The sequence below is a fragment of the Streptomyces sp. NPDC002825 genome (genome assembly GCF_040295385.1).
Taxonomy (GTDB): Bacteria; Actinomycetota; Actinomycetes; order Streptomycetales; family Streptomycetaceae; genus Streptomyces.
On record NZ_JBEOVH010000020.1, the window covers coordinates 41,736 to 99,406 of the forward strand.

The 57,671-nt window shown below is 74.1% G+C and carries 42 protein-coding genes, 1 tRNA gene and 2 pseudogenes (1 of these 45 only partly in view); 14 read left to right on the forward strand and 31 right to left on the reverse strand.

Annotated elements, in window-relative coordinates; genetic code table 11:
- A partial coding sequence (locus ABT041_RS24120) for an acyl-CoA dehydrogenase family protein (protein ID WP_351187669.1) occupies positions 1–1,148 on the reverse strand: 1,148 nt, incomplete at its 3' end.
- A 402-nt stretch (positions 1,149–1,550) separates the two neighbouring features.
- On the opposite strand from ABT041_RS24120, the gene ABT041_RS24125 reads away from it, so the two are divergent.
- Together ABT041_RS24125 and ABT041_RS24130 are read left to right on the forward strand one after the other, a co-directional pair.
- Entirely contained in the window at positions 1,551–3,173 is a 1,623-nt protein-coding gene (locus ABT041_RS24125; protein ID WP_351187671.1) for an AMP-binding protein, read from the forward strand.
- Between the two features lie 56 nt (positions 3,174–3,229).
- Positions 3,230–4,048: a PaaX family transcriptional regulator gene (locus tag ABT041_RS24130; protein ID WP_351187673.1), complete on the forward strand. Its 819-nt coding sequence runs from the start codon at positions 3,230–3,232 to the stop codon at positions 4,046–4,048.
- On the opposite strand, the gene ABT041_RS24135 is transcribed toward ABT041_RS24130, so the two are convergent.
- From ABT041_RS24135 to ABT041_RS24145, 3 genes are all read right to left on the reverse strand, one after another.
- Positions 4,045–4,467 carry an anthrone oxygenase family protein gene (locus ABT041_RS24135; RefSeq protein ID WP_351187675.1) on the reverse strand — a complete coding sequence of 141 codons (423 nt, stop codon included), beginning with the start codon at positions 4,465–4,467 and terminating at the stop codon, positions 4,045–4,047. The genes ABT041_RS24130 and ABT041_RS24135 overlap by 4 nt on opposite strands.
- Before the next feature lie 132 nt (positions 4,468–4,599).
- Positions 4,600–6,825, reverse strand: a complete 2,226-nt coding sequence (locus ABT041_RS24140; RefSeq protein ID WP_351187818.1) for a bifunctional salicylyl-CoA 5-hydroxylase/oxidoreductase — start codon at positions 6,823–6,825, stop codon at positions 4,600–4,602.
- A 326-nt stretch (positions 6,826–7,151) separates the two neighbouring features.
- Complete coding sequence (locus ABT041_RS24145) at positions 7,152–7,979, reverse strand: enoyl-CoA hydratase family protein (protein WP_351187677.1); 828 nt, start codon at positions 7,977–7,979, stop codon at positions 7,152–7,154.
- A 341-nt stretch (positions 7,980–8,320) separates the two neighbouring features.
- Here ABT041_RS24145 and ABT041_RS24150 point away from each other — a divergent pair, with 341 nt between their 5' ends.
- Entirely contained in the window at positions 8,321–8,809 is a 489-nt protein-coding gene (locus tag ABT041_RS24150) for an ATP-binding protein (RefSeq protein WP_351187820.1), read from the forward strand.
- 16 nt (positions 8,810–8,825) lie between these two features.
- Here the strand turns inward: ABT041_RS24150 and argF are convergent, their stop codons facing one another.
- The 19 genes and pseudogenes from argF to ABT041_RS24245 form a co-directional block, all read right to left on the reverse strand.
- Positions 8,826–9,839: an ornithine carbamoyltransferase gene (argF, locus tag ABT041_RS24155; RefSeq protein ID WP_351187679.1), complete on the reverse strand. Its 1,014-nt coding sequence runs from the start codon at positions 9,837–9,839 to the stop codon at positions 8,826–8,828.
- A gap of 111 nt (positions 9,840–9,950) precedes the next feature.
- On the reverse strand, positions 9,951–11,183 hold the full coding sequence (locus ABT041_RS24160; RefSeq protein ID WP_351187681.1) for an arginine deiminase: 1,233 nt from the start codon (positions 11,181–11,183) through the stop codon (positions 9,951–9,953).
- Between the two features lie 69 nt (positions 11,184–11,252).
- Positions 11,253–13,994, reverse strand: coding sequence for a hypothetical protein (locus ABT041_RS24165; protein WP_351187683.1), 2,742 nt, complete (start codon positions 13,992–13,994; stop codon positions 11,253–11,255).
- Positions 13,991–16,354: a hypothetical protein gene (locus tag ABT041_RS24170; protein WP_351187685.1), complete on the reverse strand. Its 2,364-nt coding sequence runs from the start codon at positions 16,352–16,354 to the stop codon at positions 13,991–13,993. The genes ABT041_RS24165 and ABT041_RS24170 overlap by 4 nt, the downstream gene beginning before the upstream one ends.
- On the reverse strand, positions 16,351–18,915 hold the full coding sequence (locus ABT041_RS24175) for a hypothetical protein (protein WP_351187687.1): 2,565 nt from the start codon (positions 18,913–18,915) through the stop codon (positions 16,351–16,353). The genes ABT041_RS24170 and ABT041_RS24175 overlap by 4 nt, the downstream gene beginning before the upstream one ends.
- Complete coding sequence (locus ABT041_RS24180) at positions 18,912–22,649, reverse strand: tubulin-like doman-containing protein (protein WP_351187689.1); 3,738 nt, start codon at positions 22,647–22,649, stop codon at positions 18,912–18,914. The genes ABT041_RS24175 and ABT041_RS24180 overlap by 4 nt, the downstream gene beginning before the upstream one ends.
- A 22-nt stretch (positions 22,650–22,671) precedes the next feature.
- A complete protein-coding gene (locus ABT041_RS24185; protein ID WP_351187691.1) occupies positions 22,672–25,257 on the reverse strand; it encodes a VWA domain-containing protein in 2,586 nt (861 codons plus the stop codon).
- The gene (locus ABT041_RS24190; protein ID WP_351187693.1) at positions 25,254–25,778 is read right to left on the reverse strand and encodes a Pycsar system effector family protein; all 525 of its coding nucleotides are present in this window, start codon (positions 25,776–25,778) and stop codon (positions 25,254–25,256) included. The genes ABT041_RS24185 and ABT041_RS24190 overlap by 4 nt, the downstream gene beginning before the upstream one ends.
- Entirely contained in the window at positions 25,775–27,466 is a 1,692-nt protein-coding gene (locus ABT041_RS24195; protein WP_351187695.1) for a hypothetical protein, read from the reverse strand. The genes ABT041_RS24190 and ABT041_RS24195 overlap by 4 nt, the downstream gene beginning before the upstream one ends.
- Positions 27,463–29,892, reverse strand: coding sequence for a hypothetical protein (locus ABT041_RS24200; RefSeq protein WP_351187697.1), 2,430 nt, complete (start codon positions 29,890–29,892; stop codon positions 27,463–27,465). Before ABT041_RS24200 ends, ABT041_RS24195 begins: the two co-directional genes overlap by 4 nt.
- Positions 29,889–30,713 carry a nucleotidyl cyclase domain-containing protein gene (locus ABT041_RS24205; RefSeq protein WP_351187699.1) on the reverse strand — a complete coding sequence of 275 codons (825 nt, stop codon included), beginning with the start codon at positions 30,711–30,713 and terminating at the stop codon, positions 29,889–29,891. The genes ABT041_RS24200 and ABT041_RS24205 overlap by 4 nt, the downstream gene beginning before the upstream one ends.
- Before the next feature lie 80 nt (positions 30,714–30,793).
- Positions 30,794–31,519, reverse strand: coding sequence for a Crp/Fnr family transcriptional regulator (locus ABT041_RS24210; RefSeq protein ID WP_351187701.1), 726 nt, complete (start codon positions 31,517–31,519; stop codon positions 30,794–30,796).
- Positions 31,520–32,563: 1,044 nt separating this feature from the next.
- On the reverse strand, positions 32,564–35,125 hold the full coding sequence (locus ABT041_RS24215; RefSeq protein WP_351187702.1) for a polynucleotide kinase-phosphatase: 2,562 nt from the start codon (positions 35,123–35,125) through the stop codon (positions 32,564–32,566).
- Positions 35,122–36,585 carry a 3' terminal RNA ribose 2'-O-methyltransferase Hen1 gene (locus ABT041_RS24220; protein WP_351187704.1) on the reverse strand — a complete coding sequence of 488 codons (1,464 nt, stop codon included), beginning with the start codon at positions 36,583–36,585 and terminating at the stop codon, positions 35,122–35,124. Before ABT041_RS24220 ends, ABT041_RS24215 begins: the two co-directional genes overlap by 4 nt.
- A gap of 145 nt (positions 36,586–36,730) precedes the next feature.
- The gene (gene mmuM / locus ABT041_RS24225; protein WP_351187706.1) at positions 36,731–37,654 is read right to left on the reverse strand and encodes a homocysteine S-methyltransferase; all 924 of its coding nucleotides are present in this window, start codon (positions 37,652–37,654) and stop codon (positions 36,731–36,733) included.
- 14 nt (positions 37,655–37,668) lie between these two features.
- A pseudogene (locus tag ABT041_RS24230) lies at positions 37,669–38,468 on the reverse strand (TIGR03560 family F420-dependent LLM class oxidoreductase).
- Between the two features lie 188 nt (positions 38,469–38,656).
- The gene (locus tag ABT041_RS24235; RefSeq protein WP_351187708.1) at positions 38,657–39,067 is read right to left on the reverse strand and encodes a hypothetical protein; all 411 of its coding nucleotides are present in this window, start codon (positions 39,065–39,067) and stop codon (positions 38,657–38,659) included.
- A gap of 470 nt (positions 39,068–39,537) precedes the next feature.
- The gene (locus ABT041_RS24240) at positions 39,538–39,792 is read right to left on the reverse strand and encodes a hypothetical protein (RefSeq protein WP_351187710.1); all 255 of its coding nucleotides are present in this window, start codon (positions 39,790–39,792) and stop codon (positions 39,538–39,540) included.
- A gap of 143 nt (positions 39,793–39,935) precedes the next feature.
- Positions 39,936–40,007: transfer RNA gene (locus tag ABT041_RS24245), tRNA-Pro, on the reverse strand.
- Between the two features lie 191 nt (positions 40,008–40,198).
- Between ABT041_RS24245 and ABT041_RS24250 the strand changes: the two genes are divergently transcribed.
- Positions 40,199–40,405: a hypothetical protein gene (locus ABT041_RS24250; RefSeq protein ID WP_351187712.1), complete on the forward strand. Its 207-nt coding sequence runs from the start codon at positions 40,199–40,201 to the stop codon at positions 40,403–40,405.
- 336 nt (positions 40,406–40,741) lie between these two features.
- On the opposite strand, the gene ABT041_RS24255 is transcribed toward ABT041_RS24250, so the two are convergent.
- Both ABT041_RS24255 and ABT041_RS24260 read right to left on the reverse strand, forming a co-directional pair.
- Positions 40,742–42,133 (reverse strand): recombinase family protein, encoded by a 1,392-nt coding sequence (locus ABT041_RS24255; RefSeq protein ID WP_351187713.1) that lies wholly within the window; start codon positions 42,131–42,133, stop codon positions 40,742–40,744.
- Between the two features lie 37 nt (positions 42,134–42,170).
- Positions 42,171–42,275 (reverse strand): annotated as a pseudogene (locus ABT041_RS24260) (LLM class F420-dependent oxidoreductase); the annotation flags it as partial.
- A gap of 245 nt (positions 42,276–42,520) precedes the next feature.
- On the opposite strand from ABT041_RS24260, the gene ABT041_RS24265 reads away from it, so the two are divergent.
- Complete coding sequence (locus ABT041_RS24265) at positions 42,521–42,760, forward strand: hypothetical protein (RefSeq protein ID WP_351187715.1); 240 nt, start codon at positions 42,521–42,523, stop codon at positions 42,758–42,760.
- Positions 42,761–43,218: 458 nt separating this feature from the next.
- Here the strand turns inward: ABT041_RS24265 and ABT041_RS24270 are convergent, their stop codons facing one another.
- The 6 genes from ABT041_RS24270 to ABT041_RS24295 form a co-directional block, all read right to left on the reverse strand.
- Positions 43,219–43,707: a DUF6099 family protein gene (locus ABT041_RS24270; RefSeq protein WP_351187717.1), complete on the reverse strand. Its 489-nt coding sequence runs from the start codon at positions 43,705–43,707 to the stop codon at positions 43,219–43,221.
- Positions 43,708–43,833: 126 nt separating this feature from the next.
- Complete coding sequence (locus tag ABT041_RS24275; RefSeq protein WP_351187822.1) at positions 43,834–44,229, reverse strand: nucleotide pyrophosphohydrolase; 396 nt, start codon at positions 44,227–44,229, stop codon at positions 43,834–43,836.
- 11 nt (positions 44,230–44,240) lie between these two features.
- On the reverse strand, positions 44,241–45,473 hold the full coding sequence (locus tag ABT041_RS24280; protein WP_502976585.1) for an AAA family ATPase: 1,233 nt from the start codon (positions 45,471–45,473) through the stop codon (positions 44,241–44,243).
- Between the two features lie 442 nt (positions 45,474–45,915).
- Positions 45,916–46,347, reverse strand: coding sequence for a cell division protein SepF (locus tag ABT041_RS24285; protein ID WP_351187719.1), 432 nt, complete (start codon positions 46,345–46,347; stop codon positions 45,916–45,918).
- An 84-nt stretch (positions 46,348–46,431) separates the two neighbouring features.
- A complete protein-coding gene (locus ABT041_RS24290; protein WP_351187721.1) occupies positions 46,432–46,929 on the reverse strand; it encodes a PaaI family thioesterase in 498 nt (165 codons plus the stop codon).
- Positions 46,926–48,164, reverse strand: coding sequence for an aminotransferase-like domain-containing protein (locus tag ABT041_RS24295; RefSeq protein WP_351187723.1), 1,239 nt, complete (start codon positions 48,162–48,164; stop codon positions 46,926–46,928). Before ABT041_RS24295 ends, ABT041_RS24290 begins: the two co-directional genes overlap by 4 nt.
- A 536-nt stretch (positions 48,165–48,700) precedes the next feature.
- Here ABT041_RS24295 and ABT041_RS24300 point away from each other — a divergent pair.
- The 9 genes from ABT041_RS24300 to ABT041_RS24340 form a co-directional block, all read left to right on the forward strand.
- Positions 48,701–49,420, forward strand: a complete 720-nt coding sequence (locus ABT041_RS24300; protein ID WP_351187725.1) for a Phenylacetic acid catabolic protein — start codon at positions 48,701–48,703, stop codon at positions 49,418–49,420.
- Between the two features lie 209 nt (positions 49,421–49,629).
- The gene (locus ABT041_RS24305) at positions 49,630–50,742 is read left to right on the forward strand and encodes a radical SAM protein (protein ID WP_351187727.1); all 1,113 of its coding nucleotides are present in this window, start codon (positions 49,630–49,632) and stop codon (positions 50,740–50,742) included.
- 128 nt (positions 50,743–50,870) lie between these two features.
- Positions 50,871–51,125: an acyl carrier protein gene (locus ABT041_RS24310; protein ID WP_189806097.1), complete on the forward strand. Its 255-nt coding sequence runs from the start codon at positions 50,871–50,873 to the stop codon at positions 51,123–51,125.
- A complete protein-coding gene (locus tag ABT041_RS24315; protein ID WP_351187729.1) occupies positions 51,118–52,368 on the forward strand; it encodes a beta-ketoacyl-[acyl-carrier-protein] synthase family protein in 1,251 nt (416 codons plus the stop codon). The genes ABT041_RS24310 and ABT041_RS24315 overlap by 8 nt, the downstream gene beginning before the upstream one ends.
- Complete coding sequence (fabI, locus tag ABT041_RS24320; RefSeq protein WP_351187731.1) at positions 52,368–53,261, forward strand: enoyl-ACP reductase FabI; 894 nt, start codon at positions 52,368–52,370, stop codon at positions 53,259–53,261. Before ABT041_RS24315 ends, fabI begins: the two co-directional genes overlap by 1 nt.
- Positions 53,258–54,304 carry a beta-ketoacyl-ACP synthase III gene (locus tag ABT041_RS24325; RefSeq protein WP_351187733.1) on the forward strand — a complete coding sequence of 349 codons (1,047 nt, stop codon included), beginning with the start codon at positions 53,258–53,260 and terminating at the stop codon, positions 54,302–54,304. The genes fabI and ABT041_RS24325 overlap by 4 nt, the downstream gene beginning before the upstream one ends.
- Positions 54,301–55,326, forward strand: coding sequence for an alpha/beta hydrolase family protein (locus ABT041_RS24330; protein ID WP_351187735.1), 1,026 nt, complete (start codon positions 54,301–54,303; stop codon positions 55,324–55,326). Before ABT041_RS24325 ends, ABT041_RS24330 begins: the two co-directional genes overlap by 4 nt.
- Positions 55,323–56,303 (forward strand): 4'-phosphopantetheinyl transferase family protein, encoded by a 981-nt coding sequence (locus tag ABT041_RS24335; RefSeq protein ID WP_351187737.1) that lies wholly within the window; start codon positions 55,323–55,325, stop codon positions 56,301–56,303. The genes ABT041_RS24330 and ABT041_RS24335 overlap by 4 nt, the downstream gene beginning before the upstream one ends.
- On the forward strand, positions 56,303–57,671 hold the 5' portion of the coding sequence (locus tag ABT041_RS24340; RefSeq protein ID WP_351187739.1) for a long-chain-fatty-acid--CoA ligase. The gene runs 134 nt beyond the window's last position; the window shows 1,369 of its 1,503 coding nt (coding positions 1–1,369); its start codon is at positions 56,303–56,305; the stop codon falls past the right edge of the window. Before ABT041_RS24335 ends, ABT041_RS24340 begins: the two co-directional genes overlap by 1 nt.

Below are 57,671 nucleotides of genomic sequence, written 5' to 3' on the forward strand. Positions count from 1 at the left end.
GTGTTCTGTTCCCTCGCGTCCTTCGTCTGCTGCACCTTCGCGTACAGCTCCTTGGCGATGATCGTGCGCTGCACCTCCGTGGCTCCCTCGTAGATCCGGGGTGCGCGGACCTCCCGGTAGAGGTGTTCCAGGAGGTGGCCGCGCTGGAGGGCGAGGGCTCCGTGCAGCTGCACGGCCGCGTCGACGACGTACTGGGCCGTCTCGGTGGCCAGGAGCTTCGCCATCGCGGAGCGCCGGGGGACGTCCGGGTCGCCCTCGTCGTACGCCACGGCCGCCGCGTACACGAGGAGGCGGGCGGCCTCGGTGCGGGTGGCCATCTCGGCGACCCGGTGCGAGACGGCCTGGAGGTCGGCGAGGACGCCGCCGAAGGCGGGGCGGGCGGCGGTGTGGGTCAGGGCCGCGTCGAGGGCGGCCTGGGCCATGCCGACGGCGAAGGCGCCGACGCTGGGCCGGAAGAGGTTGAGGGTGTTCATGGCGACCCCGAATCCCCGGTCGGGTTCGCCGAGGAGGTCCTCGGGGCCGACGGGGACGCCGTCGAAGGTGAGGGTGCCGAGCGCGTGCGGGGCGAGCATGTCCAGCGGTTCCCCGCCGAGGCCGGGGCGGTCGGCGGGCACGAGGAAGGCGGTGACGCCGCGGGCCCCGGCGCCCCGGGTGGTGCGGGCGAAGACGGTGGCGAAGTCGGCCTCGGGGGCGTTGGAGATCCAGCGTTTCTCGCCGTGCAGGCGCCAGCCGCCGCGCCCGTCGGGCACGGCGTCGAGGGCGAGGGCGGCGGCGTCGGAGCCGGCGTCCGGTTCGGAGAGGGCGAAGGCGGCGACGGCCCGGCCCGCGGTGGCCTCGGGGAGCCAGCGGGCGCGCTGGGCGGGGGTTCCGAAGGCGGCGACGGGGTGGGTGCCGAGGCCCTGGAGGGCGAGCGCGGTCTCGGCCTCGGTGCAGGTCCGGGCGAGGGATTCGCGCAGCAGGCAGAGGTCGAGGGCACCGGCCTCGAAGAGCCGTGCGAGCAGGCCGAGCTCGCCGAGGGCGGCGACGAGGGGGCGGTTGACCCTGCCGGGTTCGCCCTGGTCGGCGAGGGGCTTCAGGCGGTCGGCGGCGAGCGCGCTGAGCTGCGCACACCAGGTGGTCTGTGCCGGATCGAGCGAGAATGCGGGCATGTGGGCCCTCTCCGACGCCCCCGGGCGTCCTTGTCACGGCACCTCCCGGCGCCCCTGCGGCGGCGCGCTCCGGCGCCCTGGTTCCGGCACCTCCCGGCACCCCTACGACGGCGCCCACCAGCGCCCTGGTTCGAGCGCCTACCGGCGCCCTGGTTCCGGCGCCTCCCGGCACCCGAACGGCGGTGCTCGTCGACGCCCGGTCCGGGGCGTCCACCGGCGTCCGCGCCGTGAAGCCCTCCGACGCCGTCGCCCCGGCACCCTCACGTGCCTCGGTCCCAGCCTCCTCCCGCGTCCTGCGCTCGGCGCCTCCACGGACCCTTGTCGCGAACCGTTGACTGTCGTCACCAACACGATACGCTCGTGGAGCGACGAGCGACCCCACCTCGACAGGGGGACGGACTCATGGAGCTGACGCCCTCGGGCCACCTCGACACCTTCGCCCGTGACCGGCTGCCCCCGCCCGAGCGGTGGCCGCGGCTCGTCTTCGACCTCCCCGAGCTCCACTACCCCGACCGGCTCAACTGCGGCACGGAACTCCTCGACCGCACGGTCGAGCGGTTCGGCGCCGACCGGCCCGCCTTCCACGACGGCGAGGGCGGGGTCTGGAGCTACGGCGAGCTCCGCGACCGGGTGGACCGCATCGCCCACGTCCTCACCACCGACCTGCGGGTGCAGCCCGGCAACCGGGTCCTCCTGCGCGGCCCCACCACCCCCTGGCTCGCCGCCTGCTGGCTCGCCGTGATGAAGGCCGGCGGCGTCGCCGTCACCGTGCTGGCCCAACAGCGCGCCCCCGAACTCGCCGTCATGGCCGAGGCCGCCCAGTGCACCCACGCGCTCTGCGACGCCCATGTGCTCGACGAGCTCCTCGCGGCCCGGATACCCGGGCTCCGGGTCACCCCCTTCGGCGGAGACGGCCCGGACGACCTCCTCGCCCTCGCCGACCGCCGCCCCGGCCCGTACGAGGCGGTGGACACCGCCGCCGACGACGTGGCCCTCATCGCCTTCACCTCCGGCACCACCGGCCGGCCCAAGGGCTGCGTCCACTTCCACCGGGACGTCCTGGCCGTCGCCGACACCTTCTCCGCGCGCGTCCTGCGCCCGCTGCCCGACGACGTCTTCGCCGGCTCGCCGCCGCTCGCCTTCACCTTCGGCCTCGGCGGCCTCGTCGTCTTCCCCCTGCGGGCCGGGGCGAGCGCGGTCCTCCTCGAACAGGCCGGGCCCAAACAGCTGCTCGCCGCGATCGAGCGGCACCAGGTGACGGTGCTCTTCACCGCCCCGACGGCCTACCGCGTCATGCTGGACGAGTTGACGCAGGGCACCGCCCCCGAGGTGGCCTCGCTGCGACGCTGCGTCTCGGCCGGCGAGAACCTGCCGGAGGCCACCTGGACGGCCTGGTACGCCCGGACCGGGCTGCGCCTGATCAACGGCATCGGGGCCACCGAACTCCTGCACATCTTCATCTCCGCCGCCGACGGCGACATACGCCCCGGCACCACGGGCCGCCCGGTGCCCGGCTGGCAGGCCAGGATCGTCGACCGCGAAGGCAACGCCGTCCCGGACGGCGAGGAGGGTCTCCTCGCGGTGCGCGGCCCGGTGGGCTGCCGCTATCTGGCCGACCCCCGCCAGGAGGAGTACGTACGCCACGGCTGGAACGTCACGGGCGACACGTACGTCCGCCAGCCCGACGGCTGGTTCCGCTATGTCTCACGGGCCGACGACATGATCATCTCCGCCGGGTACAACATCGCAGGACCCCAGGTCGAGGAGGTGCTCCTGGACCACCCCGACGTGGTGGAGACGGCGGTGGTCGGCCGTCCGGACGAGCTGCGCGGCCAGATCGTCGTCGCGTACACGGTGGTACGGGACGGGGTGCCGCGCGACGCGAGCACGGCCGCCGCCCTGCGGGCCTTCGTCCGCGCCCGCATCGCCCCGTACAAGTCGCCGCGCGAGATCGTCTTCCTCGACGCGCTGCCGCGCACCGCGACCGGCAAGCTCCAGCGCTTCCTGCTGCGGGACCCGGCGTGACCGGGCAGGAGGCTCCGGCCCGGCATGACCTGTGGACCACCCCCTAAAGTGATCACGTGGCCGAGCAGCACACCCCCCGATCCCTGATCGTCTCGTTCTACGGCGCGTACGGCCGTGGGCCCGACGAGTCGCCGGTGCCCGTGGCCGCGCTCATCCGGCTGCTCGGCGTCCTCGGTGTGGACGCCCCCTCGGTGCGCTCCTCGGTGTCGCGGCTCAAGCGGCGCGGGCTGCTGCTGCCGGGCCGGACGGCGGGCGGCGCCGCCGGGTACGCCCTGTCGGAGGACGCCCGGCGGCTGCTCGACGACGGCGACCGCCGGATCTACGCCCGTACCGAGCCGAAGCTCTCCGAGGGCTGGGTCCTGGCCGTCTTCTCGGTGCCCGAGGCCGAGCGGCACAAGCGGCACCTGCTGCGGTCCCGGCTGGCGCGGCTCGGCTTCGGCACGGCGGCGCCGGGCGTCTGGATCGCGCCGGCCCGGCTGTACGAGGAGACCCGGAACGCCCTGGAGCGGCTCGAGCTCTCCCCGTACGTGGACCTCTTCCGCGGCGACCACCTGGGGTACACGGCGACGGCCGGGGCGGTGGCCCGCTGGTGGGACCTGCCGGCGATCGCCGGGCTCCACGAGGAGTTCCTGGCGGTCCACGAGCCGGTCCTGCGGGCCTGGCGTACGGACCCGGCGGGCGCCGAGGACGCCTACCGGGACTACCTCCTCGCCCTGGACTCCTGGCGACGCCTCCCCTACGCGGACCCGGTGCTCCCGGCGGAGCTCCTGCCGGACGACTGGCCGGGCCGCCGTTCGGCGGAGGTCTTCGCGGCCCTGCACGAGCTGCTGCGGGACCGGGGCGCGGAGTACGTCTCGCCGTTCCTGAACGATTAGCGCGTCCGTACGGCCAGGGCCCTGACCGAGCAGGCGAGCCCCGCCGCGCCCAGTACCGCGCGGACGATGTTCCACGCCACCCACGGGCTCTCGAAGGCCGCCCGGGCGGCGGCCGGGTCCCCGGTCGCCGCGAGGGCGTCGTTGAGGGGGACGTTGGCCGCCGAGGTGACCACGAGGACGGCCAGGGCGAGGACGAACGCGGCGAGCGTCCAGAGCCGCGCCCGGCCGGCGCGGTGCTGCCAGGCGGCCACCGCCGCGAGGACCGGCACCCCGAGGAACGGGGTGAAGAACAGCGGGTTCTGGATCACGTCGTTGATGTTCCGCATGACCTCGACGTAGACCCGGTCGTCGCTGCGCGCCAGCGCCGGCATCACCGAGCAGACGTACGCGAACCACACCCCCGCGAGCAGTCCCGTCATCGCCGTCGCCGTGCCGAGGACCGCCCCGGCACCCTTCCCGCCCTGTTTTCTGTCATGTTCCCATTCAAGGGGCTGGACGGGGCGCGGACCATGCCCCCGCGTCGCATCCGCATGCGCGAGCGTCCAGGGTCCTCACTCGCGGCGGCCGGTGGGCGGGCGGCGGCTGCCCGCGCGGTACGGGGCGGGCCAGGGGGCGGCCGGACCCTGGTACTCCTGCTCGGCCGCCGCGTGCAGGGTCCAGTGGGGGTCGTAGAGGTGCGGCCGGGCGAGGGCGCAGAGGTCGGCGCGGCCCGCGAGGAGCAGGGAGTTGACGTCGTCCCAGGAGGAGATCGCGCCGACCGCGATCACCGGGACGCCGAGCTCGTTGCGGATGCGGTCGGCGTACGGCGTCTGGTACGAGCGGCCGTAGGCGGGCTCCTCGTCCGGGACGACCTGGCCGGTGGAGACGTCGATCGCGTCGGCGCCGTGGTCCGCGAAGGCGCGGGCGATCGCGACGGCGTCCTCGGCGGTCGTACCGCCCTCGGCCCAGTCGGTGGCCGAGATGCGGACGGTCATGGGCCGGTCGGCCGGCCATGCCTCCCGTACCGCGTCGAAGACTTCGAGGGGGTAGCGCAGCCGGGCCCTGAGGTCGCCGCCGTAGGCGTCGCTGCGGTGGTTGGTGAGCGGGGAGAGGAAGCCGGAGAGGAGGTATCCGTGGGCGCAGTGGAGTTCGAGGAGGTCGAAGCCGCTGCGCGCGGCGCGGTGGGCGGCGGCGGTGAACTGCTCGCGTACGGCAGTGAGCCCGGCACGGTCGAGGGCGGCCGGGGTCTGGTTGACGCCGGGCCGGTACGGGAGGGGCGAGGCGGCCACGAGCGGCCAGTTGCCCTCGGGGAGCGGCTGGTCGATGCCCTCCCACATGAGGCGGGTGGAGCCCTTGCGGCCGGAGTGGCCGAGCTGGACGCCGAGCGCGGTGCCGGGCGCGGAGGTGTGGACGAAGTCGGCGATACGGCTCCAGGCGGCGGCCTGTTCGTCGGTCCAGAGGCCGGTGCAGCCGGGGGTGATGCGGCCCTCGGGGCTCACGCAGACCATCTCGGTCATGACGAGTCCGGCGCCGCCGAGGGCCCTGGAGCCGAGGTGGACGAGGTGGAAGTCGCCGGGGACGCCGTCCTCGGCGACGTACAGGTCCATGGGGGAGACGACGACCCTGTTGCGCAGGGTCAGTCCGCGCAGCCGGAACGGGGTGAACATCGGCGGGGTGCCGGGCGGGCAGCCGAAGTCCTCCTCGACGGCGGCGGTGAAGACGGGGTCGCGCAGCTTCAGGTTCGCGTGGGTGACGCGGCGGCTGCGGGTGAGCAGGTCGAAGGCGAAGCGGCGGGGCGGCCGGTCCACGTGCCCGGCGAGCTCCTCGAACCAGTGCAGGCTGGCGGCGGCCGCGCGCTGGGTGGACTCGACGACGGGACGGCGCTCCGCCTCGTACGCGGCGAGGGCCTCGTCGAGCGTGGGGTGGGCGCCGACGGCGGCGGCGAGGGCGACGGCGTCCTCGACGGCCAGCTTGGTGCCGGAGCCGATGGAGAAGTGCGCGGTGTGGGCGGCGTCGCCGATGAGGACGGTGTTGCCGTGGGACCAGCGGGCGTTGGCGACGGTACGGAACGCGGTCCAGGCGGAGTTGTTCGAGCGGAGCTCGCGGCCGCCGAGCGCCTCGGCGAAGACCTTGGCGCAGCGGGCGGTGGACTCGGCCTCGTCGAGCTCGTGGAAGCCGGCGGCCCGCCAGACCTCCTCGCGCATCTCGACGATGACCGTGGAGGAGTCGGCGGAGAAGGGGTAGGCGTGCAGCTGCATCACGCCGTGCTCGGTCTCGGCTGTCTCGAAGCGGAAGGCCTCGAAGGGGAAGTCGGCGGCGAGCCAGATGTAGCGGCAGAGGTGGGTGCTGATCCGGGGGCGGAAGTGCGCGGCGTGCGTCTCGCGGGTGCGGCTGTGGACGCCGTCGGCGGCGACGACCAGGTCGTGCTCCGCGGCGAGGACGGCGGCGGGCGGGGCGTCGGTGCGGAAGCGGAGCCGTACGCCGAGCTCGGCGCAGCGGGCGTGCAGGATCTCCAGGAGCCGGCGGCGGCCGAGCGCGGCGAAGCCGTGGCCGGTGGAGGTGGTGCGGTGGCCCCGGTGGACGACGTCGATGTCGTCCCAGCGGACGAGCTCGCGGCGGAGCGCCTCGTACACGACGGGGTCGGCGTCGCGGATCCCGCCGAGGGTCTCGTCGGAGAGGACGACTCCGAAACCGAAGGTGTCGGAGGGCGCGTTCCGCTCCCAGACGGTGACCTCGCGGGCCGGGTCCTGGCGCAGGAGGAGGGCGGCGGCGTAGAGCCCACCGGGTCCGCCACCGATGACGGCGACGGTGCGGGGGCCGGGGCCGTCGAGGCTGCGCGCGGCGGGGAAGGCGGCGCCACGGGAGTCCCGGCCGGGGGCGGGGCTCGTGCCTGGGGCGGCGTCGCTGCGGGGGCCGTCGCCACGGGGGTCCCTCACGGCGTCGCTGCGGGGGCCGTCGCCACGGGGGTCCCTCACGGCGTCGCTGCGGGGGCCGTCGCGACCGGGGTCCCGGACAGCGTCGCTGCCGGGGCCGTCGCCATGGCGGGCCCGGACGGCGTCGCCATGGGGGCCGTCTCCATGGCGGGCCCGGTTGCCGTCGGCCCCCGGGTCGCCGCCCCGGGGCGTCAGCATCCCCGCCACTTCGGGGGGCGTTTCTCGGTGAAGGCGGCGTGGAACTCGGCGTAGTCCTCGCCGTTCATCAGGAGCGCCTGGGTGGCCGCGTCCAGTTCGACCGCGGCGGCCAGCGGCATGTCGAGCTCGGCGGTGAGCAGGGCCTTCGTCTGGGCGAGGGCCAGGGCGGGGCCGTCGGCGAGCCGGCGGGCGAGGGCGGCCGCCCGCTCCCCCGCCGCGCCCTCCTCGGTGAGCTCGCTGAGCAGCCCGATGCGCTCGGCCTCGGCCGCGTGGACGGGCTCGCCCAGCATGAGGAGGCGGGTGGCGTGGCCGAGGCCGACGACCCGGGGCAGCAGATAGGCGGCGCCCATGTCGCCGCCGGAGAGGCCGACCCGGGTGAAGAGGAAGGAGAAGCGGGTGGTGGGGTCGGCGATCCGGAAGTCGGCGGCGAGGGCGAGGACGGCCCCGGCGCCGGCGGCGACGCCGTGCAGGGCGGCGATGACGGGGAAGGGGCACTCGCGGAGCGCGCGGACGACCTGGCCGGTCATCCGGTTGAAGTCGAGGAGCCGGGCGGTGTCGAGGGCGAGCGTGGCGCCGATGATCTCGTCGACGTCGCCGCCCGAGCAGAAGCCGCGGCCTTCGCCGCCGAGGACGAGGGCGCGGACGGCGCGCTCGCGGGAGAGCTCGGCGAGGAGGTCGCGCAGGTCGGCGTAGGCGCCGAAGGTGAGCGCGTTGAGTTTCGCGGGGCGGGCGAGGGTGACGGTGGCGACGCCCTGGTCGATGTCGAGGCGCAGATGCTGCCAGCGTGACGTGCGGGGCGCGGAGCCGGTAAAGGGGCTCATCCGAGGGGCCTCCTTCCTCCGCAGGGAGGGTATCACCGTACTGTGACTGTCGTCACGAGTACGCGATACGCGAGCGGTACAGGGGCCCCGCAAGGTCCCGGGCGGCGGCGGACCTAAGTCCCCGGGGGAAGGGAGGGGGTGCCCTGGGAAGCGGATTTTGCGCCTCGTAAGGTTGAAACCAGGACGTCTCGGGATGCCCCCCACCCCACTCGCCCCAATCGCCCCTCGGTGAAGGGAGCCTGCCCCCCATGCCCGAAGCCACCGGACCCTCGGCCGTGAGCCCCGGAACCGAGAGCCCCGGAACCGCGGCCATGAGCGCCGGAATCGAGACCAGCGGACCCATGAGCGCCGGAGTCCTGAGCCCCGGGACCTCGACCGTGAGCTCCGGGCCCGCCGTCTCCTGGCGCATCCGGCTGCCCCACACCACCGCGGCCGTGCCGATCGCCCGCGCCCTGATCCGTACCGCGCTCACCGACATCGCCCCCGCGGCCGCCGACCGCCCCGACGGCGACACGGCGGAGCTGCTCACCGCCGAGCTCGTGGCCAACGCCGTCGAGCACACCTCCGGCGCGGGCCCCATCGAGCTGGTCGTCGAACTGCTCGCGGCGCCCGGCGGCTGTCAGATCGAGGTCCACGACTCCCAGCCCGCCGGCCCCGACGAGCTCGTCTGCCCCGCACCGGGCACCGAGGTCGACCCCTGGCAGGAGCACGGCCGGGGACTCCTCCTGATCCGCGCGCTCAGCAGCGACTGCGGACACCGCCCCACCGCGAGCGGCAAGGCGGTGTGGTTCACGCTCCCGGGGATACCGGCCCAGCGGCGCCGTCCCTAGTACCGCCGCTCCCTCTTTACTGCCCCGCAGGACCGGCCAGCGTCGCCACCAGGACCGCCTTGATGGTGTGCATCCGGTTCTCGGCCTCGTCGAAGACGACCGAGTGCGCCGACTCGAAGACCTCGTCCGAGACCTCCAGCTCGGTCAGACCGTGCCGGGCGTGGATGTCCCGCCCGACGGCCGTGCCCAGGTCATGGAAGGCGGGCAGGCAGTGCAGGAACTTGACGTCCGGGTTCCCGGTGGCGCGCAGCACGTCCATCGTCACGGAGTACGGGGAGAGGGCGGCGATCCGCTCGTCCCAGACCTCCTTGGGCTCGCCCATGGAGACCCAGACGTCGGTGACGACGAAGTCCGCGCCGGCGACGCCCTCGGTCAGGTCCTCGGTGAGCGTGATCGTGGCGCCGCTGGTCTCGGCGAGCTCGCGGGCCGCGGCGACGACGTCGTCGGCCGGCCAGTAGGCCTTCGGGGCGACGATCCGGACGTCCATGCCGAGCAGGGCGCCGGTGACGAGGTAGGAGTTGCCCATGTTGAAGCGGGCGTCGCCGAGGTAGGCGAAGGCGATCGTGTCGAGCGGCTTGTCCACGTGCTCGGTCATGGTGAGCACGTCGGCCAGCATCTGGGTGGGGTGCCAGTCGTCGGTGAGGCCGTTGAAGACGGGCACGCCCGCGAAGGCGGCGAGCTCCTCGACGTTCGCCTGGCTGTCCCCGCGGTACTCGATGCCGTCGAACATCCGGCCGAGGACGCGGGCGGTGTCCTTGACGGACTCCTTGTGGCCGATCTGGGAACCGGAGGGGTCGAGGTAGGTGGTGGAGGCGCCCTGGTCGGCGGCGGCGACCTCGAAGGCGCAGCGGGTGCGGGTCGAGGTCTTCTCGAAGATCAGGGCGATGTTCTTCCCGCGCAGCCGCTGCACCTCCGTACCCGCCTTCTTGGCGGCCTTGAGCTCGGCCGCGAGCGCGATCAAACCGCGGAACTCCTCGGCGGTGAAGTCCAGCTCCTTGAGGAAGTGGCGGCCGATGAGGTCTGTGGCCATGGGACGCGCTCCTGTAAGTACGGGTCGGGAGGACGGCGGGTCGGAACTCTGGAAGTGTATACGCACGTCAACATTTCTATACAGCCCCCCTCTCCCCGCCGGATCCGCTCCTCAGGCCGCGTCCCGCTCCACCGGACAGCTCATACAACGCGGACCGCCCCTCCCCCTGCCCAGCTCGCTGCCGGGGATCTCGATCACCTCGATGCCCTGCTTGCGCAGATGCGTGTTCGTCGTCACGTTCCGCTCGTACGCGACGACCACCCCCGGCTCCACCGCCAGCACGTTGCAGCCGTCGTCCCACTGCTCGCGCTCCGCCGCGTGCACGTCCTGGGTCGCCGTCAGGACCCGGATGTCCTGCAGCCCGAGTGCCGCCGCGATGGCGCTGTGCATCTGCTCCGGCGGATGGTCGGTGACCCGCAGGGACTGGCCCTCGTCACCCGGTTCGATCGTGTACGAGCGCAGCATTCCGAGCCCCGCGTACTGGGTGAACGTGTCCTGGTCGACCATCGTGATCACCGTGTCCAGGTGCATGAACGCGCGCCGCTTCGGCATGTCGAGCGCGATGATCGTGCGCGCGGAACCGGCCGCGAACATCCCCCGGGCCAGCATCTCCACCGCCTGCGGGGTCGTCCGCTCACTCATCCCGATCAGCACGGCGCCGTTGCCGATGACCAGGACGTCCCCGCCCTCGATCGTCGACGGATAGTCCGACTGCCCCTCCGACCAGTGGTGGAAGGAACCCGCCTCCGGGCCCGTGAACAGCGGGTGGTGCTTGTAGATCGCCTCGAAGTGCACCGTCTCGCGCTGCCGGGCCGGCCAGCGCATCGCGTTGATGGAGACGCCGTCGTAGATCCAGGCCGAGGTGTCCCGGGTGAAGAGGTGGTTCGGCAGCGGGCCGAGGACGAAGTCGTCCAGGTCCAGGGCGTGGAAGCGGACCGAGGTCGGCTCCCGGTGCGCCGCCAGGAACTCCCGCTTCGTCATGCCGCCGACCAGCGCCTCGCCGAGCGCGGCGGCGTCCAGCGAGTCGAAGGCCGCGCGCAGGTGGTCGGCGGCCAGCGGCCCGTACTCCTTCTCGTCGAAGACCCGGTCGAGGACCAGGGCGCGGGCCGTCGGAACCTCCAGGGACTCCCGCAGCAGGTCCCCGAAGAGGTGCACCTCCACCCCCCGGTCGCGCAGCACGTCCGCGAAACCGTCGTGCTCCTGGCGGGCCCGCCGCACCCACAGCACGTCGTCGAAGAGGAGGGCGTCCTTGTTGGACGGGGTGAGCCGCTTCAGCTCCAGATCGGGCCGGTGCAGGATGACGCGGCGCAGCCGCCCGGTCTCGGAATCGACATGGAATCCCATACGCCCATCCTGACGGAGCCGGGCGGCCCTGGCCCGCGTTTCGGGCCGGTCACCCGGCTTCCGGCGCGGTCAGGTGAGCCACTGGGCGATGCCGATCAGGACAATCGCGGCCACCAGACCGCCGATCAGCAGCGCGGCGCGGCGCAGGAAGCGGCGGGTGTAGCCGCTGCCGAGGTCGTCGCCGAGGCCGCCGGGGCCTCCCGGGGCGAGCGGGGGGCCGGGGCGGTGCGGGGTGCGGGGCAGGCCGTACGCCTCCTTCAGGAGCGAGAGCCAGACCGCGTCCGGCAGGCCCGGGCGCTCTCCGTCCACGATCAGCCAGAACGTCTCGCAGGCGGAGGGCTCCGGGTGCGTCCTGAGCCACGAGAGCAGCTCGGCGACCGTGCCGACGGGGGCGTCGCCGCCGGCGAGCAGCGGGCGGACGGCCCAGCGGTACAGCTCGGCGGCGTTCGCGGCGCGCCGCTCCTCCTCCGGCTCGTAGGGGTTGTCCCGTGCCGCGGGCGGGGCCTCGGCCCACAGCTTCCTCCCGATGGCCACCTCGCAGAGCTCCCGGCGCAGCGGATGCTCCCAGGACGGCAGGCGCCGGGCGATCTCCCGCAGGAGGACGGTGACGACCACGTACGCCTGGTTCCGGCGGAGCGCGTCGAGGAGCTCCTGGTCGCCGGCGGCCACGACGAGCTCCCGCGCCTCTTCCGGGCTGCGCACGGTCGGAAGCTTGTGCACGAGCGAGGTCCGGGCGTCCCGCCCCCGCCGCCCCCATCCGCGCCGGGCTCCCTTCCCGGGCCCGGTCCACTCCGGCCCGACGACGGGCAGCACGGGCCGGGGGTAGGCGGCGCCGGAGGACGGGCGGGAGGGGGGTACGTCGGGTGGGGGCGGGGTCTCTGTGCGGTGGGCCGACAGGGTCTTGGGGGCCGGGGGTGCCTCTCCGCCCGGGGCGCGGTCGGGCCGGCCGGGGGGCTGCGGCTCGCCGTCCGGGGTGTCGGGTCGGCCCGGCGGCCGGGACTCCGCGTCCGGGGTGCCGGGTCGGCCCGGCGGCCGGGACTCCGCGTCCGGGGTGCCGGGTCGGCCCGGCGGCCGGGATTCCCCGCGCCGGTCGTCGGACCCGGGACGACGGGCCGGAGACTCCGCGGAGCCCGACGGGGGCGAGGCGGGAGCCGTACCGGGGGCATCGGGCGAGGGGCCCGGGGAGGCGGGGTACGAGGAGCCGGCCGGCTCGGGGCTCCCGCCACGCGGCGAGTCGGCGCCTGTGCGCCGGGGGTCGGAGCCGGACCGGCCGGACCGGCTCCGGGAGCCGGGAGCACCCTGGTCCCCGGAGGTCGGACTTCCCTGCTCCCGGGGGCCCGTGCCATCCCCGTACCCGGAGCCTGAACCAACCTGGTCCCGCGAACCCGTGCCATCCCCGTACCGGGGGTCTGAACCGACCTGGTCCCGGGAGTCCGGGGCGTCCTGGTCCCGCGCACCGGGCACCGGCCGGCCCCAGGAGCCCGGTGGGTCCGGGTGGCGGGGGCCCGGGGTGGCCGGGTCGTGGGGGCCTTCGGCGCTCCCGTACCGGGGGCCGGCGTCGATCGGGTTCCGGGGGTCCGGTGCGTCCCGGCCGGGACGGGGATCCCGAGCGTCCTGAACGGGACGGGGGTCCGGAGCGCCTTGAACGGGACGGGGGTCCCGAGCGCCCTGGCCCGGACGGGGGGCCGGGGCGCCCTGGCCGGGACGGGGATCCCGATCGCCCTCACCGGAACGGGGATCCCGATCGCCCTCACCGGAACGGGGGTCCCGAGCGCCCTGGCCCGGGCGCGGGTCCCGAGTGCGCTGGTCCGGGCGGGGGTCCTGCGGGGGTCCGTACCCGGAGGGCTGGGTCCCGTGGTCCCGGGGAGCCGGGGCCGGAATGGTTCGGGGGCTTCGGCCCGGGCGGTTTCTGGGGGGTGGGGGGCGGTGGTCCAGGTCGTCCAGGGTGTCCGCCGCCCTGGACGCCGTGTCCAGGAGCGGGCCCCGGTGCGTGGAGGCCGTGGTGTGGAGGACCCGGGCGACCACGTGGTCCCGGCCGTTCTCCTCGACCTCCGCCAGGTGGTGGCGGACCAGCCGGGTCGCGACGTCCTCCGCCCGGTCCCCGCACCGCTCACGCGGATCGACCCGGCGCCGCTCGGCGTTGCGGCTCGCCGCACCGGACCACCGGCCCACGAACGCGAACTGGAGCGACGGCAGTTCGGCCGTGTCGTGGGTCGCGAACGTCCACGGGTGCCTCGTCACCGCGCCGAGGATGCTCTGCAGCCCCCACAGCACGGGATACGCGGTCCCGCCCCGCTCGTCGAGGATCGTGAACGGCCCCTCCGGGTGCCGCAGGAACTCCGCCACCGCGCCGACGAGTTCCTCCGCCGCGTACGGCAGGCGGCGGTCGAGCTCCGCCAGTCCCCCGCCGGGCGCGAGGGCCTCCGCCGGGACCACCGGCAGCCGGCCGCGCGCCCCGGCCGCGTTCGCGGCGCCCTCCCACTCCCAGCCGTGCAGCCCGAGGCAGACGAAGGGTTTCAGCAGGCTCGGCGCACCGACGAGGGCGTGGCAGAGCACGGACGTCCTGCCGTCGGCGTCCGTGAAGGGCACGCGCCGGATCAGCATCACGTACCCGCGCTCCCGGAGCCGTATGAGGGCCGGGCGGATCTCGTCCCCGCTGGCCCGCAGCACGGGCCCGGAGACCCGGAAGAGGTTCTCGGCCTCGTCGCGCGGCCCGGACCAGGCGACCGGCCCGAAGCCCGTGCTGCCCGTGAGGTTCTCGCTGTCCCAGCGGAAGACGATCTGGTCGGCCTCGTGCTCCGTCCGTGTCATCGGTCGATCCCCTCCATCGGTTCCGTCCCGGGCAACATCCCGCACAGGGCGAAGAGCGACAGCAACGGCGCGAGGACCCGGCGCGGCCGGGCCCCGTGCGGAAATCGGTCGCCGCGCGCCTGGCCGCCGGTCGCGGCGACGAAGTGCAGCGTGCAGTCGGCGCAGTCGTCGAAGGGCTTCAGCCAGGCGGCGCCGGCGTGGTGGGCGAGGAAGGCGTACGCGTCCCGGCTCTCCTCCCGGACCGCCGCCGGGTCGTGGCGGCTGGGCAGCGCCCGGCCGAGCCAGCGGTCGACGACCGGCTCGAACCGGACCAGGTCGCTCTTGTTGACGGCGAGCGCGGCGGGCGCGGCGACGAGTCCGCCGGCCTGCCGGGGGATGCGGTTGAGCACGGTCGAGAAGGCCTCGTCGCCGAGGTCGCGCCGCCGCAGCCCGCTCTGTTGGCGTACGGGGTCGAGCCCGGGCAGCCGCAGGGCGCGCAGCGGGTCCACGACGAAGACGAACGCGTCGACGCCCATGAGGAAGCGCCCGACCTCCCCGTCCTGCGCGAGGTCCTCCCCCGCGAGGTCGAAGAAGACGACGGGCCGGGGCGTCGCGCCGCCCGCCTGGACGAGCAGGCCGTCGGCGAACCGCGCGAAGGTCTGCTGTCCCGTACGGCCCAGCTGCCGCCCCTCCTTGAGCCTCTGCACCCGTTCGCGCACGAAGGTCCGGTGCGCGTCGGGGTTCAGGGGCCGGCATTTGAGTCCGTACGGTTCGAGGCCGCCGAGTTCGACCTCGCCGAGCATGGCGGCGAGGAGGTGCGTCTTGCCGACGGATGAGCTGCCGACGAGGGCGATGGACAGCGGCTCGCCGTTGGTGAGGTAGGGGACGGGGAGTTCGTGCTCCTCGTCGCCGTCCACGGTGTGCGGGCACAGGTGGTAGGCCTTGCGCCGGGCGTCCGCGAGGTGTCCCGGGCGGCGTTCGGTACTGAGGTCGAGCGGGATCCGGTGGCCCCTGGCGTCGATGGTGACGAGCAGCCGTTCGTCGTACTCGATGGGGAGCAGGCAGTGCGGGCACATCCGGCTCCGTGCCGTCGGGGCCGGAGCCGGAGCGGGTTCCGGCGGTGCGACGGGCTCGGCGGGCCGGTAGGAGTCGCCGCCGCCGAAGATCCGGTCGCGGATCGAGGGACGGCCGGGCCGTGGGCTCGGCGCGGGCGGCTCCGCCGGGTTCCGGTGGGCCTCGACGGCCGCGCGTTTCCTGGCGATCTGGCGGTCGTACTCGGTACGCCACCGGTCGAGCGGGTCGGCCGCCCCCACACCCGTGGCGAGCGGATCGGGAACGTCCAGCAACCGCATCAGCTCGGCCGGTTGGGGGCGGTCCGCCGCGCGCGCGGCAAAGAGACCGCTCTGCCCGAGGGCCTCCAGACGGCGGTAGCGGGCCAGGTCCGCCGGGGGCCCCTCGCCCCGGTCGGGGCGGCCGGAGAGCAGGTAGTAGGCGAGTTCGGCGACGGACCACAGGTCGTCGCGGGGATCGGCGGCGCCGTCGCCCGCGCGCTGCTCGGGCGAAGCCCAGGGGGCGCCGCCGAAGGGCTCACGGGTCTCCCCGGCGCGCTGTGCCGCGTACGGTTCGCAGAGCCGCACCCTTGTGCCGTCCCACCGTACGGTGTCGGGCGCGATGGCCCGGTGCACGAGCGACACCTCGCCCAGGAGCCGTACGGCCATGGCGAGTTGGCCGGTGATCCGCTCCTGGTCCTCGACCCCCAGGCGCCCCGCCCACTCGGTCAGCGGGCGGCCCGTCGGCAGCCGGTACAGCACGAAGGGCTCGGCGGCGGTCAGGTCGAAGCCGACGATCCGCGTGAAGACCGCGCCGTACTTGTTGCCGCCGTACCGCCGTTCGAGCGCGACGGCGGCCGCCACCTCCCGTTCCAGGAGGCCGTACGCCTCGGGGTCGCCCTGCGCCGACGAGGCCAGCCGGTACTGGAGGACGTGCGAGCCCGTCCCCAGCGTCGCCCGGCGTGCCAGGACGCCGGGACGGCCGGGCGGCCGGTGGTCCTCGCCGTAGCGCACGGCGAACCGGACCGGGTCCTCCCGGTGGGTGAGGAACTCCAGCTCCCGGTAGTAGGGGTGGGTCGGCCGGATCGGTTCCCTCAGGTGCTCGGGGTGGTCAGGACCGATGGGCTGGGTCGAGTCGCCGGGACGGCTCGGGGACGTCGGGTGGGTGGGGTGGGCCGGAGGGATCGGGTCGTCGGGGTACGTCCGAGGGTTCATGTCCGTCGGGTCGCTCGGGTCGTTCGAGTAGCCCGGTTCGTCCGGGTAGTGGGCGTCGCCCGGGTAGTGCGCGTCGCTCGGGTGGTTCGGGTCGCTCGGGTGGTTCGGGTCGGTCACGGTTCTCCCGCCTCCTCGGCGCGGACGGTGTGCACGACGTCCGCGCGCAGCGGTACGAGACGGAGGATGCCGGCGTGCCGTCCCGCGCCGGTCCACACCACGTCCTCGGCGGTCCCCCGCCAGATGTCGTCCCCGGCGGCCCCGCGCCGCATCGCCTCGGGCACGAACCGGACCTGCCGGGCGGCGAGCGGGTCGTGGGAGAGCAGCCGCAGGTGCTCGGGGCCGCACAGCGCGACCGTACGGCCGGGCTCGTCCTCGGCCAGGAGCAGCCGGGCCACCGCGTCGGCGGCCACACCGGTGAGGCGGGCCGCGTCGGGCCGGTCGGAACGGTCGGTGAACGCCGCGAGGGAGCTCAGCGCGTCGGGGTCGCGCAGGCCCTCGTACCGGGGCGGCGGCGAGGCCGCAACGTCCCGCTCCAGACGGAGCCGGGTCTCGTCCAGGAGCTCCGTGATCCGCTGCTCGTGACCGGCCCGCGCCAGGGCCCCGGGGTCGCGCTCGATGCCCGCCCAGCACCGGTCCAGGATCAGGACGGTGCCGGCGACCAGGTCGCCGACGAGGGTGTCGACCAGCGCGGGGCCCCCGTCCCCGTACCGCCGCTCCAGCCAGCCGGGCGTCGGCAGGGGTACGTGCGGGGGCGGGGGTCCGTCCACGGGGGAGGCGAACGGAGACGGCTCCGGCTCGGCCGTCGGCGGCCCCTGCTCCCTGCCGGACCAGTGGTCGTCCTCCGCCCCGGCCGCCCAGGGCTCCGCTCCGTCCCCCCAGGCCTCCGGCCCGTCCCCCCAGTCGTCCGGGTCGTCCTTCCAGTCCTCCCAGCTCCAGGACGCCGTACCGGACTCCCGGGCCCGCGGCGGCTCCGCCTCCCGGCGGTCGGCCGTCCGTGCCGTGTGCGGCCGACCGTGCGCGTCGGCCGTCTCCGCGAGGCCCCGGAGCAGCCCGGCCACGGCTCCCGCGCCGGCCGAGCAGTGGTGCCGTACCTCGGCGAAGAGCCAGTCGTGCACGGCGGTCGTGACCACCAGGGTCTGGATCTGCCGCAGGATCCGCCCGGCCTCCTCCGGGTCCGCGCGCGCCCACCAGTCGTCCACGGCCCGGCTCCAGTCGCGCAGCGCGAGCAGCCCGACGGCCGCCACGGACACGGTCGCCGCCACCGCCCCCGCCCACACGGGCAGGCCCAGGAACTGGCCGAGGCCCGCCCCGACCAGCCCGCCCAGCAGACCGCCGAAGAGCCGGGGCGCCGCGCCGGTGGCACCGCCGCCGTCGATCCGGCCGTCGGGCGAGCGATTGGGTCTGCGCCGCAGCATCAGATGGGCGAGTCCTGCGGCGAGGACACCGACGGCGGGGCCGAGGACCCAGCCGAGCAGCGGCCAGATCCCTGCGAGCAGCGCCAGGAGCCCGGTCACGGCGAAGGCCGCGGGTCGCGAACCGCCCGCCGTGAAGGGGTACCGGGCGCCGAGCCGACGCAGCCGCTCGGGACCGCAGATCGCGTCGAGGCGGGCGAGCCGGGCCGCGCTGCCCACGGGGGCGGTGCGCGCGGACAGCGCGGAGAGGCGGGCCGCGACGGACCGCAGCGGCAGTCCCTTGCCGATCAGGTCGTGCGTGAGGTCGCGCAGGGCGGGGACGATCCCGGCCCGCGAGATCTCCCGTGGCAGTTCCGGCAGTTCGATCCCCCGGTCCCGCAGCGCCCCCCGGTGCTCGGCGGTGAGCCGGGTGCCGCCCGCCGCGCCGAACGCGTCCGCGACGGCGGTACGGAACCGGTCCAGCTCCTCCGTCACGCGCTCGATGTCCGCCGGCAGGTCGACGGACCGGCCCACCCGGGTGAGCAGGCCGGCCGGGCCCCGGACCCGGTGGTAGCCCTCGACGGCCTCGCCGAGCGCGGCGTCGCAGGCGGCGAGCCTGGCCCCCGCCCGGCCGTGCGCCGGCAGCCACTGGTGGCCGGCCAGGGAGCGCGGGACGCCCTCGCCCAGGAACAGCGCGAGCGCGCCCGGCACCTGGCCGGCGGAGACGTTCCCCGCCGGGACGTCGGGTCCGGTGAGTCCCTCCACGGCCTGGCGCCAGGCGCGCGCCCTGGCCTCGTCGGTGAGGTCGTGCTCCAGGACCCGCACGGCGGGCACGGCGACGCCGTGCACCACCTCGCCGAGCGCGCGCAGGACGGCGTCGAAGACCTCGGGCGTGGACAGGACGTCGACGAGCGGGCGCAGCACGGCCTCGCCCGGGACGCCGTTCTCCGTGGAGTCGAAGACCCACAGGACGCCGGCGGCGGGCGGGCGGAGCGTGAGGGAGCGGCTCAGGGTCCGCTCGCCCCGGGTGCCGACCGCGAGGCAGACGATGTGCGCGGGTCCGTAGGAGGAGAGGCGCTCGTAGAGCAGCTGGTGGGCGACGAGCCGGTCGGCCTCGTCGACGACGAGGAAGCGCCGCTCGCCGCCGGGCTGCGGGACGTCCAGGGCCGCGCGGACGGCGGCCTCGGAGTCGTGCGCCGCCGCCCCGGGTGCGCTCCGCAGGTCGAGGCAGACGGCGTGGCCCGGCAGGGGCCGTTCGGGCAGGACGGGACGGACGTGTGGGCTCACTCCGCCTCACCGGCCCGGTCGCGGCGGTGCGGCTCGTCGTCGGCGGACCCGAACTCCGCTCCGTGGTCGGCCTCGTAGCCCTCGTCGTCGGGCCCGAAGTCCGGCTCGGGCTCCAGCTCCCAGTCGCCCTCGTAGACGGACGGCACCGGGGAGGCGTGCCCGCTCGCGTACGCGGAACGCGGATCGGACCGGACCCCGTTCTCCCGCCCGGGACCGTCGTCGTACCCGGACCGGGGCTCGTACTCGGGCCCGTCGTCGTACCGGGACCGGGGCTCGCGCCCGGGCCCGTCACCGTACTCGGGCTCCCGTCCCGACCGGGGCTCGCGCCGGAGACCGTCGTCGTACCCGGACCGGGGCTCGCGCCCGGGCCCGGCGTCGTACCCCGGCCCGGAGTCGTACCCGGCCCTTGCCTCGTACGCCGGCGCCGACTCGTAGTCCTCGTACTCCTCGTGGGGCCGGGACCTCGGCGCGTGCCCGTTGCCGTTCTCGTACCGGGAGGGCGACTCGTACCGGGAACCGGGCTCGTACCGGGGGCGCGGGCGGGGCTCCTGGCGGGCCTGGGGGACGTACCCCTGCCCACTCCCCCGCGGGCGCGGTCGGCCCTGGCGGGGTGCGTGGCGGTCGTAGAGGGCGCGGAGGGTCGCCCGGGTCGGTCGGGACGCGCTCGGGAAGCGCATGTCGAGGGCACCCGGGTAGGTGACCGACCAGAAGTGGCGCAGCGGCGCGAGCCATTCGCTGTCCGCCTCGCCGTACTCGGCGGCGATCGCGTCGATCAGGGCGAGCTGGCGCGGCGCGACGTTCTCCACGAACTGGGTGAAGAGCGGCGACGGGGGCACCGGGACCTGGGCGAGGCCCTGCGGCAGGGAGCGCATGAGCCGCTCGCAGAACTGCTCGATGATCTGCCCCTCGTCGAGCAGCGCCCAGCGTTCGTACGCGCGCAGCAGCCCCGCCCAGCTGGAGAGCGAGCCGTCGAAGCCCTCCAGGCGCAGCGACATGGTCGCGGACTCGCCGTCCTGGAGGCGGATCCGGACGAGGTGCGGCGAGTCGGCCCGGCCCTCGGCGGCGATGTGGCCGTTCCACATGGCGCAGAGCAGCCGGTGGAGGATGCGCTGCCGGTCCTGTTCGGTGGAGACGAGCCAGTCGTCCCGGTAGCCGAGCCGCTGGCGCCAGTGCAGGAAGTCGTCCTCTCCGCCGGAGTCGCGGGCTTCGGACCAGAGGCTGAGGACGTTGCGGACCTCGGAGATGTCGGTGAGGTTCATGCCGCTGCGGAAGAAGACGACGGTGATGGAGTCGGTGTCGACGGCCCGGCACTCGGGGAACACCCGGGACGGCAGGTTGAGTTCCTGCGCGAGGAAGTCGGCCGCGCGGCCGTCGGACTCGCTCGCCGGATGCACGATGAGGATCTTGAGCGGGCCGCTGCCGTCCGGGATGAAGCCGACCGGGAGGAGTCCGGCGAGCCGGGAGCGGAACTGGTCGAGCCAGCGCGGGTCGACCTTCGCCTCGGCGGTCTCGTCGCCCGCGGCGGCCCGCAGCAGCAGCTCCATGGAGGGCAGCAGGGGGCGGGCGAAGACGTCCTCGTTGGCCTCGCCGAAGAGGCGCTTGACCCGCCGCTCGACGACCTGCTTGATCTCCTTGACGGCCGCCCCCGGCGAGCGGCGGACCGCGTCGAGGGCGCGCCGCCAGTCGTCGGGTGTCACCAGCCGTTCGAGGAGGGTCGCGGCGTCGGGGGCCTCGGGTAGCCCCTCGGTCTCGGCGAGGCGGTCGATGACGTCGTCGTAGAAGGCCCGCAGGGTGTTCTGCGGGGGCAGCAGGTAGGCGATGCCGGCCCGGTCGTCCCGGTAGAGCTCGCGGCGGCTGTCGGCGAAGGACTTCGCCTCGTCCTGCTCGTGGGCGCGGAGCACCTTGGCGAGTTCGGCGACCTCGGCGGTGACGCGGTTGAGGGAGGGCCGCCACTGGTTCTCGCCGGCCTGCCAGCCGCGGTGCCAGAGGACGCGGGCCCGCCACTGGTACCAGGCCTGCTGGGCGGCGAGGGTGTCCTGGACGTCGGGGTCGGTCCAGCGGGCCGGTACGACTCCGCCGACGCTGCGCTTGATGTGGGGGATGTTGGGGGCGGCGGCCTGGACGTTCGGGGGCCGTTCGGGGTCGTTGCGCCGGTTGTCGAGCATGCCGGTGAAGCCCTCCCTGGCCACCCGGTCGGGGTGGCCCGGCAGTCCGGCGAGGACGGTGAGCAGCTGGAACGGGCCGAGGGTGCCGAGGAGTTCGCGGACTCCCGCGCCGGGCCTGAAGTCCTCGGTGAGGCGGGGGATCTCGCGGGAGAGGTGGACGTCGAGGCGCTGGAGGGAGTCCTCCATGTCGTTGAGCCGCTGCCGGAGCTCCTGGCTGATGTCCCGGCTGCCGCGCGGGAGTTGCTCGGGCAGGGGGACGTCCGGTGCCTCGCGGCTCCACAGGCGGCCGATGCCGGAGCGGGTGAAGAGGTCCCGGACCATGTCCTGTCCGTCGCGGGCGGGCCGCCGGGCCCGTTCGGCCATGCCGCGGACGGCCTGGGCGAGGAGCCGGGCGGCGACGATCTCGGCGAGGTCGTCGACGGGGACGGTGAGGGAGGCGGCGAGGCTGGTGGACATGCCGCGGTAGCCGATGCCGGAGCGGGCCGGGGTCGAGCGTTCCACGGCCTTGTTGATGAAGCTGGCGGCGAAGGACTGGTAGTCGTCGTCGGAGCGGTTCGCCGAGCCGCCGCTGTCCTCGCCGAGTTCGGTGCCGATCAGGGACATCACCATGGCGGTGATGGAGCGGCGCAGGTCCTCGCTGCCGATGACGGCCGGCTTGGAGAAGAGGAAGGCGGTCTGCATGGTGGCGGGGCGCAGGGCGACGACCCCCTCCCCGGGGTAGGTGACGCTGAGCCGGCCGCGTTCCTCCACGTCGCCGACGGTGTCGAGGGCGTCGGGCACGTTCTGGTCGTCGACGAGCCGCGAGAGGTCCACGAGGGCGCGCGCGGCGTTGAGTTCGGCCTCGCGCCCGCCGCCCGCCTCGGGCGGGAACGCGGAGGGCATGACGACGAGCGGGTAGATCTTCACGCCGGGCACCTTGGCGTTGCGGAACTCGTGCCCGATGAGGTGGATGAAGTCGTAGAAGATGCCGGCGCCGGTGCCGCCGGCGACGGAGAAGGCGACGAAGACGTCGCAGCCCCGGATGCGGCCGCCGCCGACCCGCTTGAGGTCGCCGGCCGCCTGCCCGATGGCGCCGATGGCCTCGCGGAGCTGCCGCAGGACGGGTTCGAGGCCGGTGCTGAGGGTCGCGAAGAGCGCGGAGCGGCCGACGGTCGGGAGTTGTCCCGCCCCCTGGTTGAGGGGGGCGACGCGCGGCTGGCGGGCCTGCGGCGGGAGCCAGAGCCGGGTCTCCTCGGGGAGGGAGACGCGCAGGAAGCGGGCCACCTCGGGCGAGGAGTCGAAGTCGACGGGCAGCAGGTCGCGGACGATGCGGGAGGTACGGGCGAAGGCGGCGCCCTCGGCGCCCTTGGCCCGGAACTGGGGGTAGCCGAGCAGCTCGCCGTCGCTGAAGTCGGCGTAGACGAACTGGAGGCAGTCGGGCAGCTGGAAGGGCAGCCGGCGGCCGCCGTCGACGAGGTCGGTGCCGTCGGGTCCGCACAGCTCCCGGCGGAGCTGCCGCTCGAGCTCGCTGCCGATCTTGCCGCCGGTGCCGCCGAGTCCGACGAAGAGCATGGGCTGGTAGATCTTCATGGGGTCTCTCCTCGGTGCCCGTTCAGAAGTTCACGTCGTAGGTGTCGGACCCGCCGGATCCGGGCGCGCCGGAGGAGGAGCCGGGACCGGCGCCCGATCCCGCACCGGGGCCGGTGCCGAGGTCGGTGCCGAGGCCGTCGCCGAAGTCGGTGCCGGGGTCCGTGCCGGGTCCGGTGTCGCCGCGTCCGGTGCCGGGGCGTCCGGTGCCGGGGCCGGGTCGCCGGGGGGTACGGGTCCTCCGCGGGGTCGGCACGCGCCCGCCCTGCACGACGAGTTCGTACTCGCCGAGACCGATCGGCTCGCCCGGCCTGACCGGCACCTGACCGGCGCCACGGGGGCGCAGCAGCATCTCGCCCGAGCCGTTGCGGCGCAGCACGTGGGCGGTGGAGGCGGCGGAGCCGCGGACCGGGCGGAGCATCGGGGAACCCCCGTACGGCTCGTCGACGGTGAAGGCGAAGGTCCCGTTCTGGCTCTGCCCCTTGCGGATCTTCAGCACGAACAGGGACCGGTCGTCGTCGAACAGTTCCAGCCTGACCCCGGTGAGGTCGCGGCGGCGGCTGCGGGCGATGAGCCGGATGCCGGTGAGGACGGCGAGGACGAGGACGAGGGCGGCGCCACCGGTGACGGCCTTCCACCAGCGGTCCCACCAGGTGGGCGGTGCGACCACGAGGACGTCCAGGAAGGCGGTGTCGAGGACGGCGTCGCCGTCGCCGGTGTCCACGACGGCGACCTGGCCGCCGAGTTCACCGAGCGCGGTGCCGGGGGCGAGGGTGACGGTGAAGGGGATGCGGGTGCTCTTGCCCGCGGGGGCGGTGACCGGCGTCGGGGCGAGGGTGAGTTCGGTGCCGGGCGTCTGGTCCTGGAGGGCCAGCCGCAGGGTGTGCGGCGCGGAGTCGTTGTTGGTGACGTCGAGGGTGCCGCGGACGGTGCCGCCGGGGTGCACGGTGGCGCGGTCCACGAGGAGCCCCGCGGTCAGCACCGGTACGTCCGGGCCGCGCCGGGCGTGCACCGGGCGCCGGTCGGAGGTGATGCCGGGCGCCGCCATGCGCGTGACGAGCTCCAGGTCGCCGGTGGCCCCGGTGGGCAGCGTGAAGGTGCCGGTGAAGCGGACGTCACCGGCCTTCGCGTCGGGGGCCCGCCCGTCGTCGGCGAGCTTGAAGGTGAAGGGCGCGAAGCCCGCGCCGGAGACCTCGGCCGAGGCCGTGAGACCGGCCAGCTGCTTCGGGTCGGTGATGACGACGCCGCGCCGTGTCTGCATCCGCACCTGCACGGTGACCTTCTCGCCCGCGCGCGGGGACGCCGGGTCGAGGGTGACGTCGGAGCGGAGGCGGCCCTGCCAGATGGCCCGGACGGCGACCTCCCGGTCGCGGTGGCCCTCCGGCGCCTCGATGTGCACGCGCCAACGGCCGGGCAGCGGGTCCTTCACGCGCAGCGCCTCGACCGGCCCGTCCTGGCCGCTCACCTCGAAGGTCGAGCCGTCGAACTCGCCCCGCACGGGCACCTTGCGGCCCGCCGGGTCGAAGTAGGTGACCCGCACCTTCGGGTCGTGCTTGGCGACCGTGAGGGAGCCGTCGGTGGCGATCGGCGGGATGACCACGGTCAGGTCGGCGGGCGGCTTCCCGACGGTGCCCTCGGCGATCCGGGCGCAGCGGGCGGCGGCGAAGGTCTCCTGGAGCGCCCTGTCGATCCCGGCGGAGGTGCCGACGACCCGCATGCGGGGGACGGAGCCGGGGATGTCGGAGCAGGCGCCCCGATAGCCGCCCTCGGCCATCGCGGTGAGCGCGGAGCGGTCGATCTCGCTGCCGAAGCCGAGCGGCCAGATCTGCACGCCGGCCGCGCGGGCGCGGGCGAGTTCCTCGGTGAGCCGCCGTGCGCCGTTGGACTGGCGGGTGTCCCGGTCGGTTCCGTACTCGGGGCTGTCGGCGACGTCCAGCTTGCCGTCGGTGAGCAGGAAGACGACCTTGGGGACCGCGGGCTTCTTCGCCGTACCGGAAGCGGCCTCGGTGAGGCGGGTGACGGCCTGCCGGATGGCGGCCGGGAAGTCGGTGCCGGGTCCCATGCGGGCGGCGTCGCGGCGGCCCAGCTCCTGGACGCACCTGCTGAGCGTCTCGCGGCCGGCCGCGTCGGCGACGGTGAGCGGGCAGACGTCGCGCACGGGCGACTGGCCGGGCTTCTCGGAGCTGCCGAAGCCGATGACGGTGGCCCGGGACCGCTCCGATATCTCGCCCTGGCTGAGCAGCGCGGCGGCCTCGGTCTCGCGCGCCAGGTCCTTCTCGGCGAGGCTCGCGGACTGGTCGACGACGACGGCGAAGTCGAGCGGGTCGGGCCCTTCGGCGGGGTCGGCGACCGTACGGGCGGTGCCGCCGGCCCCGGCGGCGGACGCGAGGGCCGTACGGAGGCTTCCGGGGGTCCCGGCGGCGGACGCGAGGGCCGTACGGAGGCTTCCGGGAGTCCCGGCGGCGGTGAGGCCCGTACGGGGCACGCCTGCGGCCCCGGCCATGGCCGCGCCCGAGGCGGTGGGGGCCCCGAGCGGGCCGGAGAGCGCGAGGAGCGCCCCGGCGAGGAGCAGGGCGCTCCCCTTGGTGTTCCACTGCATCTTCTCTCTCACCACAGTTCGCTGAAGAGGGCCAGGAGGGCGCCGAGCACGAGCGCGAGCACGCCCAGGCGCAGCCACCGGTACTTCGCCGCGAGCACGAGCCCGTGCACACCGGCCTGTTCGAGGAGCCAGTCGGTGGCGTCCCTGCCGGACGCGCCGAGGCGTTCCCGCAGCGCGGGCGCGGACGGACCGGCCGTCAGCTCGCGCAGGAGCGTGCGGTCCGCGCCGATCCGGGTGCGCGGCAGGACCACCGAGACGAGCATCAGGACCCCGGCCGTCCAGAGCGCGCCCGCCGCGAGCAGGAACGCGAGTCCGGTGCCGGCCGTGGGCAGCGGGGCGCGGTCCCCGGAGAACACGACGGCGAGGAAGGCGAGGGCGCCGGAGAGCAGGATCGCGGCCTTGGTGTCGGCCCGGCCGATGTCCTCCCGGACGGTGGCGAGGAGCCGCTCGGCCATGAACCGCAGCTCGGCGGGGGGTACGGGGACGGGTACCGGCACCGGGACGGGTACGGGGGCGGGGTCCGGGGCGCTCATTCGTCGTCCCAGTCGTCGAAGTCGGAGCTGGGCCGTGCGGGCCGGGCGGGCCGGCGCGGCAGATCGCGGCCCTCGCGGTCGTAGGGGTCGTCGCGGTCGTACCGGTCGTTCCGCTCGTACGCGTCCGGCTCGTACCGGTCGCGGCCGTCGTCGAACCGGTCGTCACGACGGGCTCGGGACCTCCCCCGCTCCCGCTCCGAGCCCGACTCGACACGGGTCGGTTCGTAGACCCGGGGGTCGCGCGGAGCCTCGCCGTGGTCCTCGTCCCGGGTCCCGCGCCGGACATCCCGGTGGTCCGCGTCCCGGGGGTCCTCGCGCCGGACGCCCCGGTGGTCCTCGTCCCGGGGTCCGCGCCGGGCGTCCCGGTGCTCCTCGTCCCAGTCCGGCTCGCTCGGCTCCGGGGTGCCCTCCTCCAGGGCGCGGCGGCGCCTCGGGGCGTCGCCCGAGGGGTTCAGGACCCGGTCGGTGATGCCGCCGAGGACGCCGCCGGTCTGGGACCGCAGGTACATGAGCACCTGGTACATCTGCTCGCCGATGTCGTGCCGTTCGAGGACACCGGTGTCCAGGAGCCGGCTGAAGACCCGCAGGTAGTCCTCCTGGCCCTCGCGCCGTTCCTGCTGGAGCTGGGTGCGGATCTCCCACTGCTTGTCGGGGTGCATCGCCATGTGGTGGGCGATCTGGGCCAGGTCGCCGCGCCGGAAGAGAGCTTCCAGTTCGCGGGCGCGCTCGGCGACCAGGGCGCGGTCCGCCGCCTCCCTGCGCCGCTCGGCCTCGGCCTCGCGCTCGTCGGCCTCCATGGTGACGCCGACGATGTCCCGGCGGGAGACCTCGGCCTTGACGGAGTCGTCGAGGTCGATGAAGACGAGGACCCTGGTCCGCAGCCCGATGTCCCGGCCGAAGCTGAGGCGACCGGCGGCGAGTTCCTCGCGGACGGCCTCGTCGGCGCGGTGCGCCTCGGTGATCCGGAACCGGCGGGAGAGCCTGCGCAGCCCGTCGAGCAGTTCGTCGTGGAGCAGTTCGGCGACGTCCTCGACCTGTTCCTGGACGACGAGGTGCGGGTCGGTCACCACCCACTGGACCTTGGCGACGGCGTCGAAGAAGACGCCGTCCCCTGCGGCCGGCAGCTGGAGCCGGAACTCGGTGACGTTGCGGCCGAGCCGGACCTCGAAGACCGTGTACGGGTACCCGAACAGGGGCTTGTTGACGTCCTCGGTGCGGTCCGGCCAGACCACCCGGTGCCCGCCGTTGCGGTAGAGGAGGACGGCGGCGACCTTGCCGCTGCGCCGGCGGTACGGGGGCGCGTACTCGCCGATGAGGGGGCCGCGCGGCCGTCCGGAGGCGGATCCGCCGGTGGCCGCCGCGTGCCGGCGCCCCGCACCGCGCGACTGCTCGGCCTCGTCCTCCCGTACGCCGTCGAGGTCGAGCTCCGGGTCCTCGTCCCCGTCGCGGCCGCCGGAGTGCTGCCCGCCGTTCTGCCGCTCGTACGGCCGGCGCTCGTACCGCTCGTCGTAGCGCTCCCGCTCCCGCCGGTCCCGCTCCTCGTACCGCTCCCGGCCGTCGCGTCCCTGGTACTGCTGCCGCTCCCGGCCGTCCCGTTCGTCGTACCGTTCGCGCTCGTCGCGGTCCCGCTCGTACCGGCGCGCCCGCTCGTCCGGCCGCGCGTTCCTGTTCTGCTCGGGCCCGGTCATCGGTTCGCTCCTTCCGTCACGGCGTCCCACATCCGGCGCGCCGCGCTTCTGTCCAGGGGCCGGTCACGGTCCCGGACGAGTTCGTTCAGCAGTCCCCTGAGCCGGTCCCGGTCGCGGCGGTCCACCGCGAGGCGCGGCAGGAAGGCGCGGACGTGCCCGAGCGCCTCGGGGTCCTTCGCGGCCCGCCGGAGCAGGCCGCCGAGGGCTTCGAGGGCCGCCTCTCCGGAGCGGGCCGTGGCGAGCGTGTGCCGCAGCAGCCGCGCGAGCTCGGGCGCGAGCCCGGGGCGGGTCGCGAGGAGCGTGACGAGCAGGGGGCGGGCCGCGTGCTCGTCGAGTTCGGGCACCTCGCGCAGGCCCCACAGATGGGTGGTCCGGGTGCTCAGCGCGCGGATGACGGCGAGGTGGACCAGGTTGGCGAGGTTGAGCCGGCCGTCGTCGAGCCACTGGTGGAGCCGGTGCAGCACGGGCTCGGGTTCTCCGGAGGCGAGCAGCCGGGCCACGCTGAAGGAGGCGGGCACGAGGACGTCGATGTCGGTCGCCTCGCGGGTCCTGACGACCCGGGCGAGGGCGTCGAGCGAGCCGGGGACGCTGCCGGCGGCGAGGACGTAGCCGTGGGCGAGCAGCGCCGTCCGGACGAGGGTGTCCTCGCCGGAGGAGGCCCAGTCCTTGAGCACGGCGGCGACCGCCGGCCGGACGCGCGGGTCGCGCGCGGCCTCGGCGAGGGCGGTCGCGGCGGCCATCCGGGCCCGGGGCTCGTCGGTCACCGCCAGCGGCACCACCAGCTCGCGGAAGCCGTGGATCCAGTCCCAGGAGCAGAGCACGCCGGCGGCGACGGAGGCGCGCACCCACACCTCGGGGCGCGGGTCGTCGCACAGGGCGCGCAGCCAGCGGGCCACCGGGCCGCGGACGTTGTGGTAGCCGTGCCAGATCTCGCCGAGGACGGCGGCGGCGAGCGCCTCGCCCTGGAAGCGGACGGCCCGTACGGGCACCTTGGCGGGGCCGAGGTCCAGCTCGCCGTCCTCCAGGACGGCCCGGGCCTGCACGGGCCGGTGCTCGGCGTGGGTGCCGAACAGGCGCCGCCCGGGGGCGTGGTCGGGGTCGAGGGTGACGGCGAGCTCCCAGGCGAGGAGCTCGGCGGCCTCGGCGGCGAGGCTGTACGCGGAGCCGTCGAAGACGGCCACGGCGATGCGGAACGCGCCGGCGTTCAGGACGGGCAGCGCCTCCGGGAGCGCGCCGGGGCGGTCGGCGCCGGCGAACCACTCGCGGGCCTGCGAGCGGACGAAGCTGGCGCACTCGGCGAGGAGTTGCTCGTCCGTCATCTCGCCGCGCCAGTGCCGGGCGAGGTGGTCGGCGAGCCGGGCGGCCTCGCGGGGCCGCAGCTCCTCCAGGCCGAGGGCCCGGACGACGTCCGGGCGCCGGGCACGCGCGCGTGCGGCGCCGAGGGCCCCGTCGGGCTCGGCGCGCAGCAGGTGCCAGAGGTGGCGGTGGAGGACCTCGTCGGCGGGCGGGGGCGCGCAGTACATCCCGTACCGGCCGCGGAGGAGACGGTCGGCGAGCTCCCCGTTCTCGACGAGGACGACGCCGTACGCGTCGCGGCCGCGCAGCAGTTCGCCGAAGCGGTCGAGGTGCAGCTCGGAGAGGCGGGTGGCCGGGCGGCGGGCGCCGGTGCCGTGCTCGACGCGACCGGTGCGGGCGGGACGCGGCTCGCTCTCGGTGCGGACGTCCTCGGTGAGCAGCTCCAGGAGGTGGCCGCCGCTCTCCTGGAGGGCGTCCTCGGTGATCTCGTCGACGCCGTGCCGGGGGTCGAGGCGGAAGACCTTTCCGCCGGTGAGCTCGTCGAGGAGGGCGAGCGCGGTGGCCTTGCGGCCGCTGCCGGGTTCGCCGCAGAGCACGAGGACCCGGTGGTCGCGGAGCCGGTCCCGCATCCGGGCGTATCCGGCGGTCGCGCAGTACACCCGGCCGAGGTGGTCGAGCGTCTCGGGCGGCACGGGGCCCTGGACGAAGAGGGAGCGGTCGGAGCCGTAGAGGGCGAAGATCTGGTTGCCCTCGAAGACGGTGCCGTCGCCGTGGATGGTGGTCAGCCGGTCGGCCCCGCCGCCCGCCCAGGTGCGGACGGCGCGGAGCGCGGTGGCGGCGCCGCCGGTGTCGCTCTCGCCGCCGAGGGGCCCCCGGTCGGCGGCGTCGAAGACGCTCGGCTCGCGGGCCTGGTCGCCGGCGGAGTCGCCGCGGTCGCGGTCGCGGTCGGCGCGGTCACGGTCCCGGTCGCCGCGGTCGCCGCCCCGGCCTCCGCGGTCACCTCCTCGGTCGCTGCCTCGGTCGTGGGAGTCGCCCCGGCCGCCTCCGTCACCCCGGTCACCCCGGTCGTCCCGGTCGTGGCCGGAGTCGGGGGTGTCGTGGCCGCCGGCCGGCTCGTCCTCGTCGCTCACCGCTGTTCACCCGCCCCCGTGTCCGCGGCCGGGCCCTTGCGGATGCCGGTGAAGTCCCCGTGGATGGTGTTCCCGTGGACGTCGAGCAGGTCTCCCCCGACGTGGTACGTACGGTGGCCGCCCCCGGTACCGGGCGTCGGGCCTTCACCGGTCCGGGGCGTTGGGCCGTCCCCCCGCGACGGCCCAACGCCGGTCCGTGCCCCCCCCTCGGACGCGTTCAGCGGCGGGGCGGTGCTGCGCGGTACGTGGAACCACGCGGTCTCGTCGGTCTCCTTGGACCGGACGCGGGCCGGGCGATAGTGGGTCGGTTCGACATAGCGCCCGCCCTCGGCGACCACGTTCCCGTACAGCCAGTCCGAGACGACGACGAGGAGGTCGACCTCGGGGCTCCCGGTCATGATCCGTTTGGCGGGGGCGCTGTCGCAGAGCCGGGCGGCGAGGTCCACGGCCCGTCCGACGAGCCCGTGGGCGTCCTGGGCGACGAGCCCGGCGTTCATGCCGATCCGCAGCCGCAGACGCCGGTCGCGGCCGGTGTTGTGGGTGCGCAGGCTCTCGTAGAGGGTGTCGATCCATCGTCCGACCATGAGGGTCGGCGGCACGTCGGGGCGCAGGGCGGCGAGGATGCCGTCCCCCCGGTCCTCCTGGTGGAAGGTGCCGGGTTCGACGCCGACGGAGCCGTACGCCTCGTCGAAGGCGGCGTACATCGCGGCCCGGTGCAGCTCTTTCTCGGCCATGCCCAGGGTTCCGGAGCCCACGATGTCGCCGAACACGACGAACCGGTGGATCCCGCCCGCTACCCCGTTCACTTCCGCACTGCTCACTCTCGGACTCCCTGTGTGTGGTGCCGTGGTGGTGCGCGTGTTTCAGACTGGCCGCCTTCCGCGGCCGGCGATGTAGCCGTTTACACACCCGGCGGAGATTCGTCCGCCGGGTTTCCGCCGGGGCGTGCGCGCCCCTGCGCGAGCAGCACCAGGACCCGCATGTCGATGACGACGACGGTGCGGTTCGCGGTGCGGACGACGTCCTGTTCCCGGAGCAGGCGCAGGGCCTTGGCGACCGCCTCCCGGGTGGCTCCGATGGCCGCCGCCAGGTCGTGCTGGGGCAGCGGGAGGTCGAGTACGGTGCCGCCGTCGGCCCGGCGTCCGGCGCGCTCGGCCAGTTCGACGAGGCGGGCGGCGAGGCGCTGGAGGACGGTCTCGGAGGCGAGCGCGCGGCGTTCGACGTCGGCGCTGCGCAGCCGGGTGGCGAGCTGGCGCATGATCAGCGCGGTGGCGTGCGGGCGGGCGGCGAGGAAGCGCCGGAACCGGTCGCCGGAGACGGCCACGGCCTCGACGGTGCCGAGGGCGGTGACGCTGGCGCTGCGCGGGCCCCGGTCGACGGCGGCGAGGTCGCCGACGACCTCGCCGGCCCCGCGCAGGGCGAGGATGAGCCGGGAGCCGCGCTCGGTGCCGACGGAGACGACGGACCAGCCGGAGAGCAGCGCGAGGACGTAGGCGCTGGTGTCGCGTTCGCGGATCATCACCTCCCCGGGTTCGTAGACGCGCTTGGCGCCTTCGGCGAGCAGCGACCGCCGGTCGGACGCGGGGAGGGCGTGGAGGAAGGAGCGGTCCTGACCGAAGAGACTCATCGCCGCTCACCCCCGTACCGTCCGGCGGGCCCTCCGGGGAAGACCGTCCGCCGGTGGCCGACCGGCGTGTTCGCGTGTGTGTTCCCACCTCATGTGACGTGCTGCGCCACACAATTGACGCTGTGTCACGTCATGGGGTGAAGAACGCTAGAGGGTGCGGAAGAAACGCGTCAACGAGCACGGGGGGCGCAGGGGAGCGCCACCGCGGGCCCCCCTGCGCCCCCGGCGGGGCGACTTTCCCGTGTGACGGGCGCCACATGCGGTGGCGTGCCGCGTGAAGCAGCGTTTTGCGGCGGGGATGCCGTCTGGGGGTGGAGGGGACGAGAGAGCCCGTCTGCTCCGGTCCCGGTGGCCGGAGGCTGGTGTTGTTCGATCCCCAGGAGGTACGGATGACTTCCGTCGGTTCGCGCGGGCGGAAGCGCGGATGGCCGGCCGTTGTCGCAAGTGCTGCGGTACTCGTGACGGGCGCGGGGGTGGCGGTCGCCTCGTCCGTCAGCGCGTCGCCGGTGTCGGCGGCACCCGCCGTCGCGCCCCTCCGGGCCGCCTCCACGGCCGGTGCCGTGCAGGTGGTCGCGCCGGGTGAGCGGATCGCAACCGCCGGCGGCACTCTGTGGCTCACGACGAAGGGCCTGAACGTGGCTGCCCCGAAGTCTTCGGGGGCCGACAAGCCGGTCGTCCTGCGGGTCGCCGACGTCCTTCCCGGGAAGGTGTCCACGATCGCCGGTGGCGACGCCGCCGGCGTGCTGTGGGCGGGCATCTACCGCGGCCCCGGGAAGCCCGCCAGGGTCACCCTTTCCACGGCGGGCCGGAGCACGAGCGCCCACATCGTCACCCTGCCCGGCCGCCCTGGACGGGTCGCGTTCCACACGGACGACACACCGGTCGGCAGCACGGACGACCTCACCCTCACCGTCCAGGATGCCGACGGCGCGATCTGGCGTCACCGGCCAAGCCCGGCGAGGACTGAACCGGCCTCCGCGGTCCGGCAGACGCGACTCGGCGGCGGCCGGGGCGCGGGACACGCGCCCCGGCCGCCGCCGAGGGTCAGAGCCTCGGGTCGACCGGCTCCGACTCCAGGGCGAGGACCGCGAAGACGGCCTCGTGGATCCGCCAGAGCGGTTCGCCCTCGGCCAGGCGGTCGAGGGCTTCCAGGCCGAGTGCGTACTCGCGCAGGGCGAGCGAGCGCTTGTGGCCGAGGAAGCGCTGCCGCAGCCGGTCCAGGTTCTCCGGGCGGGTGTACTCGGGGCCGTAGATGATCCGCAGGTACTCCCGGCCGCGCACCTTCACGCCCGGCTGCCCGAGGCGGCCGTTCGCGTCCCGCACCAGCGCCGCGAGCGGCTTGACGACCATGCCTTCGCCGCCCGCGCCCGTCAGCTCCAGCCACCAGTCGGTGCCGGCGCGGACCGAGGCCTCGTCGCCGGTGTCGACGACGAGCCGGCGGGTGACCTGGAGCAGCCCGGTCGGGTCGTGCTCGACGAGCCGGTCGAGCCACGCGAGCTGCTCGTCGTGCGGCACGGCGGCGAGCGAGCGCCCGCCCGCCGCGAGCAGCTGGAAGGGCGCGAACCGCACTCCCTCGAGCCCCTGGGTCGGCCAGCAGTAGCGGCGGTACGCCTCGGTGAACGCCGCCGCGTCCACCGCACGCTCCCGCTGCTTCGCGAGCAGCCCGTCGACCCCCTCGATCCCGCGCGCCACCGCCCGCTCCAGGGCGTCGACCGCGCCGGGGAAGACGGCACCGGAGGCCGCGCCGACCGCCGCGTACTGCGCGCGCAGCAGCCCGGCCGACTTGAGCGACCACGGCATCAGCTCCCCGTCGAGCAGCAGGAAGTCCCCCGCGCCGGAGGCGCTGTCCGATGCGGCGAGCTCGTCCCAGAGCCCGGCCGCGCCGATCGCGGTCCGCAGCCGGCCGAGGACCTCCTCGGTGACCTCGGGGTCGTCGAAGAAGGGCCGTCCGGTACGGGTGTGCAGCGCGCCCGTCACCCCGCTCACGCCGAAGCGCTCACGGGCCGCGTCGGCGTCCCGGCAGACCAGGGCCACCGCGCGGGAGCCCATGTGCTTCTCCTCGCACACGACCCGCTCGACGCCGTCCGCCCGGTACTGGGCGAAGGCCTCGGCCGGGTGCTCCAGGAAGCCCTCCTCCTTCGAGGTGGCGACCGGCGCCATGGTCGGCGGCAGGTAGGCGAGCAGCCGCGGGTCGACCGCGAACCGGCTCATGACCTCCAGGGCCGCCGCGGCGTTCTCCTCGCGCACCGCGACGTTCCCGCCGTGGCGGGTCTCCACGGTCCGCCGCCCGTGCACGTCCGCCAGGTCCAGGGGGCGTCCCTGGTGCCCGCCGGGCGCCTCGGTGGCGAGCGGCCGCGTCGGCTCGTACCAGACGCGCTCGGCCGGTACGTCGACGAGCTCGCGCTCCGGCCAGCGCAGCGCGGTCATCTTCCCGCCGAACACGGCGCCCGTGTCGAGGCAGATCGTGTTGTTGATCCAGGAGGTGTTCGGCACGGGCGTGTGCCCGTACACGACGGTGGCCCGCCCCCGGTACTCCTCCGCCCACGGGTAACGCACCGGCAGCCCGAACTCGTCGGTCTCGCCCGTGGTGTCCCCGTACAGCGCGTGCGAACGCACCCGCCCGGAGGTCCGGCCGTGGTACTTCTCCGGCAGACCCGCGTGGCAGACGACGAGGTTCCCGCCGTCGAGCACGTAGTGGCTGACGAGCCCCTCGATGAACCGGCCGACCTCCGCCCGGAACTCCTCGCTCTCCCGCCCCAGCTGCTCGATGGTCTCGGCCAGGCCGTGCGTCTCCTGCACCTTGCGGCCCTTGAGCCACCGGCCGAGCTTGTTCTCGTGGTTGCCGGGCACGCACAGGGCGTCGCCCGCCGCGACCATCGCCATGACCCGGCGCAGGACGCCCGGCGAGTCCGGGCCCCGGTCGACGAGGTCGCCGACGAAGACGGCCGTCCGCCCGTCGGGGTGGTGTCCGTCGACGTAGCCGAGCTTCGCGAGCAGGGTCTCCAGCTCGGAGCGGCAGCCGTGGACGTCGCCGATGATGTCGAAGGGGCCGGTGAGGTGCCGCAGGTCGTTGAAGCGGCGCTCCAGCACGACCTCGGCGGCGTCGACCTCCGCCACGGACCGCAGCACGTGCACCTTGCGGAAGCCCTCGCGCTCCAGCCCGCGCAGCGAGCGGCGCAGCTCGCGCCGGTGGCGCTGGATGACGTGCGCGGGCATGTCCGCCCGGTCGGGCCGGGCGGCGTTCCGGGTGCGGCACACCTCCTCGGGCAGGTCGAGGACGATCGCGACCGGCAGCACGTCGTGGGCCCTGGCCAGCTGGACGAGCTGACGGCGCGCCTCCTGCTGCACGTTGGTGGCGTCGACGACGGTCAGCCGGCCGGCCGCGAGGCGCTTGCCCGCGATGTAGTGGAGGACGTCGAAGGCGTCCCGGCTGGCGGACTGGTCGTTCTCGTCGTCGGCGACGAGCCCCCGGCAGAAGTCGGAGGAGACGATCTCCGTCGGCTTGAAGTGGCGCCGGGCGAAGGTGGACTTGCCGGAACCGGTGGCACCGACGAGCACCACGAGGGACAGGTCGGTGACGGGCAGGGTGCGGGTCTCGGTGGTCATCTCGGTCCCTCCTTCTCGGTGTCGGTACGGCTGAAGACGGCCATCTGGGTCGGCGGCCCGACCTCCGGGTCGTCGGGTCCCACGGGGGTGAAGTCGACCCCGTACCCGAACTGCGCGGCCACACCGGCCGCCCAGTCCCGGAACTCCTCCCGGGTCCATTCGAAGCGGTGGTCGCCGTGCCGGACGTGTCCGGCCGGGAGCGACTCCCAGCGCACGTTGTACTCGACGTTCGGCGTGGTCACGACGACCGTCCGGGGCCGTGCCGAGCCGAACACCGCGAATTCCAGGGCCGGCAGCCTCGGCAGGTCCAGGTGCTCGATCACCTCGCTGAGCACGGCCGCGTCGTAGCCGGCCAGCCGCTTGTCGGTGTACGCGAGGGAGCCCTGCGTCAGCTTCACGCGGGCGGCCTGCCGCTCCCCCATCCTGTCCAGGCGCAGCCGACGCGCGGCGACGCCCAGGGCCCGCGCGGACACGTCGACACCGACGATCTCGGTGAAGCGCGGGTCCTTGAGCAGGGCCTGCACCAACTGCCCCTGCCCGCAGCCCAGGTCGAGCACGCGAGCCGCGCCGGCGTCCTTCAGTACGGCGAGGATCGCCTCGCGCCGCTGCTCGGCGAGCGGCACCGGACGCTCCTCCGTGTCGGCCGTCTCGTCGACGGCGTTGTCGACGTCCTCGACGTCGAGGCCCTCGGCCTCGGCGAGCCGGACCAGTTCGAGCCGTTCCGTCGCCGCCCTCGCCAGGCCCCAACGACGCGAGAGGTAGCGGGCGGTGATCAGCTTCCGCTCGGGGTGACCGGCGAGCCAGCCGTCACCGGCGCGCAGCAGCTTGTCGACCTCGTCGGGCGCGACCCAGTAGTGCTTGGCGTCGTCGAGCACGGGCAGCAGGACGTACAGGTGGTTGAGGGCGTCCGCGAGCCGCAGCTCGCCCTCCAGGACCAGCCGCACGTACCGCGAGTCGCCCCACTCGGGGAACTCCCCGTCGAGCGGCACCGGTTCGGCGTCCACCGTGTCCCAGCCCAGCGGCCCGAAGAGCGCCCGCACCAGCTCCGCGCCGCCCCGGGCGGGGAGCGCGGGGACCTCGACGCGCAGCGGCATGGGCGCGGCGGCCCGCTCGGGCATCGCCTTGCACTCGCCGTGCAGCGCGGTCTTGAAGACCTTCGCGAGCGCGACCGCGAGCAGCGAGGACGCCGCGTACGGACGGTCGTTCACGTACTGCGCGAGCGCCGAGTCCGGGGCGCCGCCCCGGCCCTTGCCCTTGCCGCGGCGCACCAGCGCCACGGGGTCCACCTCCAGGAGGAGTGCCGCGGTGCACCGCTCGTCGCTCGCCTCGGGGTAGAGGACGTGCGCCGTGCCGTGCGAGGTCGAGAACGCCTGCGCCCGCTCGGGATGCTTGTGCAGCAGAAAGCCGAGATCGGTCGCGGGTCGCTCCGGGTTGCCGGTCGTACTGATCGTCAGGAACACACCTTCGAGTATGGTTCGCCCCTCCCCGCCCCACCAGGCATTTTCGTCACGGCCGACCCCGGGCCACGGCTGCGTCCGGTCCCGGCCGGGCCGGGGCCGGCCGACGCCGGGGCGCGGCCGCTGGACCGCGCCCGTCCCGCGGGGCTCACGCGGTGTCGGCGTCTCCCTTCGTCGCCAGGGTCTCGGCGAGGGCACCGATGGTGGTCGGGCCGACTCGACAGCAGCCGCCGATGAGCCGGGCGCCCGCCGCGGACCATTCGAGGGCCCGTCCCGGGTCGAAGGCCATGTCCCCGCTCCAGCCCCGCGCCCGGGCGTCCCACCGTTCCCCGCTGTTCGGATAGACCACGGCCGGCTTCCCGGTCACGGCCACGGCGAGCTCCACGGCCTCCCCCGCTTCGGCCGGGTCGCAGCAGTTCACCCCGACCGCCAGGACCTGCTCGTTCCCCGCGGCGACCGCGAAGGCCTCCGCCAGGTCCTGCCCGGCCCGGGTCCGCCCGCCCTCGACGGTGTACGAGAGCCACACCGGCACCCCGCACCCCGCGGCCGCCCTCAGCAGCGCCTCCGCCTCCTCCGCGTCCGGAACGGTCTCCAGGGCCAGGACGTCCGGCGCCGCCGCCGCGAGCACCTCGATCCGCGGCCGGTGGAAGCTTTCCAGCGCTCCGACGGACAGCCCGTACCGTCCCCGGTACTCACTGCCGTCCGCGAGCATCGCCCCGTACGGCCCCACGGACGCGGCGACCCACACCTCCTCCGGCACCGCCTCCGCCGCCGCCCGGGCCAGCTCCACGCTCCGGGCGAGCAGCCCCGCCGCCTCCTCCCGGCTCGCGCCCCGCCGTGCGAAGCCCTCGAACGTGGCCTGGTAGCTGGAGGTGATCAGCACCCGCGCACCGGCCCTCACATAGGCCGCGTGGGCGGCCTCGATCTGCTCGGGCCCGTCGGCGAGGAGCCGCGCGGACCAGAGCGCGTCGGAGAGGTCGCAGCCCTGCGCCTCCAGCTGGTTGGACAGCCCGCCGTCGAGGACGAGCGCCCCCGCCCCGAGGGCTTCGGCGAAAGCACGGCCCGGTCTCATCGGTTCTCCTCCGCTCATCCCAGCTGCGACTGGACGCGGTCGGAGATCAGCTCCAGATGGTCCAGGTCCGCCAGGTCCAGGACCTGGAGGTAGGCCCGGGAGGACCCGATCGCCGCGTACCGTCCGAGCTTGTCGACGACCTCGGCGGGCGAGCCGGCGAGCCCGTTCGCCCTGAGCTCGTCCACGTCCCGGCCGATCGCGGCGGCCCGGCGGGCCACCTCGGCGTCGTCCTTGCCGACGCAGACCACCAGCGCGTTCGAGTACACCAGGTCGCCCGCCGGCCGCCCTGCCGCCTCCGCGGCGGCCCGCACCCGGCCGAACTGCCGCTCGCTGTCCTCCACGGAGGCGAACGGGATGCTGAACTCGTCCGCGTACCGCGCGGCAAGGCGCGGCGTGCGGCTCGCGCCGTGCCCGCCGATCAGGACCGGGACCCTGGACTGGGCCGGCTTGGGCAGCGCGGGCGAGTCACTGAGCCGGTAGTACTCGCCGTCGAAGCTGAAGGTCTTCCCGATCTCCGTCTCCCACAGACCGGTGACGATCGCCAGCTGCTCCTCGAGACGGCCGAACCTCTCCTTCGGGAAGGGGATGCCGTACGCCGTGTGCTCCTCCTCGAACCAGCCCGCGCCCAGGCCCAGTTCGATCCGGCCGCCGGACATCCGGTCCACCTGGGCGACCTGGATGGCGAGGACTCCGGGGAGCCGGAAGGCACCGGCCGTCATCAGCGTGCCGAGCCGGATCCTCTTCGTCTCCCGCGCCAGGCCCGCCAGGGTGATCCAGGCGTCCGTCGGGCCGGGCAGCCCGTCGCCGGACCCATGCTGAGGTAGTGGTCGGAGCGAAGAAGGATGCATGTTGCTACCTACCTTGTATACGGGCTCTGACCTGCGGCTACTTCATCCTCGCACGCAAAAGCCCCGGTCGCCCTCCACGGGGGACAAGGACGACCGGGGCAGTCGGAGGGCCAGACGCCTTGCAGTTCAGGCAGCACCGCGCGAGCCTGCTTCATCAGGTCTTCATCGTCGAGGACGCGCAGGGCGCTTCCGTGACGGTCTCGTCAGACAGGAACCGGAAGCGCCCTGTGTGCACCTGACGGTGGCCGTAGATGGCGTCCTTCGGTGACGCTGTGGCCTCGATCTCCAGCCCCCACTTGGCTTCGTACAGATCCAGAGATCCGGGCTTGGCCACGGTCCGCGCGCTCCACGCAGTGCAAAGTGCCCACCCAAGCCCGGCCGCAAGTACCGGCCCCAGCGGGATGGCCATAAGAATGGCCATCTGGATCCCGAGGGACATCAGCGCGGACTGGGCACCGGTCGTGTCGATATCGACATCGAGGTCCACCTCCGTCGCGTCGGTGGCCGGAATCTCGGCGCGGATCTCCGCAAGTGCTGCGCGGGCGGTGGCAGTGTCCGCCCTCACGGCAATGTTCGGGTGCGACGCCCGAGCCGTCCAAGCTACGCGTCAATCGCGCGGATCTCAGTCTCAGCAGCAGTACCGTCTACGTCGCTGCCGACCCGCCTTCCTGCCAGCATCTCCATGCGGGCGCGAAGGCGTGCGAGTTCGGCATCCACCCCACTGTCGGAGAGACGGACCTCCAGGCGGGGCATGGCGCGGAAAGCCGCTTCGAGCCTTGTCCGCAGCGAGCGAGCGAAGGCACCACCCGTGTCCGAGCCCTGTCGGCTCGCCTGTCGCTGCGCAGCCTGCCCGCCGGCGCTGATTGCCTGCGGAAGGGCAGCCGAGACCTGTCGGACGATGGCGTCGCCCCAAGGCGAAGGGCTTCGGCGGTTCGTCAGCCTCACGTTCCGCCGGCGGGAGTCTGATCTCCCCGGCGCGTGAGCGTCAGAGCTTGATCGGCGTGAGCGTCAGCTCCGCGTGGTCGACGTCGATGTTCATCCGGCCGCCGCACTCGTCCGCGGGAAACGGACCGAAGATCTTCGTTCCCCCGTCACGAGGGACGCGGTACGCGACGTCACGGCCTGGCCGTCAACCTTCTTCGCGAACCTGAAGGTGATCGTGCGGGCGACCGTACTGCCCGTGTTCTTGATCAGGATCACGGTGTGGCCATCGTTGACCATGACGTGGTTGTTCGTCGCGTCTCCCGGGGTCGACGTCAGGACGACGCCGGCGCGGGTGGGGGTCGTCACGGGCACTGCTAGATTCCTCGGGCGAGCACGTGGACTCAATGATGTGATCGAGTTCCTCCGCCGGGCCGGGTGGCTCGACGAGGAGGAATGGCCGCCCATCGACTGGCGCGGCGGGGCCCTGGGGTGTGGACGTGGCCACTGAGTCGGAACGGCAGGGATCGAACCTGCGTCATCCAGCTGCCAAAGCCGGCGCTCTGCCGCTGAACTACGTTCCGTTGCAATGGCGTTACCACTTGCGATAGCGTCTGCGCGTAGGGAGACCATTCAGCAAGGAGCCTCATCGCATGACGCGTCGACGCCTGTTGCGGGCTTTCTAAGCCCCCGCAGTGCGTACCTGGCAGGCACATTCCGTAGGAGGAGTGTGTCCGCAGCCAGAGCGTCTGTGCTGAAGCTTAGAAAGGTTGTAATGTCTCCCGCTTCCTCGCCCTGCGCCCACCCGGGCCGTGATCTGACGATCGTCGCGCTCAGTGCCATCATCGCTGCACTGTCCGCCGTCATCGTCGTCATAACGTTCAAGGGTTCGCCGCTCGACGCCTTCAAGGCGTGCGGTGGCGCGTTCCTCGCAGTCCTCGCCGCGGGTCTCGGCGTCCTCCAGTACCTCAAGCGCAGTTAGGGACGTCGGGGGCGGTCCGTGTGGCCGCCCCTCTCGGCGTCCAGCGCCACAAACCAAGGGGTCTTCCTCGTCCGCCAGGGTCGCCCGGCAGGAAGTCTTGGAACGTCCGGGGCCGCTCAACCGCGCTCCACCCGGAGGAGAGGTCGGGGGAGCGCAGGAGCGGCGCCGGACGTCGGGAGGGAGCGGGAGCCGCGCTACTCGCCGGCGTCGCCTGATCTTCCCCCTACGTTAGTCATTTGGGGCGTGTTACGCGTTAACTATCATGGTCCGCCCCCCCCCGGAGGCGGGGCCCAAACCGCCAAACTAACCCTCCTTTTCCATTTCTCTTAACGCGTGTTAGAGAAATTCGAGCTCTTCGGCCGGCTTCACCCACACGACATCGAGCCGCGTGTCCGTCCGCTCTCGCGTCGTTCCCCGCTTGGTCGTGACAGGCGCGACGGTGATGTGGTCGACGAAGACGTCCAGGAACGCCCGCCGCTCGTCGACGTCCCGGCGCGACCAGATGCCGCCGGGCCCAAACGGGTCCCCGTCGCCGTGCTCTGTCCACTCGTCGAGTGGCAGCCGTGTGGACACCACTGAGGCGGCCGACAGCTCCGCAATGCGCTCCACGCAGCGCTCCTCGTGATCGGCGTACTTGCTCATGGTCTCCGCGAACGCACGGCGCGCTGGGGGCCCCTCGTAGGACTCGCGGTCCTCCGCACGCTCCTTGATGCTCTGTTGCACATGCGCCAACCGGGCTTCCTGTTCGGCGAGCTCCTCCGCGGCTTCCGGGTCAGCTCCTTGCTTCGCGAACCGCGCGCCGGCGACTGCGAGGAGTTCGACGCCGTCCGGGTCGGACGGGTCCAGAGCCGACAGGCGGGCCCACACGCGCTCAGCGATGATCTGATCCGTCTCCGTCTGCGGCGTCCGCAGTACGTGACGAGGAACGCTCCCTACAGCCCGGCGCAGGTTGCACACGTATGTGCCGTCGATGTTGGAGACCGTCATGCCCGTGTCGCACTTCGCGCACCGCAGCTTCCCCCAAGAGCCGAGGAAGGTACGCTCTCCGGTCCAGCACCCCGGCCGCGGCCGGAGCTCGACAGCGTCAGCCGGCGTCGACTGCGGGCCAGTCGGTTCGGCGCTGCGGTCTCCCGGGGAGAGGACACGGATCGTCAAGCCGTCGACCTGAGTTGCGTCCGCCTTGAATCCGAACGGCACGGGGCCCGACGAGTGCGAGCCGCGCGATTTCAACTGTGCGAATGCGTCACGAATGAACTTGCTCTTGTTCTTCGACTCCTGATGCGCGAGTCCGGCGATGAGGGCGAAAAACGCGACGCCAAACGGATTGTCGTCGCTCGTGTTGATGAAAGGCTCCTGCGTCGACACGAGCGCCACGCCGTGCTTTGCAGGCTCCTGTTGGATCTTGAGTGCCTCCGCGGCTCCCTGCCGCGTCAACCGGGACAGCATGTAGATCACGACGGCGTCAAACTTCTTGGCCTTCGCGTCCTCCATGAGACGCTCAAAGCCAGGGCGAATGACGTCAGGGTCATACCCTGAGAGCCCGACATCCGAGTAATCGGTGTCGATGTGCGTCCAGTTGTCCTGCGAACGGATGTAGGCGACGGACTTGTCCCGCTGCATCTTCGGAGACGCCTGACTGTCCGTCTCGCTCTTGTGGCTCTGCCGCTCTAGGTGACGGCCCTGATCATGCCTTCTGCCCCTGTCCCCAGGGTCACGAGCTCCATGCATGGATCCTAGGAGCTCACTTGGCAGTAACGACACGCTTCCGAGAGAAGGCGTCAAAGCCGAGCTCCTCGATGGCCCGGGCCACCGTGAGGAGGGTGTCGTAGTCGGCCCCCTGCTGGGGTTCGGTGAAGATGCGAAGATCCATACCTCCATCCTGCACCGTCGGGTGCGTGTCAACCTCGTCGTCAGCTCTCCGTCCACACCGGCTCGGTCGGGTGAATATCCGGCCCCCTGGCGGGCGGCGTCCGCCCTGGCCAGTGACCGGGGCCCGGCACCCGTCGTTGGCTCGGGCGGAGCCGGACCGCCCGGCCCGCGTGCCGGCGGCCGCTGCCGGTGCGTCTCTCTCACGGCCCCGTCCTCGGCGGCGGGGCCCGGGCCGAGGAGGCCGCCATGTCCCAGGAAGCCGCGCCGGAGCGGGCCGTGCCCGAGCAGCAGGGCGCCGGCGCCCCCAAGGGCCTGCTCCAGCAGATGGAGGAGCTGATGGCGGCGCTCTCCGCCGACCTCTCCCAGCTGGACGCCGACCTCCAGTCCACCTCCGACCGCCTCGCCCCGGAACCCGGGTCGCAGCAGGAGCCCGAGCCCGAGCCACAGCGCTCCGACGCCCATCACCGCGACCCCGGACAGCACTGACCCGAGCACCAAGGCCCTGGACTCCAGGGCTTCGGCCGGCACCGACCCGAACGCCACGGCCCTGCACACGGCGGTCCCGAAGAGCACCGCTCCGAGCACCAGGCCCCCGACCAGTACGGCCGCAGCTTGCAACGCCCCGCCCGGAAACACTCCGGGCGGCACGACCTCGGTCGGGGCGGCTCCGGCCGCCACGGCTCCGGCCCGGCCGGCACGCCCCCGGGCGGCACGGCCCTGGCCGGCACGGCCCTGGCCGGTACCACCCCGGGCGGCATAGCCCCGGGCCGCACCACCCCGGGCGACACCCCCCCCGAGCCGCACCACCCCGGGCGGCGCGGCCCCGGTCGGACCCATCCCCGGCCGCGCCACCCCGGGCAGCGATCCTTCGGTCGGCGAGCCTCCGGTCGGCGATCCCCCACCCGACCCCGCCCCGAGCCGGACCGGTTCCTCCCCCCGCGCCCCTACCACGACGACCCCCGTCCCGGGCCCGCTCGGCCCCGGGCGGGGTCGGGTGGGCGGGCGCGGTCCCCGTCCCGCACCGCGAGGCGTCGCAGCATCCCACGCACCCGGTCGCTCGACTCGTCGGCCGCGTCGATGGCCTCGATGCACTGCCAGTAGAGCCCCTCCTCGTCGGTGGCGCAGGCCACGCCCACGAGCGCGATCCCCACCTCCCCGAGCAGCTCCCCGAGCGCGGTCAACGCCCCGCTCGGGTCCGCGACTTCGGTCAGCTGGGCCGCACGCGGCCCACCCGCACCCCAGGTCGGGTACTCCCCGATCTCGCTCAGCCCCCGCGCCTCGCCCCGCAGCTCCATCGGTCCACAGAGCGCGAGGTGACTGCCTATCGCCTGGGCGAGCGCCTGGGCCTGCCAGGCCTCCGCCACGATGTCCTGTGCTGTCCCGCTCTCCGCCAGTGCGTGCCGGCCGAGCGCGATGAGTCGCTCCGCTTCCATCAACGCCGCCCCCGTTCGTACGACTTACTGCCCACTCACTCCACTACCCAGAGTGAGGCCGCCTGAGCCCCAACACCAGAGGAATTCGGAAATCTGTGGACAGGAAGCCTGACGGGGAAAAGTCGATCACTCCGAAGAGTGACGATCCTCCTTCGTGGCGCCGCCCTCACCCCCTCCGTCCCGCCTCCGGACGGGAAATCGGACCTCGTTCCGGTCGATCTTGGCCGCGAGGGCCGCCAGCGGATCGACCCCGACCACCTGACAGAACTGGAGGAGGTAGGCGAGCACGTCCGCCACCTCGTCGGCGACCCGGTGCGCCGCCTCCGGGTCGTCCATCACCCGCTCGGCCTGCTCGGGCGTCAACCACTGGAAGATCTCCAGGAGTTCGGCCGCCTCCACGCTCAGGGCCGCCACCAGGTTCTTGGGCGTGTGGTAGGGCTGCCAGTCCCGCGCCGCCGCGAACTCGGCCAGCCTGCGCTGCAGCCCCGCCACGTCGTGGCCCACCGGGCCACCGCCCCTCATGTCGTCGTTCGTCACCCGCCCAGGTCTACCACCGTCACCCCGGGCGTCCGGCGCGCCTCCTCCGCCGCCCGTTCGCCGACCGTGCCCGCCACCCGGATGTGGCCGTCGGCGGCGATGCCCGTCGCGAGCCGCAGCAGCTCCCCCACCTGCCTTCCGTCGAGGCCCCGGTCCAGGCCGTCGGTGAGCAGCGTCAGGCTCTGCATGGCGTCCGGGACTTCGGCGATCCGGTCCATCTCCAGGACCCCGGGCCCGGTGAGCAGGGTGAGCGCGAGGGCCAGGTAACGGAGTTCGCCGTCGCCGAGCCGGCCGAGCGGCGTCGCGGGCCGGCCGCCGCGCTCCAGGACCGCTCGGACGGTCCCCTCCGGGAGTTCCTGGACGCCGACACCGGTGACAGGACCCGTACAGCCCGCCCCGGCCACAGCCGCGAGGCGGTGGTGGCGGCGCGGGCAGTCCGTGTGGGTGCGGTGCAGGACCTCGGCGAGGTTGTCGCAGCCGCGCCGCAGCCGCCCCTCGCCCGGCGGCACCGGGGCTCGCATCCCCTCGGGCCGTGGGTCGCAGGCGAAGGCCGACCGCAGCCCGATGACCACCTGCTCGGCGGCGGCCAGGACCTCCCGCTGCCCCCTGGTCTTGCCCGCGACCCGCAGCGGCAGGAGCGCCGTTCCGAGCAGATCGTCGGGGAACGGGGCACGGGTGACGGGAGTGGCACCCGCCGTGTGCCACTCGGCCTGGACGGCGCTCCGGCCGGGGTCGCGGAGCGCGGTGGCGAGCAGGGTGCGGCCCCGGCCGGTGAGCCGTTCACCGACGATCCGGAGCTGGGGCTCGGCCTGCACGGCGAGGTCCAGGTGGACAGGGCCCTCGGGTCCGTCCACCGTGCAGCCGATCCGGAAACCGCGCCTGCCCTCCGCATCCGGCCGGGCGCGCTCGGGGACGCAGTCGGCGGCGTCGGGGAACACCTCGTCGAGCGTGTCGCCCGCGACGAGCCTGGCCAGGGCCTCGTACGCGCGCAGGGTGGTGGACTTGCCGCTGCCGCTGGGTCCGGTGAAGAGGGTGACCGGTCCGAGGGCGTGGACGGCGGACCGGTGCCCCGCGAAGGCGGACAGCCGCAGCTCGGTGACGGCGGGCCGGGCGAGACGCTGCCCGCCGCCCCCGACCTCCGCGGCGACCGGGCCCCGCGCCTCGGGGACGGAGGCACGGGACCCGGAAGCGCCGATCCCGGAACCGCGCGGCACGGCCGCGCGCTGCACGGAACCAAGCGCACCGGAACCAACTGCACCCGAACCGCGCGCACCCACAGCACGCACGACGGGCGAGGAGCCAACCGGGGCAGTACCGACAGAGTCAGTACGGACAGAGCCGGTACGGACGGAGTCTGTACCGACAGAGTCATGGCCGACAGGGCCAGTACTGCCTGGAGCGGTTTCGGCTCGAGCGGTACCGACAGCGTCATGACCAGCGGGGGAACTGCTCGCCGGGGCACTCCTGCCGGAGTCGGCACTGGCTGGGGTACTGCCGCCGGCGTCGGTACCGGCAGAGCCGACACCGATCGGAGCAGAGCGAGCTGAGGAAGGAACGACGTCGGAAGCGGGCATGTCTGACGTGCGGGCGAGCGTGGAGCCGCCGGTGAGGTCCATGCCCGGACCGTACGCAGATCATTCCCTGACGAACCGTTACGGCGAGATGACCTTCCTACGATCGGGGGACGCCGGCGGCCCGGCCGCCCACGACGTCTTCCTCGTCCTCGCCCTCCGCGCCCTCGACCTCCGTGCCCGCGGGGGCCAGCAGGAAGACGTTCCGGTCGACGCGGTGCATCCCGCTGCCGAGGCCGAAGACCACGCCGCTGCTGAAGTCGAGGATCCGCTTGGCGACCTCGGTGTCGGCGCTCGTCAGGTCGAGGAGCACCGGAATCTGGGCGATGAGGTACTCGGCGACCTCACGGGCGTCGGCGAAGACCTGCACGCGGAGCACGACCATGCGGCGCTGCTCGGCGGTTTCGTACTGCTCGGGGATCGTGCGGTGGTCGACCCTGGACGGCCATTCGTCACGGCCGCGCAGGGGCACGACCTGGGCGAGGCCCTCCCACTGCTCGTCGGTGACGTCGTACCTCTCGTACCTACTCATGGGCCCATCCTCCCGCTCCTCACCCGTTCGGCCCAACAACGACACGAGGTGATGGCCGGGTGGCGGTCGGCGGACGGCCCGGTGTCAGCCGCTGCGCCGGGCCGCGTCCGCAGGCGGGACGGAGTACGTCACGGTGGCGGAGGCCGCCAGATCGCCTGCCTCGTCGCTGAGTTCGGCGAGGACCACGCAGAGGCGGCGGCCGAACTTGGCCATGCGCGCGTGGGTGCGGAGCAGCCCGGGCCGGGGGCGGTTGAGGTAGCTGATCTGGAGCGAGGTGGTGAGCGCCATCGGAGTGACGCGGCCGAGCCGGGCGTTGATCAGGAGGAAGGCGGCGAGGTCGACGAGACCGGCCTGTTCGGGACCGGAGATCGTGCCGCCGGGCCGGGTACGGAGCCGGGCGCCGTCCGCCTCCATGAGCAGGTGCGTCCCGCTCGCGTCGGTGACGCGGCAGGCCGCGTAGTCCGGGAACTGCCGCTGGACGAGCGCGTTGAGCTCGTCCGGCGACAGCGTGCCGGAAGCCACGGAGGAGGCGGCCGGAGCCGGAACGTCCACCTGCCGTATCGGGCCCCCGGCGTCCCTCATCGGACGAAGCTCTTCGCCAGCCGGCGGAGCCCCTCCCCGATCTCGTCGGCCGAGTGCGTCGTGAACGACAGCCGCATCGCGGCCGGGTCGGGTTCGCCGCAGAAGAACGGTGCCCCCGGAACGTACGCCACCTCGTGGCCGACGGCGGTCCTCAGGAGGGCCGTCGCGTCGTGGCCCGCGGGCAGGGTCACCCAGATGAACATGCCGCCCTCCGGCCTGTTCCAGCGGCTGCCCTCGGGCAGTGCGGCCGGCAGGCCCTCGAGCATCGCGTCCCGGCGCTCCTGGTAGGCGGCGCGCATCACCGCGACGTGCGCGTCGAGGTCGCTGTCGCGCAGATAGCGCGCGGCGGCGGCCTGGTCGATGGTCGAGGTGTGCAGGTCGGCGGCCTGCTTGGCGATCACGCAGGCGCGGCGCAGCCCGGCGGGGGCGCGCAGGTAGCCGAGGCGGAGGCCGGGGGCCATCACCTTGGAGAAGGAGCCGAGCAGGACGGTGCGGTCGGCGGCCACGGGGTCGGCGGCGATGGCGGGGACGCGCTCGCCGTCGTAGCGCAGCTCGCCGTACGGGTCGTCCTCGACGATCCAGAACCCGTGCCGCGCGGCGGCCTCGGCGACGGCGTGGCGGCGCTCGGCGGGGAGCGTGCGGCCGGTGGGGTTCTGGAAGGTGGGGACGATGTAGAGGAGGGTGGCCTTCTCGCGGGCCGCGATCTCCTCCAGCGCCTCCGGGAGGATGCCCTGGTCGTCGGTGGGCACCGGCACGACGCGGGCGCCCGCGAAGCCGAAGGTCTGCAGGGCGGCGAGGTAGCAGGGGTCCTCGACGAGGACCACGCTGCCGGGTTCGACGAGGGCGGTGGTGAGGAGCGTGAGCGCCTGCTGCGAGCCGGTGGTGACGAGCAGGTCGTCGGCGTCCGTGGGCAGTTCGCGCGCGGTGAGCCGGGCGGCGATGGCGGCGCGCAGCTCGGGGTCGCCCTCGGTCGTCGAGTACTGGAGGGCCGCCTGCGGGTTCTCCGTGAGGACCCGGTCGTAGGCCGCGCGGATCCCGGCGATGTCGAACAGCTCGGGGGCGGGCAGGCCTCCGGCGAACGAGATCACCTCGGGCCGTGCCGTGAGCGCCAGGATCTCCCGTACCGGCGACGAGCCGACGTTGGCCAGCCGGGAGGCGGTGGCCGGCGCGGGCGCGGTGGGGGTGGAGGAGGGGGAGGGGGTGGCGTTCGCGGGCGCGGAGGCGGCAGAAAGCATGGCGCCAGCATATAGAGATTCAAGACGGTGTCCAGGTCGTTCGATTCCCGCCCGGCGTGGCCGAGTTGACACTCTTCGGGGCTCTCGCAAGGTGAATTCCAGGCCTGATTCGGGTCTGATCCGGCCACTCTGCGGACCGTGGAAATCCGGCCGCGGGCGGCGAATTCGGATGATCGCCCTCCCCTGCCTTTCTCGCTGGTCGACACCGGAGAGAAAGGTCGGGACGATCTCGCTCCGCCTTGTCCGACGCGCCGCGAAGGGTTCTTGATCCGGTTCTCCGTACGGCGTGAACGGCTCGGGGAAATCGGCCATTCCGGTCCTCGGTGTCATTGATGGACCGGCCGTCCCGTGGATAGCGTTCGAACGCTCCACCACCGTGATGTCCGCGTTCTCGACCGTGATGTCCGCGTTCTCCACCGTGATGTCCGCGGTCCGAAGAACGACGTTCGCGGTCTCCGGCGCGGCGTCCGCGGTCTCCGCCGCGAGGGCGGCGGTCTTTCGGGTCGAAGTCGAACGAGCGAGGCGAGTGGATCACCATGGCATCTTCCATTCCCGTCGACGAGACAGTCGTCGTCCGCACCCCCGAGGAATTCCTCGCCATGCCCGAGGACTACCGCGAGATCGCCGTGCGGGGAATGATCGTCAACACCGAGGGCGAGCTGTCCGGCGCCGACGACTACATCCAGGTGTTCCTGCCGCTCGCGCCGAACGCCGAGGAGCGGCAGGTGTGCGCCGAGCGCGCCGTCGAGGAGTACGACCACTACAAGATCGGCAAGCGGATCCTGGCCGACATCGGCGTGGACACCGGGTACATGGAGCAGCAGCGGCTGGTCGACCGTGATCTCTTCGCCGGCCACGAGTTCCACACCTGCACCACCTGGGCCGAGCGCGGCATCTTCTCGTACATCGGCGAGGAGACCGCGATGGTGATGATCTCCGAATTCGCGCAGAGCAGTTACAAGCCCTGGGCCGAGGCGGTGCGCACGATCATTCTCGACGAGAAGGTGCACATCGCGCACGGCGCGCGGGTCTGCCGGAATCTCGCCCGCACCGAGGAGGGCCGCGAGGAACTCCAGCAGGGGCTGGACCGATTGTGGCCGGGATTCAACCGGATCTTCGGGAGCGCGCGTTCGGAGCGGTCGAAGCTCGCGGTCCGTTTCGGTCTCCGGCAGACCACGAACGGGGAGGCGCGCGACATCTGGCGCGCGAAGGTCACCCCGCGGATCGAGGGCCTCGGCCTGAAGGTCCCCGAGTAGCCGGCACCTCGCAGGACGAGAAGACCGGTACTTCGCAGGGCGAGGAGCCCCGCACCCCGCAGGGCGAGGAGACCGGTACCGCGCAGGACGAGAAGACCGGTGCCACGCAGGACGAGAGGCCCCGTACCCCGCAGGGCGAGGAGCCCCGTACGGCCAGAGCACGCGAGAGACACGCCGAGCAGCAGTCCGACCGAGGAGTCCGCACCCCCATGGCCACCCCCGTCACCATCACCCCGCGCCCGCTCGGCCGCCGCGAGGCGAAGGAGCGCACCGCCGCCCTCCTGGCCGAACGTCCCGATCTCGCCGAGCGCCTGCACCGCTTGCGCCGTCTCGGCAGGGAGGTGCGCTCCTGCGAGGTCCACCTCACCAACACCTGCAACATCCGCTGCAAGGGCTGCTGGTACTTCGAGGGCGGCTTCGACACCGCCGTGCGCGAGCTGTCCGACCTGGACAAGATCCGCACCTTCGCCCGCCGGCTGCGGGACGAGGGGGTCAATCAGGCCACCCTGATCGGCGGTGAGCCGACGCTGGTGCTGCGCCGGGTGGAGGCCTTCGTCGAGGAGCTTCCGTACATCACGATCTCGACCAACGGTCTGCGTCCCATGCCCGTGCAGGGCTTCGAGCACATCGCCGTGGCCGTCAGCATCTTCGGCGGCGGGCCGCTCGACGACGACCTGCGGGCCATCCGGGTCAACGGCTCCAAGTTCACCGGCCTGTTCGACACGGCGCTCTCGCACTACAAGGACGACCCGCGGGTCCTGTTCATCTTCGCGCTCTCCGAGGACGGCCTTCCGTACCTCGAACCGACCGTGCGCAAGATCGCCGAGAACGGCAACATCGTCACCTTCAACTTCTACAGCGAGCACGGCACCGACAACCCGCTGCGGATCGAGAACGAGCGTCGCGTCCTCGACGAGGCCCTGCGGGTCAAGGAGGCGTACCCGGAGGCCGTGGTCAGCCACCCGTACTTCATCCGCAGCCTCGTCACCGGCACCTCGCACTGGGGCGCGCGCTTCGGGTACGACGTCTGCCCGAGCCTCAGCGTCGACCACCCCGACCACGAGGAGCGGGTGGCCAACGGCAATCCGGTGATCCCGGGCTTCGCCGCCTGGGGCGCCGACTACGAGTCGCTGCAGTTCTGCTGCACGTCCGGGGAGTGCGGCGGCTGCCGCGACAGCCAGGCCGTCTACAGCTGGCTGGTGGTCAGCGCCTCCCGCTTCCTGGACAGCGCCGCACGCCTGGAGGAGTGGGTGGACATCGCGGAGAGCTACTGGCGCCAGTGGCACTGGTCCCCGTACCACGCATCGAAGCTCACCCCCTGACCGCACCGCGTCCCCGCACCGCGTCCGCTGATCCGGCCACCCGCACACCGCACCGCGTCCCCTCACCCGGCCGCCCAGACCGCACCGCGTCCCCTCATCCGGCCGTCCGAACACCGCACGGGAGAGTCATGTCCGAGACACTGGACCGCGCCACCATCGAGCAGTTCATCACCGACGCCCTCGTCGAGCTCGGCGTCGACGCCGCCGACGTCCTGCCCGGGGCCGCGCTCGACGACCTGGAGATCGACTCGCTCGACATGGTCGAGCTCGCCCAGTCGGTCAAGCGGGACCTGGGCGTGCCGGTCCGCACGAAGGACTTCGACGGCATCGACACCGTCGGCCAGATCCTCGAACTGTGCTACGAGAAGGCCGGAGTTGAGTGATCCTCTGCGGGTCCGTGAGGTCGTCGTCACGGGCTTCGGCGCGGTCACCCCGTTCGGCGTCGGCGCCGGCGTGCTCCACGAACGCGCCGTCGCCGGGGACGCGGCGGCCCCGGCCCCCGGCGGCCATCCGGCCGTGCGGCAGGCGGACTTCACCGCCGCCGACCATCTGCCGCGGAACCTGGTGCGCCGCACCGACCGGTTCACGCAGCTGGCCCTGGTGGCGGCCGAGGAGGCCCTGACGCAGGCCGGGAAGCGGGACGGCGGACCGGCCCCCTGGCCGTCCGAGCGCGTCGCCTGCGTCATCGGCTGCGGCCTCGGCGGTACGAGCTCCTTCGAGGCGCAGCGGGAGGTGTACGAGAGGGAGGGCGCCGGGTTCGTGTCGCCGCTGATGGTCCCGCAGATGATGGCCAACGCGGCCGCCGCCCACCTCTCCATGCGGCACGGCTTCCGGGGCGAGAGCCTCTGCGTCGCGTCCGCGTGCAGCAGCGGCGCGCAGGCCGTCGGCACGGGGATGCGGCTGCTTGCCGCCGGGGCGGCCGACGCCGTCGTCGTGGGCGGAGCGGAGGCCGCCTCCTCCGATCTGGTGGCGGCCGCGTTCGCCAACGCCGGCGCGCTCTCGCCGAGCGGCTCCGCGCGCCCCTTCGACCGGGACCGCGACGGCTTCGTGATCGGCGAGGGCGCCGGGATCCTCGTCCTGGAGACGGCGGAGGGTGCCGCCCGGCGCGGGGCCGAGGTCCTCGGAGTCGTACGGGGGTACGGGGCGACCTCCGACGCCCACCACGTCACCGCGCCCGACCCCGGCGGCGGGCCGGCGGGCCGGGCGGTCTCGCTCGCCCTCCGGGAGGCCTCGGTGGCGCCCGCCGAGCTGGCGTACGTGAACGCGCACGGCACCGGCACGGCCCTCAACGACCGCCTGGAGTGCGAGGCCCTGCGGCAGGCCCTTGGGGCCGAAGTCCTCGCCGAGCTGCCCCTGTCCTCCTCCAAGGGCGCCCTCGGGCACCTCTTCGGGGCTGCGGGCGCGGTCGAGGCCATCGCCACCCTCCAGGCGCTGCGGCACGGCGTCGCGCCCGCGACGGCGGGGCTGAGCGGTCCGGACCCGGCGCTGGGCCGGCTCGACCTCGTGCGTACGGCGCGAAAGCTCACCACGCGCGCGCGTGGGGGCCGGTTGTTCGGGCTCTCCACCTCCTTCGGTTTCGGCGGACACAACGCGGCCCTGGTCCTGGCCGTGGAAGGACGGTCCTGATGCGCGCCTCCCGCGAACCGCACGGCATCCCCGACCTGCTCGGCTTCTCGGGGCGCCGCTATCTGGTGACCGGTGTCCTCAACGACGACTCCATCGCCTGGCACACGGCGCGGGCGCTCCAGGAGGCGGGCGCGGAGGTCCTGCTGACGGGGTTCGGGCGGACCCGCCGGATCACTGAGGCGGCGGCCTCCGGCCTCCCGTACCCGGCCGACGTCCTGGAACTCGACGTGACGCGCCCCGAGGACCTCGACGCGCTCACCAAGGAGCTGGAGCGCCGCTGGGGCGCGGTCGACGGCGTCCTGCACGCGATCGCCGCCGCCCCGCGGTCCGCGCTCAGCGGCAACTTCCTCACCACCCCCGTCGAGAGCGCGACGCTCGCCCTGCGCACGGCGGCCTTCTCGCTGCACTCGCTGACCACCGCGCTCGCGCCGCTGCTGCACGAGGGCGGCGGCGCGGGCGCGGCGCGGGGCAGTGTCGTCGGCCTCGACTTCGACTCGTCCGGGGCCTGGCCGGGATACGACTGGATGGGGGTCGGCAAGGCCACGCTCGGCGCGGTCTGCCGCTACCTCGCGCTCTATCTGGGGCACTCCGGCATCCGCGTCAACCTCGTCGCCGCCGGCCCGGTCGAGACCGTGGCCGGGCGGGCCATCAGCACCTTCGACCGGATCGCCGACCGCTGGGAGCAGGAGGCGCCGCTCGGCTGGAGCCGCGCGGATCCGGCCCGGCTGGTCGGCCCCGTGCTGTTCCTGCTCTCCGACCTGGCGGCCACCGTCACCGGGGAGATCGTGCACGCGGACGGCGGGATGCACGCCGTCCGCATGGGGGTCGGCGCCGTCGGCGAACCCCCGGGCATCGGCGCCCCGCCCCGCGCCGGCAAGGAGGACCGCTCATGACCGCGGCGATCGTCGGCATCGGCTCCGCCCTGCCCGAACGTGCCGTGCCCAACAGCCACTTCGCGGCCATCGGCTCCTCCGACGAGTGGATCGTCAAGCGGACCGGCATCCGGCAGCGCCACTTCCTCCCGGAGGACGGCCACCTCGCCGATCTCGCGCTCGCCGCCTCCCGTACCGCGCTGGCCCGGTCGGGACGCACCGCGCGCGACGTGGGGCATGTCGTCGTGGCGACCACGACCCCCGACCGGACCACCCCGGGGCTCGCCGTGGAGGTGGCCGCCCGGCTCGGGGCGGACCGGGCCCCCGCGTTCGATCTGCACGCGGCCTGCGCCGGGTTCGTGTACGCCCTCGACCACGCCGTCGCCCTGATCGAGTCGGGCCGGGCGAGCACCGTCCTGGTCTGCGGCGCCGAGGCGCTGACCCGGATCACCGACCGGGAGGACCGGTCGACGGCGGTCCTGCTCGGCGACGGCGCCGGGGCGGTGGTCCTCGCGGACGTGGACATGGGCGGCGCTCCCGAACCCGCGTTCCGGCTCGGTTCGGACGGGGAGCTCATCCCGCTCCTGTACGCCGACCGGTACGACCGGAAGCTGCGGATGGACGGTCCCGAGATCTTCGTGCAGGCCGTGGAGAGGATGAGCGAGGCGGCGCGGGAGGTCCTGGCGCGGCAGGAGCTGACCGCCGAGGACGTCGACCTGTTCGTCGCCCACCAGGCGAACGCGCGCATCGTCCGGGCGGTGGGCAAGGAGCTCGGCGTCCCGCCGGAGCGGCTTTACCTCAACGTCGACCGGGTCGCCAACACCTCCTCCGCGTCCATCCCCCTCGCCCTCCACCAGGCCTGGCAGGAGGGCCGCCTCGGCCCGAAGGGCCTGCTGGGGGTGGCCGCGTTCGGCGCGGGCGTCACGTGGGGCGCGGGCGTGATCGGCTGGAGCCTGGCGGACGCTAGCGCGGAAGACCCCGAGGGTCCCGAACACCCCGCCGGCTCCGAACGCTCCGAGGGTCCCGAACACCCTGTGGGCCCCGAACACCCTGAAGGCCCATGAAGACGTCCCCCTTCCCCGTACTGGCCGAGCTCACCGCCCCGGACGGCGCAAGGCTCGTGGTCCGCGTCCACGCCCGCCCCGAGCCCGCCGCCCCGGTCGTGGTCGTCCTGCCCGCGATGGGCACCGCAGCCCGGCACTACACGCCTCTGGCGCGGGCGCTGCACCGGCGGGGCGCGACGGTGGTGACGACGGACCTGCGGGGCCACGGCGAGAGCACCCCGGTGCCGGCGCGCGGGGTGCGGTTCGGCTACCGCGAGCTCGTCGAGCACGACATCGGCACGGTCCTCGACGCGGTCGAGCGCGCGTTCCCCGAGGCGCCGAGGCTGCTCCTGGGGCACAGCCTCGGCGGCCAGCTCGGCCTGGTGCACTGCGGTCTGTTCCGACCTCGCCTGGCGGGGGTCGTCCTGGTGGCGAGCGGTTCGGCCTGGTGGCGCGCGCTCGGTACGGGGGCGGATCCCCGGCCCGGCGCGCGGTGGCTCGTACGGAGCCTGCTGTGCGTGGTCGGAGCGGAGCTGCTCGGCTACTGGCCGGGCCACCGGTTCGGCTTCGGCGGGCGCGAGTCGGTGGGCGTGATGCGGGACTGGGCCCGGCAGATGAGGACAGGGCGGTACGGGGCCGTGGGCGCCGTCGCCGACTACGAGGAGGCGCTGGGGGCGGTGGACCTGCCCGTGCTCGCGGTCGACGTGGAGGGCGACGCCCTCGCACCGCCCGGGGCGGTGGACCACCTGTGCGCGAAGCTGCCCGCGGCGCGGATCAGCCGGTGGAGCTACCGGACGTCGGAGGCCGGCGGCCGGCAGCTGGACCACTTCCGCTGGATCCGGCACAACGGGGGCCTGGCCGAACGAATCGCGACGTGGGCGGACTTCCCGCCGACGGGCGGGCCGGAGGACGCGGGCGCGCGACAGGGCGCGGCGACGGTACCCACCGCTCCGACGAGCCCGGCGGCCCCGGCCGGACCCGGCACCACCCCACCCGCCCCGGCCGGAGGCCGTGGCGGCGCCCCGTCGGGTGCGCGGGCTTGAGCGGGCGACGCGAGGAGCCGACCCTGCTCGGCGCGGTGCTGCCCGGCGGGGTGCGCTGGGCCGAGGAGACCGAGGCGGGCGAGCCAACCGCCGTCCCCGAGACGGGCACGTCGGCCGGCGTCCCAGACGCCGGCGGCGGCGCGTCGACCCGCGTCCCCGGGGCGGGCACGCCGACCCTCGTCCCCGAAGCGCGCGGCGGCCCGTCGACCCGCGTCCCCGAGCCGAACCCGTCGACCCGCGTCCCCAAGGCCGGCGAGGCGCCCGGCCTCCCCGAGGCAGGTGCGTCGACCCGCGTCCCCCGACCCCGCGCCGAGCCCGCCCCCCTCTGGCTCTTCGCCGAGGAAGAGGCCCTGATGGCGCGCGCCGTGTCCGGCAGGCGGCTCGAGTTCGCGGCGGGGCGGCGCTGTGCTCATCGGGCGCTCGCCGAACTCGGGGTCGCCGCCGGCCCGCTCCTGCGGGGGCGGCGCGGGGCGCCCGCGTGGCCCGTGGGCACCGTCGGCAGCATCACGCACTGCGCGGGATACCGGGGCGCGGCCGTGGCGCGGTCGGCCCACCTCCTGGCCCTCGGCATCGACGCCGAACCGCACGCGCCGCTGCCGTCCGGGGTCCGCGAGGCGGTGGTGTTCGGCCCGGAGGAGGCGCGGCTGCGCGAACTGGCCGCCCGGTGTCCGGACATCGCCTGGGACCGGCTCCTGTTCAGCGCCAAGGAGTCCGTCTACAAGGCCTGGAGCGGGTACGGCGGTGACCGGCTCGGCTTCGAGGACGCCGAGGTGCACCCGTACCCCCGCCCCTACCCGCGCGCCGCCGGCCGGTTCGTGGCGCGGCTTCTGGTGCCCGCGCCGGCGGGGCCGTACCCGCTCCCCCGCGTGCTGCCCGGTCGCTGGCTCGTCCGCGAGGGCCTGGTGCTCACCGCGGTCGCCGTCCCCCGTCCCGTACCTCCCCCTCCGTACCGTACGGCCCCGAAGGAGCACCTCTGATGAGCGTCGACGACGGCACCGTCCCCGCACTCCTGGCCCGGAGCGCGGCCGCGCATCCCGGACGGACCGCGCTGCGGCTCGGTGCCGACGCGCTGACGTACGGCGTGCTCGACGAGCTCGCGGACCGGGCCGCCGCGCTGCTCCACGCGCGCGGGGTGGGGCCCGGCGACCGGGTCGCGCTGATGCTCCCGAACAGCACGCAGTTCGCCGTGCTCTACTACGGCATCCTGCGGGCGGGCGCGATCGTCGTCCCGCTCAACCCGCTGCTGCGCGCGGGCGAGGTCCGGCACTGTCTGGCGGACGCGGAGGCGGCGCTGCTCCTCGCCTGGCACCGGGACGGCGAGGAGGCCGCCGAGGGCGCCCGGCTCGCGGGGGTCCCGCACCTCGGGGTCGAACCGGAGACGTTCACCGCGCTGTTGGCGGACCACGCGCGCGTGCGGGCGGCGACGCGCACCCCCGAGGACACGGCGGTCGTGCTCTACACCTCCGGCACGACCGGGGCGCCGAAGGGCGCCGAGCTCACCCACCGCAACATCCGGCGCAACGTCGACGAAGGAGTGCGCGTCCTGGGGCTCGGCCCGGCGGACGTGGTCTTCGGCGGGCTGCCGCTGTTCCACTCCTTCGGGCAGGTGATGGGGCTCAACTCGGCGGTGGCCGTGGGCGCCTGTCTGACCCTCATGGCCCGCTTCGACCCGGCGGGCGCCCTCGCGCTCGTCGCCCGGGACCGGGTCACGGTCTTCCTCGGCGTCCCCACGATGTACGGGCTGCTGCTGCGTCACCCGGACCGCGCGCTCCACGACGTGTCGTCGCTGCGGGTCTGTCTGTGCGGCGGCTCGCCGCTCCCGGTGGCGGTCCTCACGGGCTTCGAGTCCGAGTTCGGCTGCGCGGTACTCGAGGGGTACGGGCTGTCGGAGTCGTCCCCGCTGGCCTGCGTGAACCGGATCGACCGGCCGCGCCTGCCCGGCACGATCGGCATCCCCGTCGACGGCGTGGAGATGCGCGTGGTGGACCGGGACGGGAAGGAGGTCCCCGACGGCGAGGTCGGCGAGCTCGTGATCCGCGGTCACAACGTCATGAAGGGGTACTGGCGCCGGCCGGAGGCCACCGCCGAGACGGTACGGGACGGCTGGCTGCACACCGGCGACCTCGGGACCCGGGACGCGTCCGGTGACTTCCGGGTGGTCGACCGGCTCAAGGACGTGGTGATCCGGGGCGGGTTCAACGTGTACCCGCGGGAGGTGGAGGAGGTCCTCCACCTTCACCCGTGCGTGGCGGAGGCCGCCGTCCTCGGCGTCCCGCACCCGGTGCACGGACAGGAGGTCGCCGCCGCGGTCGTCCTGCGGCCCGGCGGCCGGGTCTCCCCCGCCG

Bases quoted from the DNA above. Each gene is read 5' to 3' on its own strand.
- ABT041_RS24250 (WP_351187712.1), top strand. From the start codon at position 40,199: ATGTCTCCCGCTTCCTCGCCCTGCGCCCACCCGGGCCGTGATCTGACG.
- ABT041_RS24150 (WP_351187820.1), top strand. From the start codon at position 8,321: ATGAGCGCCGGAGTCCTGAGCCCCGGGACCTCGACCGTGAGCTCCGGG.
- ABT041_RS24190 (WP_351187693.1), bottom strand. From the start codon at position 25,778: ATGAGCGCCCCGGACCCCGCCCCCGTACCCGTCCCGGTGCCGGTACCC.
- ABT041_RS24310 (WP_189806097.1), top strand. From the start codon at position 50,871: ATGTCCGAGACACTGGACCGCGCCACCATCGAGCAGTTCATCACCGAC.
- ABT041_RS24215 (WP_351187702.1), bottom strand. From the start codon at position 35,125: ATGACCACCGAGACCCGCACCCTGCCCGTCACCGACCTGTCCCTCGTG.
- ABT041_RS24295 (WP_351187723.1), bottom strand. From the start codon at position 48,164: ATGCTTTCTGCCGCCTCCGCGCCCGCGAACGCCACCCCCTCCCCCTCC.
- ABT041_RS24165 (WP_351187683.1), bottom strand. From the start codon at position 13,994: ATGACACGGACGGAGCACGAGGCCGACCAGATCGTCTTCCGCTGGGAC.
- ABT041_RS24255 (WP_351187713.1), bottom strand. From the start codon at position 42,133: ATGCATGGAGCTCGTGACCCTGGGGACAGGGGCAGAAGGCATGATCAG.
- ABT041_RS24135 (WP_351187675.1), bottom strand. From the start codon at position 4,467: ATGACGGGACTGCTCGCGGGGGTGTGGTTCGCGTACGTCTGCTCGGTG.
- ABT041_RS24210 (WP_351187701.1), bottom strand. From the start codon at position 31,519: ATGAGTCTCTTCGGTCAGGACCGCTCCTTCCTCCACGCCCTCCCCGCG.
- ABT041_RS24325 (WP_351187733.1), top strand. From the start codon at position 53,258: ATGACCGCGGCGATCGTCGGCATCGGCTCCGCCCTGCCCGAACGTGCC.
- ABT041_RS24330 (WP_351187735.1), top strand. From the start codon at position 54,301: ATGAAGACGTCCCCCTTCCCCGTACTGGCCGAGCTCACCGCCCCGGAC.
- fabI (WP_351187731.1), top strand. From the start codon at position 52,368: ATGCGCGCCTCCCGCGAACCGCACGGCATCCCCGACCTGCTCGGCTTC.
- ABT041_RS24300 (WP_351187725.1), top strand. From the start codon at position 48,701: ATGGCATCTTCCATTCCCGTCGACGAGACAGTCGTCGTCCGCACCCCC.
- ABT041_RS24180 (WP_351187689.1), bottom strand. From the start codon at position 22,649: ATGAAGATCTACCAGCCCATGCTCTTCGTCGGACTCGGCGGCACCGGC.
- ABT041_RS24285 (WP_351187719.1), bottom strand. From the start codon at position 46,347: ATGAGTAGGTACGAGAGGTACGACGTCACCGACGAGCAGTGGGAGGGC.
- ABT041_RS24270 (WP_351187717.1), bottom strand. From the start codon at position 43,707: ATGGAAGCGGAGCGACTCATCGCGCTCGGCCGGCACGCACTGGCGGAG.
- ABT041_RS24290 (WP_351187721.1), bottom strand. From the start codon at position 46,929: ATGAGGGACGCCGGGGGCCCGATACGGCAGGTGGACGTTCCGGCTCCG.
- ABT041_RS24145 (WP_351187677.1), bottom strand. From the start codon at position 7,979: ATGAGCCCCTTTACCGGCTCCGCGCCCCGCACGTCACGCTGGCAGCAT.
- ABT041_RS24160 (WP_351187681.1), bottom strand. From the start codon at position 11,183: ATGGGATTCCATGTCGATTCCGAGACCGGGCGGCTGCGCCGCGTCATC.
- mmuM (WP_351187706.1), bottom strand. From the start codon at position 37,654: ATGAGACCGGGCCGTGCTTTCGCCGAAGCCCTCGGGGCGGGGGCGCTC.
- ABT041_RS24195 (WP_351187695.1), bottom strand. From the start codon at position 27,466: ATGACCGGGCCCGAGCAGAACAGGAACGCGCGGCCGGACGAGCGGGCG.
- ABT041_RS24275 (WP_351187822.1), bottom strand. From the start codon at position 44,229: ATGAGGGGCGGTGGCCCGGTGGGCCACGACGTGGCGGGGCTGCAGCGC.
- ABT041_RS24265 (WP_351187715.1), top strand. From the start codon at position 42,521: ATGTCCCAGGAAGCCGCGCCGGAGCGGGCCGTGCCCGAGCAGCAGGGC.
- ABT041_RS24305 (WP_351187727.1), top strand. From the start codon at position 49,630: ATGGCCACCCCCGTCACCATCACCCCGCGCCCGCTCGGCCGCCGCGAG.
- ABT041_RS24125 (WP_351187671.1), top strand. From the start codon at position 1,551: ATGGAGCTGACGCCCTCGGGCCACCTCGACACCTTCGCCCGTGACCGG.
- argF (WP_351187679.1), bottom strand. From the start codon at position 9,839: ATGGCCACAGACCTCATCGGCCGCCACTTCCTCAAGGAGCTGGACTTC.